Source organism: Alkalibaculum bacchi, assembly GCF_003317055.1.
In the GTDB taxonomy this organism is placed as follows: Bacteria; Bacillota; Clostridia; order Eubacteriales; family Alkalibacteraceae; genus Alkalibaculum; species Alkalibaculum bacchi.
This window is the reverse complement of record NZ_QNRX01000002.1, coordinates 115343-173013: the sequence shown is the minus strand read 5'-3', so window position 1 is coordinate 173013 and position 57671 is coordinate 115343. Positions and strand designations below refer to the sequence as shown.

The 57671-nt window shown below is 34.8% G+C and carries 53 protein-coding genes and 1 tRNA gene (2 of these 54 running past the window's edge); 30 read left to right on the top strand and 24 right to left on the bottom strand.

Translation table 11 applies throughout. The features are described from left to right. From gltB to putP, 5 genes are all read left to right on the top strand, one after another. Positions 1-880 carry the 3' end of a glutamate synthase large subunit gene (gltB, locus tag DES36_RS02215; protein WP_113919586.1) on the top strand. 3701 nt of this gene lie to the left of the window's left edge, so the window shows 880 of its 4581 coding nt (coding positions 3702-4581); the start codon falls outside the window, past its left edge; it ends in the stop codon at positions 878-880. A gap of 14 nt (positions 881-894) precedes the next feature. Next, complete coding sequence (locus tag DES36_RS02210) at positions 895-2379, top strand: glutamate synthase subunit beta (RefSeq protein ID WP_113919585.1); 1485 nt, start codon at positions 895-897, stop codon at positions 2377-2379. 241 nt (positions 2380-2620) lie between these two features. Further along, complete coding sequence (locus tag DES36_RS02205; RefSeq protein ID WP_113919584.1) at positions 2621-4708, top strand: glutamine synthetase III family protein; 2088 nt, start codon at positions 2621-2623, stop codon at positions 4706-4708. Between the two features lie 360 nt (positions 4709-5068). Next, on the top strand, positions 5069-5194 hold the full coding sequence (locus DES36_RS15260) for a hypothetical protein (protein ID WP_278278687.1): 126 nt from the start codon (positions 5069-5071) through the stop codon (positions 5192-5194). Positions 5195-5456: 262 nt separating this feature from the next. Further along, positions 5457-7010 carry a sodium/proline symporter PutP gene (gene putP, locus DES36_RS02200; protein WP_113919583.1) on the top strand — a complete coding sequence of 518 codons (1554 nt, stop codon included), beginning with the start codon at positions 5457-5459 and terminating at the stop codon, positions 7008-7010. 256 nt (positions 7011-7266) lie between these two features. Here the strand turns inward: putP and DES36_RS02195 are convergent, their stop codons facing one another. Beyond that, complete coding sequence (locus tag DES36_RS02195; protein ID WP_170128139.1) at positions 7267-8286, bottom strand: potassium channel family protein; 1020 nt, start codon at positions 8284-8286, stop codon at positions 7267-7269. A gap of 194 nt (positions 8287-8480) precedes the next feature. Between DES36_RS02195 and DES36_RS02190 the strand changes: the two genes are divergently transcribed. Together DES36_RS02190 and DES36_RS02185 are read left to right on the top strand one after the other, a co-directional pair. Continuing rightward, positions 8481-10508, top strand: coding sequence for a penicillin-binding transpeptidase domain-containing protein (locus DES36_RS02190; protein WP_113919581.1), 2028 nt, complete (start codon positions 8481-8483; stop codon positions 10506-10508). A 437-nt stretch (positions 10509-10945) separates the two neighbouring features. Beyond that, a complete protein-coding gene (locus DES36_RS02185; RefSeq protein ID WP_113919580.1) occupies positions 10946-11914 on the top strand; it encodes a tetratricopeptide repeat protein in 969 nt (322 codons plus the stop codon). 359 nt (positions 11915-12273) lie between these two features. Here the strand turns inward: DES36_RS02185 and DES36_RS02180 are convergent, their stop codons facing one another. Next, complete coding sequence (locus DES36_RS02180) at positions 12274-12660, bottom strand: hypothetical protein (protein ID WP_113919579.1); 387 nt, start codon at positions 12658-12660, stop codon at positions 12274-12276. 283 nt (positions 12661-12943) lie between these two features. Between DES36_RS02180 and DES36_RS02175 the strand changes: the two genes are divergently transcribed. After that, positions 12944-13702: a MerR family transcriptional regulator gene (locus DES36_RS02175; protein ID WP_113919578.1), complete on the top strand. Its 759-nt coding sequence runs from the start codon at positions 12944-12946 to the stop codon at positions 13700-13702. Positions 13703-13927: 225 nt separating this feature from the next. On the opposite strand, the gene DES36_RS02170 is transcribed toward DES36_RS02175, so the two are convergent. From DES36_RS02170 to DES36_RS02155, 4 genes are all read right to left on the bottom strand, one after another. Then, positions 13928-14185, bottom strand: coding sequence for a GIY-YIG nuclease family protein (locus DES36_RS02170; RefSeq protein WP_113919577.1), 258 nt, complete (start codon positions 14183-14185; stop codon positions 13928-13930). 13 nt (positions 14186-14198) lie between these two features. Further along, on the bottom strand, positions 14199-15422 hold the full coding sequence (locus DES36_RS02165; protein WP_113919576.1) for a cofactor-independent phosphoglycerate mutase: 1224 nt from the start codon (positions 15420-15422) through the stop codon (positions 14199-14201). Between the two features lie 185 nt (positions 15423-15607). Continuing rightward, positions 15608-16330 (bottom strand): zinc dependent phospholipase C family protein, encoded by a 723-nt coding sequence (locus tag DES36_RS02160; protein ID WP_113919575.1) that lies wholly within the window; start codon positions 16328-16330, stop codon positions 15608-15610. Positions 16331-16506: 176 nt separating this feature from the next. Continuing rightward, positions 16507-16965, bottom strand: coding sequence for a hypothetical protein (locus tag DES36_RS02155; RefSeq protein WP_113919574.1), 459 nt, complete (start codon positions 16963-16965; stop codon positions 16507-16509). A 252-nt stretch (positions 16966-17217) separates the two neighbouring features. On the opposite strand from DES36_RS02155, the gene DES36_RS02150 reads away from it, so the two are divergent. From DES36_RS02150 to DES36_RS02120, 6 genes are all read left to right on the top strand, one after another. Beyond that, positions 17218-18291 carry an NAD(P)H-dependent flavin oxidoreductase gene (locus DES36_RS02150; RefSeq protein WP_113919573.1) on the top strand — a complete coding sequence of 358 codons (1074 nt, stop codon included), beginning with the start codon at positions 17218-17220 and terminating at the stop codon, positions 18289-18291. A gap of 175 nt (positions 18292-18466) precedes the next feature. After that, the gene (locus tag DES36_RS02145) at positions 18467-19615 is read left to right on the top strand and encodes an ABC transporter substrate-binding protein (protein WP_242981673.1); all 1149 of its coding nucleotides are present in this window, start codon (positions 18467-18469) and stop codon (positions 19613-19615) included. Between the two features lie 522 nt (positions 19616-20137). Beyond that, the gene (locus DES36_RS02135; RefSeq protein WP_113919571.1) at positions 20138-21010 is read left to right on the top strand and encodes a branched-chain amino acid ABC transporter permease; all 873 of its coding nucleotides are present in this window, start codon (positions 20138-20140) and stop codon (positions 21008-21010) included. Positions 21011-21012: 2 nt separating this feature from the next. Continuing rightward, positions 21013-22020, top strand: a complete 1008-nt coding sequence (locus DES36_RS02130; RefSeq protein WP_113919570.1) for a branched-chain amino acid ABC transporter permease — start codon at positions 21013-21015, stop codon at positions 22018-22020. Next, complete coding sequence (locus DES36_RS02125; RefSeq protein WP_113919569.1) at positions 22020-22778, top strand: ABC transporter ATP-binding protein; 759 nt, start codon at positions 22020-22022, stop codon at positions 22776-22778. Before DES36_RS02130 ends, DES36_RS02125 begins: the two co-directional genes overlap by 1 nt. 14 nt (positions 22779-22792) lie before the next feature. Further along, complete coding sequence (locus DES36_RS02120; RefSeq protein WP_113919568.1) at positions 22793-23500, top strand: ABC transporter ATP-binding protein; 708 nt, start codon at positions 22793-22795, stop codon at positions 23498-23500. A gap of 74 nt (positions 23501-23574) precedes the next feature. Here DES36_RS02120 and DES36_RS02115 read toward each other — a convergent pair whose 3' ends face one another. Then, complete coding sequence (locus tag DES36_RS02115) at positions 23575-24090, bottom strand: DUF2284 domain-containing protein (RefSeq protein WP_113919567.1); 516 nt, start codon at positions 24088-24090, stop codon at positions 23575-23577. A gap of 393 nt (positions 24091-24483) precedes the next feature. Here DES36_RS02115 and DES36_RS02110 point away from each other — a divergent pair, with 393 nt between their 5' ends. Next, a complete protein-coding gene (locus DES36_RS02110; RefSeq protein ID WP_113919566.1) occupies positions 24484-25881 on the top strand; it encodes an MFS transporter in 1398 nt (465 codons plus the stop codon). Between the two features lie 163 nt (positions 25882-26044). Then, entirely contained in the window at positions 26045-26242 is a 198-nt protein-coding gene (locus DES36_RS02105) for a hypothetical protein (RefSeq protein WP_113919565.1), read from the top strand. Between the two features lie 440 nt (positions 26243-26682). On the opposite strand, the gene DES36_RS02100 is transcribed toward DES36_RS02105, so the two are convergent. Then, positions 26683-26759 (bottom strand) — tRNA-Lys (locus DES36_RS02100). A 267-nt stretch (positions 26760-27026) separates the two neighbouring features. Here DES36_RS02100 and DES36_RS02095 point away from each other — a divergent pair. Continuing rightward, complete coding sequence (locus DES36_RS02095; RefSeq protein WP_113919564.1) at positions 27027-28421, top strand: SLC13 family permease; 1395 nt, start codon at positions 27027-27029, stop codon at positions 28419-28421. Between the two features lie 290 nt (positions 28422-28711). After that, positions 28712-29323, top strand: coding sequence for a molybdenum cofactor guanylyltransferase (locus DES36_RS02090; protein WP_113919563.1), 612 nt, complete (start codon positions 28712-28714; stop codon positions 29321-29323). A gap of 16 nt (positions 29324-29339) precedes the next feature. Here DES36_RS02090 and DES36_RS02085 read toward each other — a convergent pair whose 3' ends face one another. From DES36_RS02085 to thrC, 5 genes are all read right to left on the bottom strand, one after another. Then, positions 29340-30041 carry a TetR/AcrR family transcriptional regulator gene (locus tag DES36_RS02085; RefSeq protein WP_113919562.1) on the bottom strand — a complete coding sequence of 234 codons (702 nt, stop codon included), beginning with the start codon at positions 30039-30041 and terminating at the stop codon, positions 29340-29342. 239 nt (positions 30042-30280) lie between these two features. After that, complete coding sequence (locus tag DES36_RS02080; RefSeq protein ID WP_170128138.1) at positions 30281-30508, bottom strand: YgaP family membrane protein; 228 nt, start codon at positions 30506-30508, stop codon at positions 30281-30283. Positions 30509-30735: 227 nt separating this feature from the next. Next, on the bottom strand, positions 30736-31173 hold the full coding sequence (locus DES36_RS02075; RefSeq protein ID WP_113919560.1) for an ACT domain-containing protein: 438 nt from the start codon (positions 31171-31173) through the stop codon (positions 30736-30738). A 300-nt stretch (positions 31174-31473) separates the two neighbouring features. Further along, positions 31474-32361 carry a homoserine kinase gene (gene thrB, locus DES36_RS02070; RefSeq protein ID WP_113919559.1) on the bottom strand — a complete coding sequence of 296 codons (888 nt, stop codon included), beginning with the start codon at positions 32359-32361 and terminating at the stop codon, positions 31474-31476. Further along, a complete protein-coding gene (gene thrC / locus DES36_RS02065; protein WP_341457118.1) occupies positions 32361-33827 on the bottom strand; it encodes a threonine synthase in 1467 nt (488 codons plus the stop codon). Before thrC ends, thrB begins: the two co-directional genes overlap by 1 nt. Before the next feature lie 117 nt (positions 33828-33944). On the opposite strand from thrC, the gene DES36_RS02060 reads away from it, so the two are divergent. Together DES36_RS02060 and DES36_RS02055 are read left to right on the top strand one after the other, a co-directional pair. Continuing rightward, positions 33945-35177 carry a homoserine dehydrogenase gene (locus DES36_RS02060; protein ID WP_113919557.1) on the top strand — a complete coding sequence of 411 codons (1233 nt, stop codon included), beginning with the start codon at positions 33945-33947 and terminating at the stop codon, positions 35175-35177. 18 nt (positions 35178-35195) lie between these two features. Continuing rightward, a complete protein-coding gene (locus DES36_RS02055; RefSeq protein ID WP_113919556.1) occupies positions 35196-36404 on the top strand; it encodes an aspartate kinase in 1209 nt (402 codons plus the stop codon). A 252-nt stretch (positions 36405-36656) separates the two neighbouring features. Here DES36_RS02055 and DES36_RS02050 read toward each other — a convergent pair whose 3' ends face one another. From DES36_RS02050 to DES36_RS02015, 9 genes are all read right to left on the bottom strand, one after another. After that, positions 36657-37229: a cyclodeaminase/cyclohydrolase family protein gene (locus DES36_RS02050; RefSeq protein WP_113919555.1), complete on the bottom strand. Its 573-nt coding sequence runs from the start codon at positions 37227-37229 to the stop codon at positions 36657-36659. A gap of 207 nt (positions 37230-37436) precedes the next feature. Then, positions 37437-37790: an Hsp20 family protein gene (locus DES36_RS02045; RefSeq protein ID WP_113919554.1), complete on the bottom strand. Its 354-nt coding sequence runs from the start codon at positions 37788-37790 to the stop codon at positions 37437-37439. Between the two features lie 540 nt (positions 37791-38330). Further along, the gene (locus DES36_RS14710; protein WP_170128137.1) at positions 38331-38492 is read right to left on the bottom strand and encodes a hypothetical protein; all 162 of its coding nucleotides are present in this window, start codon (positions 38490-38492) and stop codon (positions 38331-38333) included. A 457-nt stretch (positions 38493-38949) separates the two neighbouring features. Then, entirely contained in the window at positions 38950-39426 is a 477-nt protein-coding gene (gene msrA / locus DES36_RS02040) for a peptide-methionine (S)-S-oxide reductase MsrA (protein WP_113919553.1), read from the bottom strand. Between the two features lie 169 nt (positions 39427-39595). Next, on the bottom strand, positions 39596-40072 hold the full coding sequence (locus DES36_RS02035; protein ID WP_113919552.1) for an S-ribosylhomocysteine lyase: 477 nt from the start codon (positions 40070-40072) through the stop codon (positions 39596-39598). A 99-nt stretch (positions 40073-40171) separates the two neighbouring features. Further along, complete coding sequence (locus tag DES36_RS02030) at positions 40172-41137, bottom strand: polyprenyl synthetase family protein (protein ID WP_113919551.1); 966 nt, start codon at positions 41135-41137, stop codon at positions 40172-40174. Beyond that, on the bottom strand, positions 41134-41667 hold the full coding sequence (locus DES36_RS02025; protein ID WP_113919550.1) for a Gx transporter family protein: 534 nt from the start codon (positions 41665-41667) through the stop codon (positions 41134-41136). The genes DES36_RS02030 and DES36_RS02025 overlap by 4 nt, the downstream gene beginning before the upstream one ends. A 9-nt stretch (positions 41668-41676) precedes the next feature. Continuing rightward, on the bottom strand, positions 41677-42024 hold the full coding sequence (locus DES36_RS02020; protein WP_113919549.1) for a NusG domain II-containing protein: 348 nt from the start codon (positions 42022-42024) through the stop codon (positions 41677-41679). A 203-nt stretch (positions 42025-42227) separates the two neighbouring features. Further along, positions 42228-44189, bottom strand: coding sequence for an FAD-dependent oxidoreductase (locus DES36_RS02015; RefSeq protein WP_113919548.1), 1962 nt, complete (start codon positions 44187-44189; stop codon positions 42228-42230). A gap of 284 nt (positions 44190-44473) precedes the next feature. On the opposite strand from DES36_RS02015, the gene minD reads away from it, so the two are divergent. The 7 genes from minD (at position 44474) to DES36_RS01980 (ending at position 51597) form a co-directional block, all read left to right on the top strand. Then, positions 44474-45259, top strand: coding sequence for a septum site-determining protein MinD (gene minD / locus DES36_RS02010; RefSeq protein WP_113919547.1), 786 nt, complete (start codon positions 44474-44476; stop codon positions 45257-45259). 14 nt (positions 45260-45273) lie between these two features. Further along, complete coding sequence (locus DES36_RS02005; protein ID WP_113919546.1) at positions 45274-45516, top strand: cell division topological specificity factor MinE; 243 nt, start codon at positions 45274-45276, stop codon at positions 45514-45516. 143 nt (positions 45517-45659) lie between these two features. Next, positions 45660-46784 carry a rod shape-determining protein RodA gene (rodA, locus tag DES36_RS02000; RefSeq protein ID WP_113919545.1) on the top strand — a complete coding sequence of 375 codons (1125 nt, stop codon included), beginning with the start codon at positions 45660-45662 and terminating at the stop codon, positions 46782-46784. Between the two features lie 268 nt (positions 46785-47052). Next, positions 47053-47802, top strand: a complete 750-nt coding sequence (locus tag DES36_RS01995; RefSeq protein WP_170128136.1) for a M23 family metallopeptidase — start codon at positions 47053-47055, stop codon at positions 47800-47802. A 10-nt stretch (positions 47803-47812) separates the two neighbouring features. Next, positions 47813-48658, top strand: coding sequence for a site-2 protease family protein (locus tag DES36_RS01990; protein WP_113919543.1), 846 nt, complete (start codon positions 47813-47815; stop codon positions 48656-48658). A gap of 412 nt (positions 48659-49070) precedes the next feature. Then, complete coding sequence (locus tag DES36_RS01985; protein ID WP_113919542.1) at positions 49071-50927, top strand: TIGR03960 family B12-binding radical SAM protein; 1857 nt, start codon at positions 49071-49073, stop codon at positions 50925-50927. Then, on the top strand, positions 50908-51597 hold the full coding sequence (locus DES36_RS01980) for a TIGR03936 family radical SAM-associated protein (RefSeq protein ID WP_113919541.1): 690 nt from the start codon (positions 50908-50910) through the stop codon (positions 51595-51597). Before DES36_RS01985 ends, DES36_RS01980 begins: the two co-directional genes overlap by 20 nt. A gap of 70 nt (positions 51598-51667) precedes the next feature. On the opposite strand, the gene argH is transcribed toward DES36_RS01980, so the two are convergent. After that, a complete protein-coding gene (gene argH / locus DES36_RS01975) occupies positions 51668-53050 on the bottom strand; it encodes an argininosuccinate lyase (protein ID WP_113919540.1) in 1383 nt (460 codons plus the stop codon). A gap of 235 nt (positions 53051-53285) precedes the next feature. Continuing rightward, positions 53286-54488: an argininosuccinate synthase gene (locus tag DES36_RS01970; protein WP_113919539.1), complete on the bottom strand. Its 1203-nt coding sequence runs from the start codon at positions 54486-54488 to the stop codon at positions 53286-53288. Between the two features lie 138 nt (positions 54489-54626). Here DES36_RS01970 and argC point away from each other — a divergent pair, with 138 nt between their 5' ends. The 3 genes from argC to argB all read left to right on the top strand — a co-directional run. Next, positions 54627-55667, top strand: a complete 1041-nt coding sequence (gene argC, locus DES36_RS01965) for an N-acetyl-gamma-glutamyl-phosphate reductase (RefSeq protein WP_113919538.1) — start codon at positions 54627-54629, stop codon at positions 55665-55667. Positions 55668-55960: 293 nt separating this feature from the next. After that, positions 55961-57181, top strand: a complete 1221-nt coding sequence (gene argJ, locus DES36_RS01960; RefSeq protein WP_113919537.1) for a bifunctional ornithine acetyltransferase/N-acetylglutamate synthase — start codon at positions 55961-55963, stop codon at positions 57179-57181. A 69-nt stretch (positions 57182-57250) separates the two neighbouring features. Then, positions 57251-57671, top strand: the 5' portion of a protein-coding gene (gene argB / locus DES36_RS01955) for an acetylglutamate kinase (RefSeq protein ID WP_113919536.1). 440 nt of this gene lie beyond the right edge of the window; only the first 421 of its 861 coding nucleotides appear in the window; its start codon is at positions 57251-57253; its stop codon lies beyond the right edge, outside the window.

Sequence of the window (57671 nt, the reverse complement as noted above, 5' to 3'; positions counted from 1 at the left end):
TTCCATTGAATACTCTTTAGATATGAAGAAACTTTTTAGAATGTGCCAGCCTGCTTTAGAAAATAAGAAAGCAATTAAAAGCAAGTTAAAAATTCGTAATACAGATCGAGTGGTAGGAACACTGGTAGGCAGTGAAATCTCAAAGAAATTTGGTGCAGAAGGTTTACCTGAAAATACCATTGATTTAACTTTTGTAGGATCTGCGGGTCAGAGCTTTGGTGCTTTTATACCAAAGGGAATGACCCTCACTTTAGAAGGAGATGCCAATGATTATATTGGAAAAGGCTTATCTGGTGGTAAAATCATCGTTTATCCTCCCAAAGCTTGCGACTTTAAGCCTGAAGAAAATATTATAATCGGAAATGTTGCCTTTTACGGTGCAACTAGTGGAGAGGCGTATATTAGTGGTGTAGCAGGAGAAAGGTTTTGCGTAAGAAATAGCGGAATTCATGCGGTTGTAGAAGGAGTAGGAGATCACGGCTGTGAGTATATGACAGGTGGTAGGGTCGTGATTTTAGGCAAGATAGGACGAAATCTTGCAGCTGGTATGTCAGGTGGAGTGGTCTATGTACTTGATTTTGATGATAGATTTTGTAATCATGCTATGGTAGATATAGATGAATTGATAGGTGAAGAGCAAGAAGAAGTAAGGCAAATGATTATAAAACATGTGAAATATACGAAAAGCCCTCTTGGTTCCTCTATACTAGAAAATTGGGAGAGAGATATTAGAAGATTTACAAAGATCATTCCAAGAGATTATAAGCGAATGATTCAGACCATTGAGAAGGCACATGCTTCAGGATTGGTCGAAGAAAAAGCCATTATGGTTGCTTTTGAAGAAAATCATAAAAATTCGAATAGAAAATCTGGAAACTAGAGGAGGTATTTGCAATGGGAAAATTTACGGGTTTTTTAGAATATGATAGGGTAAATCCAACTAAGAGACCTCCACAAGAGAGAATCCATGATTGGAATGAACTAAAAATAAGACAGAGTACGGAAGAATTAAGCAAACAAGCAGCGAGATGTATGGATTGCGGCGTTCCCTTCTGTCATGGTGGAGTGCTTCTAGCTGGAATGGCCTCTGGTTGCCCAGCGAGAAATCTTATCCCTGAGTGGAATGATTTGGTCTATAAAGGGCAATGGGAAGAAGCTTATAAGAGATTAATACGAACCATGCCTTTTCCAGAGTTTACTGGAAGAGTATGTCCAGCTCCTTGCGAAGGTTCTTGCACAGAAGGGCATATATTAGAAGCAGTAGGTGTCAATAATATTGAACAAGAAATTATTGATCGGGCCTTTGAAAACGGCTGGGTAAAAGACAATAAGCCAAAAAATAGAACAGGAAAAAAGGTAGCAGTGGTAGGTTCTGGTCCATCAGGACTTTCTACTGCCTATTATCTAAATGGGGTAGGTCACGCTGTTACGGTCTATGAAAGAAATGACCGAATAGGAGGACTTCTGATGTACGGTATTCCTAATATGAAATTAGACAAAAGAATCGTGAAGCGAAGAATCAATTTGTTGATAGAGTCTGGTGTAGAGTTTGTAACCAATATAGAAATAGGTATAAATGTAAGGACAGAGAAGCTTTTAGAAGAATACGATGCTATTGTATTATGCTGTGGAGCTACTAATGGCAGGGGTTTAAATGTAGAAGGTTGTGGATTAAAAGGTGTTATAAGAGCAGTAGACTTTTTAAAGGCAAATACCAAAAGTCTTTTAGACTCTAATTTACAAGACGGTAAAAATATTAGTGCAGAGGGTAAGGATGTAATCGTCATTGGTGGGGGAGATACAGGTACAGACTGTGTTGCTACTTCTATACGACATAATTGCAAATCCGTTTTTCAATTTGAGATTATGCCAGAACCTCCAAAGTCAAGACAGGAGGGAAATCCGTGGCCTGAATGGCCTAAAAAGCTCAAAGTAGATTATGGCCAACAAGAAGCCATTGCACTATATGGTAATGACCCTAGAAACTATAATATCAATACAAAAAGAATTGTAGGAAATAGCAGGGGAGAGGTCAAAGAAATTCATACAGTAAATGTAATTTGGGAAAAAGATAAAAGTGGAAGATTTCTTCCAGCTGAAGTTCCAGGTAGCGAAAAGATATGGAAGACAGACCTTATTTTAATAGCTATGGGATTTTTAGGGCCCGAAGATACGATTCCCAACGAGTTACACTTAAATAGAGATCCAAGAAGCAATATAAGTGCTGAGTATGGAGTATTTGAAACCAATGTAGACAAAGTTTTTGCTGCAGGAGATTGTAGGCGTGGTCAAAGTCTCGTAGTATGGGCTATTCAAGAGGGGAAACTTGTTGCTCGAGAAGTAGATAAATATCTTATGGGTGGTACAGTACTGAAGTAAATAGAGTGTAGTCGCTAGTCGTTAGTCACTAGCATCTGGGTATTCCTTTTAGGTCAAAAAATCTCTTGTATATAAAGATAAGTTTATTAGCAGTCAAGTAAATAAATAGTTCATAGGGCAATGAAGTCTGTATATGAAATATTCTGACTAAACATATGTTTAGAGGATTATTTACAATATCCAGACTTTTTATTTTCTAGAAAATAGAAATAGTTAAAAATAAATTTGGAGGTAGAAGATAATGGATAATTTACAACAGGTTTTTGGTTGCAATGTATTTAGTAAAGCAATTATGAAAGAGAGACTTTCAAAAGATACGTATAAAAAATTATTAAGGACACTAGATTTAAACGAAGAACTTATTCCTGAGGTAGCAGAGATTGTAGCAAGCGTTATGAAAGATTGGGCTATAGAAAAAGGAGCAACACATTACACTCATTGGTTTCAGCCTATGACTGGAAAAACGGCTGAAAAACATGACTCATTTATTGAACCAACTGGTGATGGAAGAGTAATTATGGAGTTTTCAGGCAAACAACTAATTCAAGGGGAGCCAGATGCATCTTCTTTTCCTAATGGAGGATTAAGAGCAACTTTTGAAGCAAGGGGTTATACGACATGGGATGCTACCTCACCTGCTTTTGTAAAAGATCATACCCTCTATATTCCTACTGCATTTTGCTCCTATTCTGGAGAAGCTCTAGATAAAAAGACGCCTCTTTTGCGCTCTATGGAAGCAATCTCTAAGCAAGCCATTCGAATTTTAAGATTGTTTGGAGATACAAAAATCCAAAAGGTAGTCTCAACAGTAGGACCAGAGCAAGAATATTTTGTTGTTGATAAAAGCTTGTTTTATCAACGAAAAGATCTTATGTATACAGGAAGAACCTTATTTGGAGCAAAACCTCCTAAAGGTCAAGAATTAGATGACCACTATTTTGGTGCCATTAAAGATCGAGTTCATAATTTCATGAATGAGCTCGATGTAGAACTATGGAAATTAGGGGTTGCTTCTAAGACAAAACACAATGAAGTAGCACCTGCTCAACATGAAATGGCTCCAATTTACACGACGACCAATATCGCAACAGATCAAAATCAATTGGTTATGGATACCTTAGTTAAAGTCGCTGCTAGACATGATTTGGCTTGCTTATTACATGAGAAGCCTTTTGCAGGAATCAATGGCTCAGGAAAACACAATAACTGGTCTATTGGCACAGATAAAGCAAACTTACTTGAGCCAGGTGTTACTCCACATGAAAATGCTCAGTTTTTAACTTTTTTAGTCGCCACTATAGCTGCAGTTGGAAAATACGCTCCACTGCTAAGATTATCAGCAGCTTCATCTGGAAATGATCATCGATTAGGAGCAAATGAAGCACCGCCAGCGATTATCTCAATATTTTTAGGAGAGCAATTGACAGATATAATAAATCAAATAAAGGATGGTGCATTAACGTCTTGTAAATCAGCAACTCATATGGATCTTGGCGTTACCACATTGCCAAAATTTAAAAAAGATGTCACTGATCGCAATCGAACATCACCATTTGCTTTTACGGGCAACAAATTTGAATTTAGAATGGTAGGTTCAACTGCATCCATTGCAGGTCCCAATATTATTTTAAATACTATTGTAGCTGATGTATTAAAAGACATGGCTGATGAACTGGAAAAAGCAGAAGATTTTAGCGTAAGATTAAGCTCTATTATAGAAAGATTAGTTAAGGAACATTCAAATATCCTGTTTGATGGAGATGGATATGATTCAAGCTGGATTCAAGAAGCAGAGAGAAGAGGCCTACCCAATATTAAAACTGCTGTAGAAGCCATTAAAGCATTCAGTGAACCAGAATATATAGAACTATTTGAAAGGCATGGTGTGTTTACGGAAGGTGAAGTCATGGCGCGTCAGGAAATTATGTTTGAGGAATATGCAAAGACGATTAATATTGAGGCATTAACAACGATTCAAATCGCTAAAAAAGAAATTTTGCCTGCATCTTTACATTATGCAAGCCATGTAGCATCCTCTATTAAAAATATTCAATCTGTTGTTCAAGATGCAGATGTGTCTGCCCAAATTGAAATTGTTGCAAAGATCAACAGTTTATATTTAGATGCAAGCACAGCTTTAGCTACCTTAGAAAGTACTTTATCTAAAACCCAAGGTATTAAAGAAATGTATAAGCGAGCGAAGGCGTATAAATTCGAAGTATATGAAGCAATGGAAGCGCTACGAAAGCCATGTGATGCACTTGAAGAAGTAGTGGCGAAAAGTTTTTGGCCTATGCCAACCTATGGTGATTTGCTATTTAGAGTATGACAAATCAGTATTTGCTTTTCGTGCTAGGCTAGATTCATATAAAAGAAATACTCTAAAGCAAAGGAGTATTTCTTTTTTTCGTTTAAGAAGTAAAAAACACAATCATAAAGAAAAAATAGAAAAATATAATATATATTGTAAATAATAATTAGTTTATTATATAATTATTTATACGATAGGAATGCTCTACATATATTTAGAGTATTTTTTAACCTTTGCATTTATTAATTAAACTTGACAAATCAATTAATTGTTAATAAAATATCAATAATAAGAAGAGATGATAAAAAATTAAGTAGTACTGTATAGTAAAAAAGTGTAATTATTATAAATAAAAAATAAGGATGGGGGGAGTGAGTAATGACATTACAAATAGTAGTAGTGTGCTTATTTATTGTAGGATGGGCTGTACATGCAGTATTAGGATATAAAGAAGATTCACAGACGCGAAAAAGTGAAAGCTATACCAACAAGGGAGATCATTAATTTTATGATGGATAGTATGTTAATGAATGATCTTACCTGTAAAAAAGCCCACATCAGAAGATATGGGTTTTTTTATTGAGTGAGAAAGCTTTGCTATAATTTAGTTTAACAGGAAAGTCCTACTTTTGCCCCTAGCTCCTGCCAGTCATTACAATATAGAACTGGTTTTTGTATAATGAGTATCTTTTTTTATTACTGTTTTGTATATTTATAAATATTTTGGTATAATAATGAGCATACATACTTAATAGGAGGTTTTATAATGGGGGAAACATCGTTGATGACCATATCTATGATTGTATATATGGCTGTCGTAATCGGTATAGGCGTTTATTTTGCAAAACGTGCAAATGAAAACAGTGAAAATTATTTTATAGGAGGAAGGTCTTTAGGTCCTTGGGTTGCTGCTATGAGTGCAGAAGCTTCGGATATGAGTGGATGGCTTTTAATGGGTTTGCCGGGGGTAGCATACTGGTTTGGTTTAAGCGATGCTATGTGGACAGCTATTGGACTAGCACTAGGAACGTATGTAAATTGGTTAATCGTTGCCAAAAGGTTAAGAAACTATTCTCATATTGCTGGTGATGCCATCACCGTTCCAGATTACTTTAGCAATCGTTTTAAAGAAAAACAAAAGTTTATTATGCTTATCGCTTCTTTGTTTATCATTATATTCTTCACAGTGTATGCAGCGTCTTGTTTCGTAACAGTTGGAAAATTGTTTAATAGTTTATTTGGCTTGAAATATCAATATATGATGATTTCAGGTGCCTTGTTTGTCATTATCTATACTTTTTTAGGTGGATTTTTAGCAGAAAGTGTTTCAGATTTTATGCAGGGAATCGTCATGATTATAGCTCTTAGTATGATTGTGCTATTAGGTGTCAATGCAGCGGGTGGTTTAGATGCCGTGATAGAAAACGTAAAATCAATTCCAGGTTTCTTTGAATTTTTCGGCATATCTCAACCGACAGTTGTAGATGGTGTTCAACAGACTGGAGCTGTTGGAGAGCCACTATTTGGATCAGCACAACCCTATGGTTTGCTTACCGTTGTATCTACGATGTCTTGGGGTCTTGGATACTTTGGTGTTCCTCAAGTGCTGCTTCGATTTATGGCTATTAGAGAAGCTTCTGAAATTAAAAAAGCAAGAAGAATAGCAACCACTTGGTGTGTCATTTCTTTATTTGCTGCTGTATTTATAGGTTTGATTGGAAGGACATTGTACCCTAGTGAGCTATTAACCCAAAGCAACTCTGAGAGTATATTTATCCTTATGTCTTCTAACTTGCTTCCTCCACTTTTAGCAGGATTTGCTATGGCTGGAATATTAGCTGCAACCATAAGCTCCTCAGATTCTTATTTGTTGATTGCCGCATCAGCAGTATCAAAGAATATTTACCAAGGGATTATGAAGAAAGATGCAACTGATAAAGAGGTTATGAAGATCTCTAGAATCACATTAATCGCGATTACAATAGTAGGAGTGCTTATTGCCTTAGATGAAAATAGCGTTATTTTTAATGTAGTATCCTTTGCCTGGGCAGGTTTCGGTGCAACATTTGGACCTATTATGTTGTTCTCCCTATTTTGGAAGAGGACTACAAGAGGAGGCGCCATTGCGGGTATGCTTACTGGTGGCATAATGGTATTTATATGGAATCTTTTCATTAAGCCTTTAGGTGGTATATTTGGAATTTATGAACTAATGCCAGCCTTTGTCCTTTCTTGTATAGCTATTATAATAGTTTCTCTAATAACAAAGGAACCATCGAAAGAAATACAAAAAGAATTTGATCTTGCAAAACAGTCGTAAAACGTCGCTTTAGTTCTAAGTTTTACGTTTTATGTTCTATGTAAAACCGTAGAATGACTAATAGTTATTAGTTAATTAGATTAATATATTAAAAAAATCGTTATAGGTGAAAACTTTATTAGTTTATAAAAATGGGGGCTTCTCTTGATTGAGATAAGCTCCCATTTTTAAGTATTTTTATATGCAAGGGCTTTTACCCGTGAGGCTTGACCCTAGCACTGATGGCTGGCCGCTGAACGCTGGTAGCTATTTTCTTTTAGTAGACATAAAAATCTTTGTGGTAATTTTGCCAATGTAGATTTAGATGTTTGTTTTCTAACTCAAATTGTCCTGTGACGCTTTTTTTCATTTCTTCATTATTTGGAAATACTAATTCGTTTAGAAGCTCAAAAAAATATAGAAAGTATTCATCTTCCATGCCAATATAGCAATCCTTTTTCTTGTATTTTGTATGATTTTTAATGTAACAACTTTGATAGGAGTGATCTGCAAACAGTATACGAATTCCCTTTAGATAATATTCTTTAATAAAATAAGCAGCACCTCGAGTTTGAGAGTCAATGCCGTGAATACACAAATTTAATTTAGGAAATCGAACTTTGTTAATTTGCTCTGATATAGCAATGTATAGGGCTTCATAAATTGCCATATATTCTTCGTCATCTGCATGTTCTTTAGAAATTTGAAAGTCGCAAAACCAAATCCTTTCAAACCAGGTTGTGTAAACTTTAATTAAGCTATATCGATATTCTACTCCTCTAATATTGTTTAAAGTAAAGGACAAGATTGCATACATTTCATAAAACATAGTACCCTTGTTAATAATTGGAAAAGAGATTGTAAACGCTTCTCCATTATGCCATAAGAACAATTGATTGTCGAAAGTAACATCATTTCTCCTCGTAAAAAAAATTGGCACAATAAAACCTGAATATAATGTCAATAGAATAAAGGACAAAATGCTTTGTATAATGTCTACCAGTTTTGCTGTATTTGTTATAGAAATATAATCACCATAGCCGATACTAAAAAAAGTAATTGTACTAAAATAAAAGCAATCTAGAAAGCTTATTGTTTCATCACCATTGAGAGATGCAATTCCATCTATATTGTAGTATACTAGGGCAAAAAAAAGAATAAAGAAAAAAGTAATAGGAATATAGTAAATAAAAATTACCTGTAAGATTTTTTTGATGCGAAATTCATAAAAAGAAATAAATTCATTTCTTAAGAGTTTAGTCTTTAGCACTTTATAGGTCTTTTCATACCATTTCAAATTATTTTCCTCCCAATCTGCTACACGTTTTATTATGAACAAATTGATTAGAATTATAATTAAAATTGGGAAGTAAAAATAGCCTTTGCTATTTTAAATTTTACACTTTACTGTCTCTTTAAAGTACTATAGAATTTTCGTGTTATAATAAATTTATAAAACATGTATAAACGTTAAATATTTAGGAGGTTAATATGATTAGAAAGCAATTATTATTGTCTATATGTTGTAGCTTATTGCTGCTATTTGCTGGTTGTTCTAGCCAAAAGGATCCTGTAGGTCTGGTAGAGAAGTATACTCGTTTGTGGGAATCAAAAGATTATGAAGATATGTATGAAATTATTTTCCTAGAAGATAAAGATAGTTTATCTTTAGAGGAGTTTAAAAAGGCATACGACGAGCTTTATACAGATTTAAATGTAGACTCTATAGCTATAGAAAACTTAGGGGATGAAAAGAAATTAAAAGAAGAAATCAAAAAGGAAGATAAAGTGAGTATCCCGATTAAGGTCACCCTTCAGACGGCGTATGGTAAAAAATCCTATAATGTAGATGTAAGTGTAGTAAAAGAAGAAGTCGAAGATAAATCTTCTTGGTATATTGATTGGGATTACGATTTGATATATGAAAATCTTGCGGCTGGAGACTCTATCATTACAAGGACTACTTCACCTGTTCGTGGGGTGATTGCAGACCGCAGTGGCAATAAATTAGCACAAAACAGCACTGTAATCCAAGTAGGCATCGTCCCTGGTAGGCTAGGGGATATGAAAGAAGAAGTCATTAGTGATATAGCAAAAGCCTTCTCTATTTCCGAAGATTATATTAAAGAGCGATTAAATCTCTCATGGGTAAAGGATGATTCTTTTGTAGATATTGTAAAAATACCTATAGAGCAATTGTCTCAAATAGAAGAGATACATGCGAAAAACAAAGGTGCTACTTATAAAGAAATAATTGACCGGGTTTACCCGTATAAGGAAGTAGCCGCTCATTTAACAGGTTATTTAGGTTATATTGGTGAGGATGATTTAAAGGAGTTAGAGGGTCAAGGATTTACTTCAAACAGCAAGCTAGGTAAGACTGGCTTAGAGAAAATTTTTGATGAGACATTAAGAGGAGTGCCTGGTAAAAAAGTTGTGCTTGTAAGCAATAAGGGAACAGAAAAAGAAGTTTTAAAAGAAGAGATCGCAAAAGACGGAGAAGATTTAGTAATTACGATCGACATAGAACTACAGAAAAAATTATATGAAAGTATGAATGGGGAAAGGGGAACCGCAGCTTCTGTAAACTATAAAAATGGTGAAATTTTAGCCATAGTTAGCTCACCATCTTATGACCCGAACAAATTCACTTTAGGAATCTCTTCAGGAGAATTAGAATCTCTTCAAGAAGATAAAAGTAATCCACTTCTAAATCGGTTTACTAAGGCCTATACACCTGGTTCTATCCTTAAGCCTATTACAGCTGCGATAGCTTTAAATGATAAGGTGATTGATGAGAGTTTTACTATAAATGTGAAGGGGAAAGATTGGCAAAAGGATTCATCCTGGGGAGATTATTATATCACTAGAGTAACAGATCCAGGAACTCCAGTAGATTTAGAGAAAGCTATGGTTTACTCGGACAATATATACTTTGGTCAAGTAGCTCTGCAAATTGGAGAAGAGAATTTTATCCAAAGGGCAAAAGATTTTGGCATTGGGGTAGATTTAAAGATACGTTATGGAATGAACAAATCACAACTTGCAAATGAAAATAAAATTTCAAGTGAAATCTTGCTAGCTGATACAGGCTATGGACAAGGGCAAGTATTAACGAATATTTTAAATATACCAAAAGCTTTCTCTGCCTTTGCTAACGATGGAGGCATAGTAGAGCCAAAGTTGATTATGGATAAAGAAGAACCTATAAGAACAAATATAATATCTAAAGAAGTCTCTAGCAAAGTCTTTGACCTAATGGTAAAAGTAGTAGAAGATCCTAATGGAACAGGGCACGAGGCTTATATTGAAGGCAAAACCATTGCAGGGAAAACGGGAACAGCAGAAGTAAGCGATGCAAATGAGTCTAATCAAAAGGACGAAATAGGCTGGTTTGCAGCCATAGACAAAAGTGAAGCCACCCCATACATTACGACTATGATGATAGAAGAAGTACAAGGCAGAGGCGGAAGCCATGTAGTAGTGCCACTCGTTAGAAGGTTTATAGAAGCGTATTGATGTTCTGCGTTAGTTGGAGGCTTGATGGCGTTTAAGAAATCTTGTTTAGATGAATGCAGAAAGCTGAAAGCGGAAAAAATCAAACTCGCCTAGAGGCGAGGTCGTGTAAGATCCTTCGGCTAAAGCCTCAAGGATGACATATGCAGTAGCTAGGGTCAGAATGTAACTTCGACATCTGTAGGGACAGCTTAGGCTACTGCCTGGTTATTCTAGAGCGTAGCGAAGAATCTTAGACCTCAGAGCTTTAGTCAGCTCACTTAATCAGCAAAATTTCCAACATTGGAACATACCAACTTTCTAACTTGAAAAGTTCCGCTTTCCACTTCTAGGTTTTTCCCGTCCAAACGCCAACCAATAAGAAATTTTTTCCAAAAAAAGAAGGAATTTCTCGATTCATGTAGAACTATATACTTAGGTTTAAAGTGTGGGGTGATGGGATGGATGAGCTAAGGTTAAAAGCGAAAGCTTATAATGATTTAAAGGAATATGAGAAAGCCTTAAATTTATATGAGGAGATACGCAAAGAGAGTTCGGATTATCTAGAAAAGTATTGTCTCTTTAACTATATGTGGTGCTTGTATCGGGTAAAGATTGCACATACAAAAGCGTTTTATGGAGAGGAGTACCCTAAAACACAGGAGTATATAAGGTATATCTTAAAACATACGAAAAATAGTGACATTCTCTATCAGATGACTGTATTTAAGGTACTTAAATTTTATAAATCAAAAGAGAATTTTGAAGCCGAAAAAATCAATCAATGGCTAGACAAATTAGACCCTAGTAAATTATCACAGGAGCCTTTTAAACTTATGATTAATGGCAGAGAAACAGAGCAACAATCTTATAAAGAATCATGGTATGCTCTAAAGAGTAAGGTCTATGAGCACTTAGAATTATATGAAGATGTTTTAAGGATTACACAAGAAGCTCTAGAGATTTTCCCTAAGTTACATAATAACAATAATATATGGCTTAGAAGAAGAATGGCAATTGCTCTATGGAAGTTAGGCGATGGAGAACAAGCTATTAAAATATTAGAGGAGCTTATTAGATATCGAAAAGAATGGTATATGTATATGGACCTATGTCATATTTGTACTTCTAGGGGAAATAACCAAAAAGCATTGTCCTATGCCACAGATGCCATGCTTTCTCGTGGAGAGGATAGTAAAAAAATCAATGTTTTTTCCCAAACAGCCAAAATTCTACAAAAAATGGGTAATGAAAAATCTAATATTATAAAACAGTATGTTATTAAGTTGAAATTAGAAAACCAATGGAGATTCTCTCAAGAAGAAAAGTCTATCTATGAAGCAAATAAGGAATTTATTGATACATATAGCATAGAAAAGTATAAAAAAGCAGTAACTCAAATTGCCAAGAATTTAAAGTCAAAAATGTAAAGTTAAAAGTTTAGATTGTAAAGTGATAAACCTCGCCTTAAGACGAGGTAATATTCCGCTTTCTATTTTCCACGCATTTTAATAAAGGTTTTAAGATTCACTTAAGAGTCATGTATTATTCTTAGTAAATAAAATGGTACAAAGGGGTCATGTAAAATGCAATTGTCTACAAAAAATAAAATTATTCTTTTGATTATGTCCGTAAGCATATTTATTATAACCTTTTTAACTTATATGACGGGTCATTCTGTTACATAGCAAAAATAGCCAAGCTATAGGATTTATAAGATGAACTAAAAACTCATTTTATACATTTGGCTACTAAAGGTAGCCAATGCACTAGGCCAGTATTAGGGTGGCTATTTTAGTTCCTCATCCCATTTGATGATATCTTCATAATGATTGCTTACATCTATAACAGTTAATTTTTTATTAAATCTATCTACCTTACGTTTCATCTGGCTTAGGGCTTTTAATACTGCACCATTTTTTGTAGTGGAAGTACCTCTAATGAGTTCGTTTAAGGCTGGATCATTTATAATTACAGTAAATTCATCTCCATCTATTTTTTGGAATTCTTCAATCAAAGCGATATAAGCTTTGATACCAACTGCAGCTGGTTTAATATAATCTTGATAAATTGACTTTTTACATATTAATTCTTCATCTCTATAAATACTGTATCGAATTTCAATGTCTTCCCCTTCATAATAAGCAGGAATCCCTACTAAATACGCTGTAATCATTGCATACTCCTCTAATCATGATTTGTTTTTCTTTATTATACTATACAAATACCAAAATATCTAAACGATTCATATAAATTATTATAAATATTTTTGTATTCTCTTGACATTGACGTTACGTCAAGGTATATATTACATTTTGAAGGGAGGAAAGTTCTACTTTAGCCCTAGCTCTTGCTCTACTAATCCTAGCTTAAGAATCGCACTTTGACCCAAAAGGAATACTGTAGAGCTAAAGATTAATGACTAGAGACTAAAGCGCTTTCCACAAGGAGGTTTTCAGATGGAATATACGATTCAAAAATTAAGCAAAATGGCAGGAATCACTACTCGTACATTAAGGTATTATGATGAAATAGGAATTCTCAAGCCGGCGAGGATTAATTCATCAGGATATCGAATATACAGTCAAAGGGAAGTAGATAGGTTACAACAAATACTCTTTTACCGTGAGTTGGGCATTGAACTATCTCGCATCAAACAGATTATGACTTCACCTTCCTTTAACGAACAAATTGCTTTAAAAGAACATCATGAAAAACTTCTTGAAAAAAGAGCTCAATTAGATGTATTAATTGAAAATGTAGAAAGCACCATAGCTTTAAAAGAAGGGAGAATTATAATGAATGATCAAGAAAAATTTAAAGGTTTTAAGAAAAAGCTTGTTGAGGATAATGAAGAAAAATATGGAGATGAAATTCGACAGAAATATGGTAAAGACACGGTAGAAAAATCCAATAAAAGGGTAATGAATATGTCCCAAGAAGATTACGAAGAGGTTACCAAATTAGAGGGTGAAGTAAAAGAGACTTTGGCAGAGGCCTTTAAAGGAGGAGATCCTGCCAGTGAATTAGCTCAAAAGGCAGTAGATCTTCATAAACAATGGCTTACCTACTATTGGGACTCCTACAGCCCAGAGGCTCACGCAGGTCTAGCGCAAATGTATGTAGATGACGAGAGGTTTACAGCATACTACGATGAAAACCAACCGGGTACAGCGGCTTTTTTGAGGGATGCGGTACTAGTCTATACGAAAAAATAGGTTGCACGTACGAAGGGGAAGTTGCTTCACGTAATTAGCAATTTAGGACTAAAAAGCAGAAAGCTGAAAGCCGAAAGCGGAAGAAAAACTTCAATGAACATTGAACAACGAACATTGAACATGGAACAATACAAATATGGGATATTTATTGAAATCTCTAATATATTATTCATTATTCAATGTTCATCATTCATTGCGACGTAAGTCGCATGTTTGCTGACCACCTTAAAGCTGACCACCTGACCACCTTAAACAGATTTTTTCCTTCTCCACCTTTTGGAGCTGCTTAATTGCATACTCTCTTTTCATCGCTTCCTGCTTTGTTGAAGTTTCTTCTACGTATACTAGTTTTACTGGGCGTCTTGAACGGGTGTATTTGGCGCCTTTACCTTTGTTGTGCTCTTTTGCGCGGCGTTTTGGATCCGTGGTCCATCCAGTGTATAGAGAGTTGTCTTTACAGCGGACCATATAAACATAATACATAGCTTACTCTCTATTACTTTCTAGCGTTTGGCTTAATGAAGTAATCCATCAAGCTTGGACCGTCATTAAAGAAGTTTCCAGAGGTTTTTGCGCTTTTCTCCGTATATCTGTTTTGAGAAAGATTTGTGTTTTGAGTACTATCGTAAATCATATATGGTACAGGATCTGATGTATGTGTTCTCTTGGCAATTGGTGTCATGTGATCTGGCAGAATCATGATCCGGTAATCTTCTTTTGCCTCGTTTAGTGCATTTTTTATCGCTCCGACTATTTTCTCGTCGATTAACTCTAAGGATTTTATCTTCCCCTCTAAATCTCCTTGATGACCGCATTCATCTGGGGCTTCTAAGTGAATGTAAACAAAATCGTCTCCATTTAGTAATGTTTCAATGGCCGCTTTACCTTTACCATCAAAATTGGTGTGGAGAGTACCAGTAGCTCCCTCTACTTTAACAGGCTGTAAACCTGCTAATATGCCAATACCATTAATTAAATCTACTGCAGAGATGACAGATCCTTTTAATTGGTATTTATCATAAAAAGGGTCTAGCTGTGGTTTTTTTCCTTCTCCCCAAATCCAGATGGAGTTAGCAGGGTTAAGTCCTCTCTCTTTACGTGCAATATTAATGGGATGGTCTTTTAGTAAGTCATAAGAATTACTCATCATATTATATAAAATATCCTTATGGGGTCCCTTAGGTAAGTAATTTGTAATCTTTTGGGTTAATATGTCGTGTGGTGGTGTCAAATCGAAGTCGTAAGGACCTTTTTTCCATAAAATAAGGTGTCTGTAACTTACGCCAGGATAATATTGAATGAATTCTGTCTGAAGTTTTTCTCGAATATCTAGTATTAATTGAGTAGATTCCTCTGTTGTAATATCCCCAGAAGAATGATCGAGAATGGTCTTTTCTTCGTAAGGCTCATCTTCAGTAAGGGTTACGATATTACATCGAAAGGTTATATCTGTGTCTATAAGGGGTACACCCATACTTGCGGCCTCTAATGGGGAACGACCTGTATGATACTTGTCTGGAGCATAACCCATTACAGCTAAATTTGCTACATCACTGCCAGGTTGCATGCCTTCAGGAATGGTCTGGACTAAACCAACTTCTCCCTTTTGTGCTAATTCATCTAAATAAGGCGTTTTAGCTACTTCTAAAGGCGTCATATTTCCAAGGATTCCCATTTCATAATCCCCAGCACCATCGGTTAGTATAATGATATGTTTCATCTTAATCATCCTATCTATTCTATGTCTGTTATGGGATAATTTTATCATAAATTGGCGGAAAGCTGAATGCGGAAAGTGGAAATTTTTAAGGTGGTAAGGTGGTAAGGTGGTAAGTAAAATCAGCGGTCACGGAGTGACCTGCTGATTTTACTTAGAATTTATTGATGTGTGTGGTGATTAAAGTGTTAATCACTGGTGGCTGGTAGCTTGCCTTTAATGGTCTGTTCATAAAAAGTTAGCATAAATCCGGCTGTTGTTCGCTCTGCTAGGGGAATGACGCATCGTGTGATTTTATCAAAACGTTCATCGTCTTTTTTTATATGACGGTAATGTTTGTACACTTTTAAAGAGACCCTAGCATTAAATCTAAAATAGTTATCTAGAGATTTTAATTTATAAACTCCATTGAGATCTCTGTAATCTTGAACATTTTGATAGGTTTTTATGACGTAGTTCTCATATTGGCGATGATTGTCCAATAATCGAATATTAGCGTGCTGAGGTACTGCCATATCTTGAATGAGATGAGCAGTAGCACCTAGATAAAACATGGCATCGTCTATTTCACCTTTTTTAATTAAGTTAATGCTTTTATTACAATAGGTTAAAGCCAAATCTTTTGCACTGCTCCTTCCATACATGCCTTTACCTGTATAAGGGTTGTAGAAGTGATTGCTACTTTTAAAGTCCTGATCTGCCCAAACAGCACCTTCGTTAATATCCTGTATGTACTGTTTAAAATAAGCATATTCTGTAAAATGTTTGTCCTTCCTCAGTATATTTAAGGCTTGTAGATTAAGGAACTTATGAACCTCACATTCCGTGCTGATAACTCTTTTTTTAAAAGGATTGAGCACAGCAAAAAGAAGTTGCAAAGCTGTTCCATAAGTCTTAGCAAGTACAGTCATATTAAGAACCTCCTAAAGTAGTAAAATTTCCTAATTAGTTTACCCAATCCATTAAAAAAATCCCTTCGAAAAGGGATTTTTTAGTTCTAAGATTTACGCTGTAAGTTCTAAGGAAAAGAACAGGTCACCGTTGGTGACAAAATACTTAGAACATAGAACTTACAACTTAGAACTTCCTAATACCAGTATCCTGGACCTCTTCCATATCTATCATATCTGTCGCGTCTACGCCCGCGGTTTCTATCATGGGGGAATCTTCTTCTATCTAAAAGCTCTCGTATCAGCAGTATTGATACTAAATCTCTAAATGGACCAGAATTTCTATTCCACTGATTAATATCTACTTCTTGGCTTTGGGAGTTTTCTTCGTTTTCAATTACATTATTTTGAATATCGCTTACCATTTCATCGAATTCTTCTCTATTTGGAACGTACATGTCACCGTGCTGTGCGTGCATGCGATCGCATCTATAAGACACACTTGGATATACAGTACGATAGATCGTTGGATACATTTCTTCTAATTGGGCCTCTGACATATCAAGATACTCGCCCATTGAATTATCCTCATAAGGACTATAAGGAGCATTCATATAATATGCATAGGGATTAAAACCTGAATTTGTATATCTCAAAATCATACATCCTTTCTTAAGTTTTACAATATATCATATGATAAGCGACTTTTGATGGTACCTATTAAGACGAAAATAGATAAAAATATAGAGAAAATGAATATCTAAGTACATAATATTGGCAACATTTTGTTATTATAAGTAAAGAACAAAGATAATGTGAAAAGCAAAAAATGTTGACAATCATAAAGCAATATCATATTATTTGATTATCAAACTATTTGAAAATCAAACGAATTTGGAGATGATAAAATGCTCTTACCGAGTTTAAAAATAGGAGATTTAATAGCGAAAGTGCCAGTTATACAGGGTGGCATGGGAGTAGGTGTCTCATTATCTTCATTAGCAGCAGCAGTTGCCAATGAAGGTGGAATTGGTATTATTTCTGGGGTGCAAAATGGCTTTAGAGAAGCGGATTTTAGAACAAATAACTTAATGGCTAATTTACGTGCTATGAGAAAAGAAATTCAACGGGCTAGAGAATTATCTCCTAAAGGCATCATTGGTATAAATATTATGACAGCAGCTACTCAATACAAGGAACTTGTAGAAGAGGCTGTTAAAGAAAAAATAGATATTATCATTGCAGGAGCAGGTTTACCAAAAGATTTGCCTAAGTACGTAAAAGGCACGAACACGAAAGCTGTCCCAGTTGTTTCTTCAGGAAAAGCTGCAAAAATCATCACGAAGCTGTGGATCAGAAATTACGACTATCTTCCTGATGCTATTGTAGTAGAAGGACCTGAAGCAGGTGGTCACTTGGGATTTTCAAGTGAAGAGGTAAAAGATCCAAATAGACCTAAAGTCATGGATCTTCTAAAAGATGTCTTAAAAGAAATCATGCCTTTTGAAACCCAATACAGCAAGAGGATTCCAGTAATTGTAGCTGGAGGGGTGTTTTCTGGAAAGGACATTGGAGATTATATTAATAATGGAGCATCGGGTGTACAAATGTCTACCCGTTTTGTAGCGACAGAAGAATGCGATGCGTCCATTGAGTTTAAAGAGGCATATGTCAATGCCAGAGATGAAGATGTAATGATTGTAAAAAGCCCAGTAGGTATGCCAGGTAGAGCAATTCGCACTCCTTTCTCAGAGAAAATGGAGAATGAAAGAATGCCTATTAAGACTTGCTACAATTGTTTGACTCCATGTGAGCCCAAGGCAGCACCTTATTGCATATCAGACGCCTTAATTAATGCTGTTAAAGGCCATATTGAAAAGGGTCTAGTATTTTGTGGAAGTAATGTCTCGAAAATAGATGAAATCATTACTGTAAAAGAACTATTTAGTAGGATAAAAAAAGAAGCTGAAGAAGTTGAGTAATTCAGCTTCTTTTTTTATAAGTAGAAAGCTGAAAGCGGAATGCGGAAAGGAAAAACTTGATCTCACCTAAAGGTGAGTTTCCACTTTCTACTTTCCACGCATCTAAAATTGTGCTTGAATTTTCTGAATATTTATAATATTATATTAATATTAATCACGATAGGGGGAAAAATTGTTGAAAAAGAATAAACTATTTTTAAGTACATTGGCGCTTATACTGATGATCTCAATAATGCTTGTAGGGTGCTCTGGCGGAGGCGGCGCTAGTGGAGATACGATTAAAATTGGTGCACTTGGACCTTTGACAGGTGAAGTTGCTTCATACGGTACAGCCACAATAAATGGCGTGAATTTAGCTATTGAAGAAATCAACGCCAACGGAGGTATTGATGGAAAACAAATCGAAATCGTACAATATGATACAAAAGGCGATAAGACAGAAACAATTAATATTTACAACCGATTGAGAGATCAAGATGAAGTTGTAGCAATTATCGGTGGCGTAATTAGTGGTGAGACTTTGGCAATTAAAGATCTAGCTACTTCAGACAATATGCCTTTGATTACTGCAACATCAACTGCATTAGAAGCTACAGAAAAGGGCTCAACTGTTTTTAGAGTATGTTACACAGATCCATATCAAGGAGCAGCTGCTGCTAAATTTAGTATTGAAACATTAGGTGCTAAATCTGTTGGAATCTTATACAATACAGATGATGCATATTCAGTTGGTGTAACTGATGTATATGCAAAAGCTTTTGAAGATGCAGGTCTTAAGGTAACAAATAAATTAGGTTATCCAAAAGGAGAAGGCGACTTTAGTGCTCTTCTTACACAAGTGCAAGAATCTAATCCGGATATCATTTTCTTACCTGATTACTATGACAAAGTAGGTAAAATTACTACTCAAATAAGACGTATGGGTCTTGAACAAGATGTTGTAGGTGTAGATGGTTGGGATAGCGTAGAAAAAGATTACGCAGAGCAAGTAGAAGGGTATTACTTTGTAAATCACTTTGCAAAAACAGATCCAGATAAAGTGGTTCAAAACTTTATTACAGGTTACCAAGAAAAATACAATGCTGAGCCAAATTCATTTGCGGCATTAGGATATGATACAGCTTATATCTTAACAGAAGCGATTAAAGCGGCAGGTAGCACAGATAGTCAGGCAATTTTAGACAAACTTGCAGAAACAGAGCACAAAGGCGTAACTGGTAGTATCCGCTTTGATGAAAAGGGAGATGTTTCTCAAAAGGATATCACAATCATCCAACTTAAAGATGGAAAGCATGAATTACTAGAAAAAATCGTAGTAAAATAATATATACATCTATAAAAGGTGTCTCTAATTCGAGGCACCTTTACTTGTGCGTATATTGGTTCGACGGGAAAAACCTTTTGGCTGAAAGTAGAATGTGGAAAGTTGAAAGGAAAACCTAGCCTGGCCTAGAGGCCAGGCTAGGTTTTCCTGACCACCTGACCACCTGACCACCTGACCACCTGACCACCTGACCACCTGACCACCTGACCACCTGACCACCTTACCACCTGATTAAAGTTCTTGAACTTTCAGAATATTTGTAATAATATGTTCATATTGTTTTGTTTTTGCCTTGATTTAAGTACAAACATGAATTTGTATAAAATGTTTCTAAATTTGTGGGAAATTATGACTAAGGTAAAATGTATATTAATAATGTAAAAATTCAGAATATTGTATTATAATAGTATGGAAAACAAAATTCTACATATTACTCCATAAGAATTGAGGAAACATTTTTAAACTTACTATCTTATGAGGAGTAGGTTTCGCTAAATAACATTAATGAAAGGAGGAGTAAACATGGTATTTATTCAACAATTAATTAACGGTCTTCAAGTAGGAAGTATTTACGCAGTAATTGCTTTGGGTTATACAATGGTCTATGGGATTATTAAATTAATAAACTTTGCTCATGGGGAAATTATGATGATGGGTGCATATTTTGCTTTTATGCTAGCTTTAGCAGGGGTGCCTGTTTGGGCAGTTTTTCTCATCTCAATGACCCTTACAGCTCTATTAGGTATGGCAGTTGAGAGAATTGCGTACAAGCCTTTAAGAAATTCTCCAAGAATATCGGCTTTAATTACAGCTATAGCTATGAGTTACTTATTGCAAAATATAGCTCTTCTCATATTTGGAGCGGATCCAAAAGTAATGCCATCGATTATTCCAAATAAACCAATTAATATTGGAGGTTTACAAGTCAGCAATATCACTTTAATTACATTTCTTGTCTCTGTATTATTTATGATTCTTTTGACCCTATTTATCAACAAAACAAAGGCGGGAAAGGCAATGAGAGCTGTTTCTGAGGATACAGATGCTGCTATGCTAATGGGTATTAATGTAGACAGAACCATATCTATAACATTTGCTATTGGCTCTGCACTAGGAGCACTAGGTGGAATTTTATATGCTGTAGCATATACTCAAGTTCTTCCAACTTTAGGTGTTTTACCTGGTTTAAAAGCTTTTGTGGCAGCTGTTTTAGGAGGAATTGGAATTGTTCCTGGGGCTATGCTTGGCGGATTTATACTAGGATTTGTAGAAACACTGGCAAAAGCTTACATATCTAGTAGCTGGTCTGATGCAATTGCATTTAGTATTTTAATTGTGGTATTGTCTGTAAAACCGACAGGGATCTTAGGTAAAAATACAAGGGAGAAGGTGTAATTGTGGCAGGCAAAAATAAGAAGTCTAATATGATTAATCTAATAGCGGTCATCCTTGTATTTGTTCTATTAAACATACTTACGACAACTGGAATAGTCAGCAGATATTTTGCAGGTATACTCGTTACATGTTTTATTAATATTGTAATGGCAAGTAGCTTAAATCTTACAGTGGGCTATTTAGGTCAATTGGCCTTAGGGCATGCTGGATTTATGGCAGTAGGTGCATATGCTTCTGCATTGTTTTCTATAGCTATTAATGAAATGGGAATGCCTGCAACAATACAGCTAGTCCTTTCCTTGATTGTAGCAGGAATTATAACAGCAATTATCGGTTACCTTATAGGTTTGCCAGCACTTCGGTTAAAAGGTGATTATTTAGCCATTATTACCCTTGGTTTTGGTGAAATAATCCGAGTTGCTATTAACAATTTGAAGTTTACAGGTGGAGCACAGGGGCTTACAGGAATTCCTAAGATTGTCAATTCAAATAATTCTTATTGGGTTACTATCGTGGTTCTCGTAGTGTTGTATACCTTAACCCGTTCAAGGCATGGTAGGGCTATGAAATCAATCATGGAGGATGAAATCGCTGCTGAAGCAGTAGGGATTGATACTATAAAATTTAAGGCTTTAGGATTTACGATTTCTGCATTTTTTGCAGGTGTAGGAGGTGGATTGTATGCACAATACACTGCTTTTCTAGACCCTTCTACTTTTGGTTTTATGAAATCTGTAGAGATACTTACTATCGTTATTTTAGGAGGTATGGGCAGCCTTACAGGTACAGTAGTAGCATCCTTTATACTGACGCTTCTTCCAGAACTTCTTAGGGATTTTGCAGAGTACAGAATGTTACTTTATTCCGCCGTATTGATTATTATGATGATTTTTAGACCTCAAGGAATCTTAGGAACAAAAGAATTCTCTTTAACAGGTGCATTAAGAATTCCGGCAGCAATACGAGAAAAGAAAAAAGCACAAAATGATGCAGAGGGGGGAGATCTCTAATGGCATTATTAGATGTAAAAGACTTAACCATTAAATTCGGGGGTCTTACTGCTGTAGATGGGTTTGAAATCTCTATTGAAAGTGGAGAACTTAGAGGCTTAATTGGGCCAAATGGTGCGGGTAAAACTACTGTATTTAATATGTTGACAGGTGTATATCTTCCGACTTCTGGAAGTATTGTTTTAGATGGTAAAAATGTAGTTGGAAAACAGCCTTATGATATCGTAGAAGCTGGAGCAGCTAGAACCTTTCAAAATATTCGATTATTTAAGGAGCTTACAGTAGAAGACAATGTTAAGATAGCCTATCATAAAGAAATGAAATATAATATTGTAGATGGCATCTTTCGACTGCCCTCTTATTGGAACGAAGAAAAGAAAGCTCACAATTATGCAATGGAGCTCTTAGATATATTTGACATGAGGCAATCAGCACAAAGCTTAGCTAAGAATCTTCCCTATGGAAAGCAGCGTAAGCTTGAGATTGCAAGAGCTTTAGCTACTAATCCAAAGATTTTATTGCTTGATGAGCCTGCTGCTGGAATGAATCCACAAGAAACAAAAGAGCTTATGGAGACCATATACTTAATTCGAGATAAGTTTAAGATTGCCATTCTCTTAATTGAACACGATATGAATTTAGTAATGGGCATTTGTGAAAAGATTACTGTAATAGATTATGGGAAAATAATTGCAGTTGGTAATCCAGATCAAATAAAATCCAATCCAAATGTAATCAAAGCTTATTTAGGCGAGTAGGAGGAGGGCAACAGATGTTAGAAGTAAAAAATCTTAATGTACACTATGGCAGTATACACGCTATTAAAAATATAAGTTTTGACGTAAAACAGGGAGAAATTGTAACCTTAATTGGAGCCAATGGAGCAGGGAAGACCACCATACTTCAAACTTTGTCTCGAATGATTAAACCTACTGATGGAATGATTCTTTTTAAAGAACAGGATATTGAAAAAGTCAGCCCACAAAAGATGGTGTCTATGGGTATGGGTCATGTACCAGAAGGCAGGCGAATTTTTGCCCAAATGACTGTACTAGAAAATCTTGAAATGGGAGCTTATTCAAGAAAGTCAAATAAAGCAGAATTTAACAAAGACTTAGAGTTGGTATTTAAAAGATTTCCTAGGTTAAAAGAGCGAATAAAACAATTAGCTGGTACTCTTAGTGGTGGAGAACAACAGATGTTGGCCATCGGTCGAACGATCATGTCTCATCCAGAACTGATTTTATTAGATGAACCTTCTATGGGACTTGCTCCAATTTTAGTAGATGAAATCTTTAATATTATTGAAGAAATCAATAAAACAGGAACTACAATCCTACTTGTAGAGCAAAACGCCAATAGAGCCTTACAAATTGCTGACAGAGGATATGTTCTAGAAACAGGAAAAATCGTCATTCAAGGAAAAGCAAAAGACTTAATTGAAAATGATGATATCAAAAAAGCGTATTTAGGCGGTTAACCGCCTAAATACGCTTTTTTTAGGTGGTAAGGTAGTAAGCAAATATGCGACTCACTGAAGGTTTTGCTTACCACCTAAAACAAAATCAAACTAAAATATCCAATCTTCCCACGACCAGCATTATAGGTCATCTTCTCATTTATCGACATGCGGACTACGTCGATTCCGCTGCCTTCCATTGAGTATTGTATTTTATCTGGGTGTCTGCAGGGCTTTTCTTCGGTTATCGCGCATGTTTTACATATGGTACAAGGACCAGCGCCCATAATCATAACTTCTTCATCTTTAAAAGCTTTGCGTAAAGCTTCATTTGCGTCAGCAACACATTTTAAGGATTCCATCATTTCTTTTCCTCTTTTAAGCTCTACGATTTTATTAATTAAAAAGGCGTGATTGTATTTTGATATTATTTCCTTACTTTCTTTTATGGTACTACCTTTGCAAGTATGATATTTACTAAAATTACCACAAATATTTCGGGCGCATTGGGCGAAGACATCTTTAGAAAATAGTATCTCACCAAGTTCTATTTCTTTAAACTCATCATAACCAATTTCTTTGAATGATTCTATTAATCGATCCTTAAGCATTGTCTAATCCCCTTGTAATTAAATGAATATAATTAAATTATAGGATAGAAGGATTATTAACTCAATATAAATAATATAATATACTATAATTTCAAAATACTACCGAGCAATACTTTGTAGTAATTTGTAATATTTTGTTGACAACCTATATTATAAATATTATAATAAACTTAAATTCATATTATTAGTTATATATAAAATTTTATAAAGTAAGGAGTGATTCAAAGTTACGTTTCATTTTAATAATGTAATGAAAACGTTTCAATTCTAGTATGTATTTCATCTAAGCTATCGTTTCAATTCTAGTATGTATTTCATCTAAGCTATTTATCTTAAAATAGCACGCATTTATTTTGGCAATTCTTTTAAAAAATATTTTAATGGAGGTATCTTATGGACAACTCAAAGAAAACAAAGAAACCCTTAAGTAAAGCATTAAAAACCTTTTACGGGGTTGGCGACTGTGCATTTTCATTAATGACAAGTGTTGAGAACTACTTCTTCCCATTTTTCTTAACGAATCTTGCACAATTTGACTTAGGTTTAGCCGCACTTATTCAAACGATTACAAGTGGAGTTGATGCTGCGATTTCGTGGATCTATGGAGCAATTATTGATGGATCCAAACCTATGAAATGGGGACGTTATCGTTCTTGGTTAATTGCATTACCATGGATTGTACCTTTACTTTACGCTTTACAATTTGTGAAGTTTGGAAACAATGCAATTAATGCAGTTACAATTATTATTGGTTTTTTAGCTAGTCATATGATCTGGAATATTCCTTATGTTGCAAATGTATCTTTAATTACATTAGCTGCACAAACACCAGAAGACAGATCTCAATTAACAGCGACAAGAGGCGCATGGGCAAATATGTCTAGGGTATTATTCCCTTATGTAGGTATTCCAATGGCATCTTTCTTCGCAGGAATAATTGGAGAAACAAATCAATATGCGGCAACAGCTTTTGTTTTAGGTGTTATTATGGCTGTTATGTACTATGCTCATTTTAAAATGTTTGATGGATACGAAGACGTTGATGTTGTTACTGATGTAAAGAGCAAAAAAGCGGATAAAATGAGCGGTGGAGACATGCTTAAATCACTATTCCAAAATCCTCCATTACTTGTACTATTAATTGCCGATGTATCAAAGTTCTTATTTAACTTCCTTTTAGGTGGTATTGCTGTATATTACTTTACATATGTTGCACAAAATGCAGCTTTATTGCCAACTTATATTTTTATTGCTAATATCTTAGGTGTAATAGGCTCTTATGTAAGTAAGAATTTTGCTAAGACATTATCTACTCGAACAGCTGCAATAGTGTTCTTTGTAATCACAGCAGCAGTTTTAATAGTTGCAAAGCTACTTTGGGCATCTGTATCTGTTTATGTAGTTATTATCTTATTAAGCATTGGCCAATTCTCATATGGTGTAAACTACTCTTTAATTCCTGCGCTATATGCAGACTGTGTTATTTACAGCGAATGGAAAACAGGCAAAAAAGCTTCTGGTTGGATTATGGGGCTTCAAAACTTACCATTAAAGGTCTCTATCTTATTAAGAGGATTAATCATCTCTGCAGTACTTGCATCTGCAAACTTTACACCAGATATTGATCCAGCACAAGCGAGTGATGCTTTGAAAAATGCCATTACAAATGGATTTATGTTAATACCAGCAATATTCTCTCTTGTTAGTGCGGTCTTACTGGTTGTAGGATTTAAAATTACTAGAGAGAAAGTTGTTGAATATCAAGAAGAGATTAATAGCCGAACAGCATAATTAATGATTTGATAGTAAGTTTTATATGTGTAAGTCAATAGGAGGATGGTGTTCTTTAGAAACCATCCTCCTTTCAACTAAAAAGACAAAAATTATTGTAATTTTATTTTTAAATAAAAGCTACTTATAAATTTATAAGACATTATTAGTAAAGGGTGTTATTATGGAGAAATTTATTAAATTCTTAATAAGCAAAGAGATTAGAGTGCATCTTATTACTGCAGCCATTGGATTTATCATAGTTCTAATCGGATCCTTTCTCATAGAATCTAAGAACGTGTCCTTTACTGTAAATATTATTGGAACCATACTTATGCTTACCTCCACTCAGGAGATTATGAGTAAGGTACCGAAAGGTTAAGCGATCAGCGTTTAGTCGCCAGCCATCAGTTCTCTAGGGCTAGGCTTTGCAAGTCAAAGATCCTTCATTGCGTTCAGGATGACGTGGTAGGCTTAGCCAAAACAAAAATACGTAATCATCAACGATGGCAAATGTTTTTCCTGACCACCTTAAAGCTGACCACCTGACCACCTGTTTTAGACATAAAAAAAGTTCTTAAACTAATATTTAAGAACTAATGCGAGTTATTTTTATTATGGTGCTCCCTCTGGGACGTATCCGCTGGCGCGTCTACCCTCCTCGCTCGCTTAGGCTCGCTCAGAGATTTCTTCACTATTCAATATGCATTTAGCATATTGAATTGCTTCGCACCGTTTCGAAACCCTCTCAGGGTTCGAGTCCCAGGATATAAAAAAAGTCCTTAAACGAAGATTTAAGAACTAATGCGAGTTATTTTATTTTGGTGCTCCCTCTGGGACTCGAACCCAGGACACCCTGATTAAGAGTCAGGTGCTCTAGCCGACTGAGCTAAGGAAGCGTGATTTGGGACAAGAATTATTATACTATGAAATAAAAAATAATGCAAGTAAAATACTAAAAAATTGGGAACCTAGAAGATCTAGTATTTGTAGTATATTTGAAATCTTGTTGTAAAAAAGACATTTTTTAAATAATATATTGATTTTATTAGTTAGATATAATATTATACTTATATAAAATTAAGAGAGGGAGGTTGATTTACAATATTAGTATACATAAATTGACATTAAATATTAAGAAGACAAAAACAAAAGGGGTGTTGCAGATGAAGAAAACTCAGTTATTAGGGATTATTTTAGCAATAGTAATTTTAATCGCAATGAATTTTATACCAGCTCAGGGCATATTATCAGAGGCGGGAGTACGATCAATAGGCCTTCTTTTAGCAGTGTTAATCTTACTAATTACGGAACCATTGCCAATAGGAGTGACTTGTTTTCTCACAATTGCTTTGATGGTAGTGTTTAAAGTAGCAGCGGATATACCGTCTGCTGTAAGTGGATTTACGAATTCAATCGTATACTTTGTATTAGTCTCTTTTGGACTATCAACAGCGATTACGAAAGTACCACTATCCACTCGATTGTTGAAAAAATTGATGTTATTGTTCGGAAAAAATGTAAATATGATTATATTTGCCATTATGCTATGCTCTGCACTTCTATCATGTATGATATCAAATGTGGCGACGACAGCTGTTTTTATTCCATTAGTATTAGGGTTTTTAAAAATCTATAAAGATCAAAGTGCTAAAATGAAAACAGGCAAAGCGATAATGATTGGCCTGCCAGTTGCTAGCATGATTGGAGGTATGATTACTCCAGCTGGTTCATCATTAAATCTAATGTGCATTAATCTATTAGAGCAGGCCACAGGAATAAGAATTACTTTTATTCAATGGATGACTTTCGGAATTCCCCTAGTAATTATCATACTGCCTATTGCTTGGTGGATTATCGTAAAGGTTTACAAACCTGCAGAATTATCTCAAGATGAAATAAAAGCTTATGTTAATGGTCTTGAGGTTCCAAAGAAAATGGGTTTTCAAGAACTATATGTACTAGTTTTAATGATCGTCTTACTTGTATTGTGGATTTTAAGCTCTTGGTATCCAGTTTTCAATGTAACTTTAGTAGCGATAATTGGATTTGTATTCTTGTTCTTGCCTAAAATAGAGGTACTTACTTGGACGGAATACATAAATGATGTAAGTTGGGCTGCCTTTTTCTTAGTAGGTACCATTATATCTGTAGGCAATAATTTAGTAGCAAACGGTGTCAGTGATTGGATTGTCCAAACATTAATGCCAAGTTCTATTAATCTTCCACTCTTTGGAATAATATTTATGATAGGTATCTTGATTTTCTTAATGCTAATCGTCGTTCCAGTGGCTCCTGCTCTTATAACAATGCTTGTAGTTCCTCTAGTAGGATTAGCAGCAAATATCGGAGTTAGCCCAATTATCACCATTATGACTTTGGGGTTGTGTGTATCAAATTGTTACTTGCTCCCTCTTGATACAGTTCCACTATTAACCTATATGACAGGGTATTATAAAATGGGAGAGATGGCGAAATCTACAGCTATTATCCAAATAGTATTAGCAGTATTTGTAGCTATATGGATACCACTAGCAGCTATGTTATTAGGGATTCTATAGTAAGTTTTAAGTTCTATGTTGTAAGTTCTATGTAAAACAATAGTTGAGCAATCGTTAAGCAGTGGTTAAACGATTGCTCAATCTTCTCTCGCCTATAGGCGAGCTTTTTTATCGTTCTTAAGTTTTTGATTTCTGTTCAATCAATAATTTTTTCAACATTCTAATTAAATAGTTTCCACTTCCACTTTCTACCCTTTTATCGTTTAAAAACTATTCATTCACGCAATTTCTTGTTATAATAGGTTAAACATTAGGAAAAGATATTAAGACATTTACGAAGGGAAAGGCTTATGAACAAATTTGGGACGGCTATTTTACTAGCAGGTGGGAAGAGCAGTAGGATGGGGTTTGATAAGCAACAATTAAAGGTCAATAATATTTTATTAGTAGAATATATTATTAATAGATTATACACAGTATTTGATGATATTGTAGTAGTTACAAATAATTCTGAGCACTATACTAATTTGCCTTGCCGAACTGTTCAAGACGAAATACCAGGTTATGGACCATTAAGTGGGATACATATAGGATTAAAAATGGCTAAAAACCAATACGGTTATGTTATGGCTTGTGATATGCCCTATATTAATTTTGATTATATTGCATATTTGAAAAATAGAATGGAACAGGTAGATTGTGATGCCTGTGTTACAGTGTTTAATCAGGAATGGATTGAGCCTTTTCATGGGTTTTATTCAAAAAAATTAATAAGTCCTATAGAGGAGTACTTAAAAAGTGGGAAAAGGTCGGTTTTTGGACTCCTCAAGAACTTTAACAGTATTTATATCGAGGAAGAGATTGCCCGAGAGTATAGCCCTAATTGGGATCTGTTCCTAAATATTAATACAAAAGAAGATTTACTCGAATTAGAAACACAGTGGAGCAACCTAAATATGTAGCATTGAAAAACTATTATTAGATTACGAATGCCTTACTTGTCAATGATTCGATTCGATATATTTCAAAATGCTTTCCAAATTCGATATTTAAGTTTTGGTACATATCATAAGACGTTTTAACGATATCATTAATGTCTTCATCAGACAATTTCATAAGTTTGTACAAGTTGCGAATTTTGTATTCTATAAGCTCTTCTATGGATAAATCTAAGTAGTTTTCCACATGTTTTTCTACAAGAGCCATAGTGATTGCAGCTACACATACTCTGATGAGTTTTACTTCTTTTGGGGAGATGTCTAAATTATAAATATTAACATGTAAACGATAGAAAAAGTCGATGATATCCGTTCTCTCATCTACTAGGACATTTTCCTGACATATTTCGTAGAAAAATCGCCTATAATTTTCATCCATAAGATAGCCACTCATAAAGACCCAATTTTCTATTGCTGTACCATATTTTAGTTCATAGTATCTGTAGATTTTATTCATTTTTATTCGAACCAAATCCTTGACCTCTAATAAACTATTAGCATAAATAATAGACGCAATATTTTTCTTTGTTTTAAAATGATAGTGTATAAGACCAAGATTTACATCTGCTAATTCACAAATTTCTTTACAAGAAGTTGCTTTATAACCCTTTTCATAAAAGAGTTTTTTACTAGCGTCTAAAATTTTCTTTTTTGTTTCTGCACTTTTCTTATAGCTTGCCATACGTAGTCCTCCTTTCTTTCATTATATCATATAAATAAACTCAATAAAATTACAAATTAATAAAAATTACACAAATGCAATATTGGCTTTAAATAAATAGTTACAAAATCAAGGAATAAGACTAATAACTACAAAATCTAAAGTGTAGTAGATATACAATTACAAAAAAGGGCAAAATTTGCCCTTTTGTAATTGTATATCTATTTTTATAATTAACGATGTTTATTTACTCTGTAATATTATTTTCGAATCAGTTCATGAACGGTTCCTATAATATTATCGCTTTTCTTAGTGGACATTCCCATAAAGTGATACATAGGACAGAAACCAGTTATTCCTTCTGCAGTCTTCATAGCACCTAAAGCAATCATAAATTTTGATTTTTTGCATATTCCCATACCAAACATAGTTAATCCACAAGAAAGTCGAGCATAAGCGTCAATCAAGCCAATATTTTTTCGAACCAAAATAACCCCTCCATTTCTCAAAACTTTATATTATTGTTTGAAGTATTGAAGAAAATATGCATTGGCTCATGGGTATTGCTATGGGGTCAGCCTTTTCTCATGGGTATTCCTCTCGGGTCAGCGACCAGCGGCTAGTCACCAGCACTTTGCTACCTAAAGGTAGCTTAAGAAGACCTGAAAGGAATACTCCAAACTGATAGCTGACGGCTGGTAGCTGGTGGCTGGTTTTATTCAATGGCTACAAGTTTTGCTGAAGCTACCCCTTTTAATTTAGTAAGAGTTTCAATGAGGTGTTGAAGGGTTATGGATAAGTCTAGTATATCTAGAGTAATGGATACGATGGCTTTGTCATTTATAGGAATATCTTGATTGATCGTCAGGATGTTTCCGTTTTTATCTGCAATAATATTTAATATATTAGAGAGTACTCCTTTATGATGCTCTAATACAAGAGATAAGGTTGCTTTGCGACCTCCTAATTGATTTGAAGGGACGAAGACATAGTCTTTATACTTATAATAAGTACTTCTACTTATGCCTACTTTTTTTACAGCTTCACTTACGCCTTTTACTTGATTGCTGTCTATAAGCTTTTTCGCCTCAATTACTTTATCAAAATAATCAGGAAGTATTTCTTTGCTTATGATTAGATATTTTGTTATCATTCTATATCACCTTAAATTAGGCAATCCTTATGCCTGTTTTATTGAATGGGAAAGTCTTACTTTTAATCTTAACTACTAACCCTGTCATCCTAGAGCCCAGCATGAATGGTTGGATGGTTGGTTCGTTGGTCGGTTGGACGGGAAAAGCACTACTCGTCTTTGGATGAGATAAAGACCTAAGTCCCTACTCTAGTCATCCTGAGCGTCAGCGAAGGATCTTTGACCCGCAGAGCCTATCCCTGAGACACTGGTGGCTGGTCGCTGTTTGCTGATGGCTAAAGTGCCCCAGGCACTTTCTTATTACACTTTCACCCATTTGGCACCATTATAGTCAATATCTACTTGTTGGATTATCCATTTTGATTTTAATCCACCTAAAATAGCTGGTATACTTCTTTCAAATTGTTCAGTATTTTCTACAATGCAAAGAAGGCTTGGTCCCGCACCACTTAAAAAACAGCTAAGACCACCGTTACTTAATACTTTTTCTTTGATAAAGTCAAAGCTTGGAACCAATTCCTTGCGATAAGGTTCATGCAATTGATCCCTTGACACAAAACGTAAGGTCTCCTTATCCCCATCCATTAGAGAAAGCACCATTAAGGATGCATTGGCAATATTATTGGCAGCATCTTTAAATGGGACTTGCTCAGGTAATACAACCCTAGATTTGCTCGTAGACAGTGTAAAGTCAGGAATGAGTACATAAAAGCTGTAACGATCAGAAACTTGAACTTTTTTGTGAAAAATACGGTTTCTAGACTTGGTGGAAATATTTAATCCTCCAAAAAAAGCAGGAGCTACATTATCCGGATGTCCTTCGATACGTACAGCCATTTCTAGAAGCTTTTCTGTGCTGTAGGGCTGACCAAGGAGTAGATTTGCTCCTATGAGGCCAGCTACAATGCAAGTAGCGCTACTACCTAATCCTCTGCTAAGGGGAATTTGGGTTTCAAATTTTATGTATAGACCTCTTGGAACATGTTCTCCTTTATAATAATCGTTAAATAAGGACATGGCAGAGGTATATACTAAATTATTTTTATTGTTTGCAACCTCACAGTTTTCAAAAATCAAATCTTCTGCATAATCAATGAAAAATTTGTTATATACATTTAATGCAAGGCCAAAAGAATCAAAACCCGGACCAATATTTGCGCTAGTAGCAGGTACACTTATCTTATACATTAAAGTAAAATTTCTCCTACAGCTTCTTTCATCTCATCGGATGAAATAACTTTTTTGTGAAGAATTGCAGAATCTTTTAATTTCTTAATTGGTTCAGGAATTGTAAGACTTGTCTTTTGGGCTAACTTATCGATCAATTCATATACCTCTAAATCACTGTTTTTAAAGATTGACTCATATACTGCTTCTGGGAATTTAAAAGGACTGGCTGTTGACAGTATAATATTTGTCCTTTCATCAGATGTATTCTTTACATAATCTTCACACACTTTGTAGGCTACCGCTGTATGAGGATCTAAGACATAATTGTATTCTTCATAAACTTGTCCTATGACCTTTTTTGTAGATTCTTCGTCAGAGTAAGAACCATAGAAGAGCTCTGAAATACCAGATTTCATCTCTTCAGGGATAGTATAGCTGCCCTTGGTATTTAATTCTTCCATTAAATTGACGATAAGTTCTTGATCATTATTACTAGCATGGTACAACATTCGTTCAAAATTACTAGAGATCAATATATCCATTGAAGGAGAGATTGTCTTAATGAATTCTCTGTTTTTATTGTACGTTCCTGTTTTAAAGAAATCGTAGAGGACATTATTAGAATTAGAAGCACATAGGAGTTTATGAATAGGCAATCCCATTTTCTTTGCATAATATCCAGCTAAAATATCGCCAAAATTGCCTGTAGGAACGGTAAAGTTGACAGAATCATTTAATGCGATAGCGCCTTTTTGAACTAATTCCATATACGAGCTAAAATAATAAACTACTTGAGGAAGAAGTCTACCAATATTAATGGAATTTGCAGACGATAATATAATCTTCTCTGATTTTAGTTTTTCTTTAAATTCTTTATTACTAAATATTGATTTTACACCATTTTGCGCATCGTCAAAATTACCTTCAATTCCTAATACGTAAACATTGTTTCCTACTTGAGAAGTCATTTGTCTCTTCTGGATACTGCTTACTCCTTCAGAGGGGTAAAAGACAATGATTTTTGTATTTTCTACATTTGCAAATCCTTCTAAAGCTGCCTTGCCAGTATCACCTGAAGTAGCTGTTAAAATCACAATTTTATCTTCTACATTTTGCAGTTTTGCTGAAACTTGAATAAGGTAAGGCAATATGCTTAGTGCTACATCTTTAAAGGCTAAAGTAGGACCATGGAATAATTCTAGAATATGGCGATTGCCAAAGCTTACCACAGGAGCTACCTTAGGCACTGAAAACTTATCATAAGCTTTACCTATAATGTCTTTTAAATGATTCTCACTAAATTCAGGAAGATATTTAGAGAGAATAGAGTAACAAATTTCTTTATAAGATTTATGGACTAAATTCTCTAGGTCTATTTGAGGAAAAGCAGTAGGTACGAATAGTCCACCTTCGTCAGATATACCTTTTAGTATGGCTTGAGAAGCTGTTATTGTTTTGTCTGAACGTGTACTTTTATAAGAAATGTTCATATTGACCTCCAAAAATATTATTGTTTTATTCTATTGTCTATGATAAAATGTTTCTAAAATAAAAACAAGTGTTTTCGTCAGAAAAACATAAAATATTTAGGTGGTGTTGACGTGAAAGTAGGATTATTAGGTCTCGGTACTGTCGGGACTGGTGTTTACGAGATTATAAACCATCAGAGAGGTAACTATTTTGCTTCATCGAAGCAAGAAATCGTTATTTCAAAAGTTATGGTCCGAGATATAGACAAAAAGAGAAAAGTCGATGTGCCAGCAGAGTACTTGACTACGGACTTTAAAGATATAATCGATGATGAAGAAATTAAAGTAGTTATCTGTGTTATGGGCGGTCTGGAAGCAGAATACAATTATATGATACAATCAATGAAAAGAGGCAAGCATGTCATTACGGCAAATAAAGCAGCTGTGTCAGAATATATGGATGTCCTTTACAAGACAGCTAGAGAAAACAATGTAAGTTTCTTATACGAGGCAAGCGTCGGCGGCGGAATTCCAATCATTACTTCTCTAATTCAAATTCTTAGAATTAATCAAATCAGTGAAATTAAAGGAATTTTAAATGGAACCACCAACTTTATCCTCAGTAAAATGAGTGATGAAGGCTGGGACTTTGAAGAGACGCTAATAAAAGCGCAAGAATTAGGATTTGCAGAAGCAGATCCAACAGCAGATATTGAAGGTTTTGATGTCTCACGAAAACTGTCCATTTTATCTTCTATGTCTTTTGGATTTCATATTAAGGATGAAGATATTAAAAAGAGAGGAATAAAAGAAATTACTTCTGCAGACATCGATACCATCAACGATATGGGGTATGTAATTAAGTATTTAGCCCACTCTAAATTAGAGGGTAACACTTATTATGCTACGGTTGAACCTGTGTTACTGTCAACAAAAGATATAATGAGTAATGTAAATGAAGAGTTTAATATCATATCTATAAATGGAGATATTATCGGCGAGTTACAGTTTTATGGAAAAGGGGCAGGGAAAGATGCTACTGCTAATGCTGTGGTAGGAGATTTAATGTATATTATCAATGCAGATTTTAGAAAACAAGAAATTGTATTAGATCAGCAATTAGAAAACGGCGGAATAAAAGAGTTCTCAGGTAAATACTATCTAAGAGCAGATAGCGATAATCACGAAGAGTTTAGCCATATTATAGATACAATCAGTGATTTCTCAAATAATAAAAAAATTATATTTAATAGAAGTAAAGTTTTCGTTGTTACAGATGAAGTCCGAGCAGATCAATTTGAAGAATTAGTCCTTGAACTTAAATCAAAAAACATCAATTTATTTTACGCTAGAATATATTCGTAATGGGGGACAAAGATACAAATGAAGAATCTTATCGTTCAAAAATACGGTGGAACAAGTGTAGGGGACATTGAAAGAATAAAAAACGTGGCAAGGCGGGTAATCAAGACAAAAGAATCTGGAAAAGATGTAGTGGTAGTAGTATCAGCAATGGGAGATTCTACAGATCATTTGTTAGAAATGGCTTATACCATTAGCGAAAAACCTGCAGCAAGAGAGATGGATATGCTTCTTGCAACTGGTGAGCAAGTTTCTATTGCTTTATTAGCCATTGCTATACAAGAAATGGGTCACGATGTCATATCCTTAACGGGTGCACAGTGCGGAATCATTACTTCTGATCGATTTAATAAGGCCAAAATAGATTCTATCAATACTACGCGGATAATGAGAGAACTACAAAGTAAGAAAATCGTTATCGTAGCAGGATTTCAGGGGGTCAATGCCAATAAGGATATTACTACGTTAGGTAGGGGCGGCTCTGACACTACAGCAGTGGCTTTAGCAGCTGCTTTAGGAGCAGAAAAGTGTGAGATTTATACGGATGTTAATGGAGTGTATACTGCAGATCCAAGGATTGTGTCAGAAGCCAGTTTAATACCAGCCATTTCCTACGATGAAGTAATTGAATTAGCAGCACTAGGTGCAAAAGTTTTACATCCACGTTCCGTGGAACTAGCAGGAAATTATAAAGTGCCTTTAGTAGTCCGATCTAGTTTTAATGACCATAAAGGTACAATTATTGAGGAGGATATAAGCATGGAAAAAGTTTTAATTAGAGGAATATCATTAGATGAAGACATTGCAAAAATATCTGTTTTAGGAGTCCCAGACAAACCAGGTATTGCATTTAAATTATTTAGTTTATTATCAAAGGAAGACATTCATGTAGATATGATTGTACAAAATGTCAATAGAAATGGAGTAAACGACATTACATTTACAGTAGCCATGGATGAACTTCAAAGAGCTAACGAAACAGCCCAAAAATTTGCGTTTGATGTAGAAGCAGAAAGAGTCGTATATGATACAGGCGTATCTAAATTATCTGTTGTAGGTACAGGTGTAGTAGCCAACGCAGAAGTAGCCTCAAAATTCTTTGAAGCTCTTTACGAAATAGGCATCAACATTCAAGCTATCAGCACTTCAGAAATAAAGATTTCTTGCATTATTGACAAAGAAAAAGGCAAAGAGGCTATGAAGTATATTCATAAGAAGTTTGATATGTGATGAAACCAGCGACCAGCTATCAGCAACTAGCCATCAGCATTTAGCCACCTCTGGTGGCTTTAATTTGCTCCATGACTATAAAGGTGGCAGTAGACTAATTAGCTGGTTTTAAACATTTTGTAAGAACAAATACCTCTAATTTGCAGTTATATCAATGTGGTACATACTAAAACTAAGGCTACTAACGGTAGCTTTAGCTGGTAGCTGACCGCTGATTGCTGTTTTATAGTCCTGGCGGCTAGTTGCTGATGGCTAGCTTAGTTGTTCCACTTCTCTTGTAATTTTCTCTACATACTCTGAATCTTCTATAAAAATTAAATTAAATTTAATATGATAGATTAAAGAGTCTAGGGTGGATTTGGCTACTAGGTAGGCGGCGGCGCCATCGCTTAGGTAGTTTTTATTTCCTTTATCGATGATTTTCTCTATTATTTTCATTAGCTTTACTATTCTATAGGTCATCTTTAAAGGAATTTCTACAGCTTCTTTATATGCATTTTGTAGCTCTTCATTCTTAGCTCTTTTGTCTTCATCAGTATCTATCTCTCGTTTCATGACATCTACAACTCTTTTATAAGACAATGTATCTCTGTCCATGTCAAATAAGAACTCATTTCGGTAGACAGTACACTGTACGGTACACTCTTTTAATTCTTCAATAAATACTGGATTCTTCGTTTTTTCTATAGTATGGCGAAGGGCCATTTCAGCCATAGCTGCTGCGGAAGCTCCACAAAGTCCAGCCACACTTCCACCAGCAGGAGTGCCGGATTTAGAAGCGATTTCTTCTAGAAAAACTTTTATAGATTGATCTGCAATAGACATAAAATCTCTCCTCAATTGTTGTGAGTATTAGTATGTGCGGATTGAGAGAAATATAAACTGGAAATTAGGTGGTCAGGAAAAACTTAAAAGCGGAAAGCTGAATGCTGAAAGCGGAAAAAATCATACTCGCCTTTAGGCGAGATAAAGACTTAGAACTTATTACATAGAACTTAGAACTAAATGAAATAAAGTCATCTGGTGATGACCTTATTTGATTTTAGGTAAATGTATAGACACAATATCATTTTCATAATATGCGCTTATTTGGCTTTTATCGATTCCGTTTAAAGAAAAACTCCTTTGACAATAAGAATAACTATGTTCTTTTAGAGTATAATCGTCATTGTCTTCATCTAAAATATCTTCTCTGTTTGCTTCAACATAGAGGGTATTGTCTTCTATATATATTGACAATTCATCTTTATTAAACCCTATTAGTTTCATAAGCACAACGTATTCGTGATCCTTTTCATTGATAGTTGCATCTATTCTCCTGTCTTCAGGTTCTTCTGTAAATAAGCGTGCAATGTTTTCAAAATCATTTTTTTCACGGTAATCCATGACATCACCCTCCTTGCTTTACTTGCTTTGGTGGATAAAGGAACAGAAGTAAAACAATTTTTATAGTGCATTATATTCCAGCAAGGATAAAACGTTACAGAAAGACCCATGAGTTACAAATTATCGCAAAATTACAACTACCTTTGTTCACTATATAAAATTTTATTTAAGATATAATACAAAAAAGAGGATAAAATAATGGATGAAAAAACTAGAAAATGGACTGAAAAAATGGGAGAAGAGATCCAATAACTTTAAAATAACCTCTTGTTTGCAAGAAGGTGATTATAAATAATGATAAAAACAGAGGCAAAATACTACCTACTTAATAAATTTAGGCTTACAAAAGAGATTCCAGTAAAAACTGAAATCTCTTTTATAAGTATCTTAAGAATTATCCTTATTTTTTTCCTTAAACCATAAGTAAAGACTAAATCCAATTATTAATATCATTGAAATTTGAGTCAAGGCTCTTTCAAATACAAACATATTTAAACACTCGCTTTCGACTTATATACTAATTCCAAAAGCTCTTTACCACTACTTTAGCAATGAATGTTTCACATTTACAGTAAATGGTCCTGGAGTTATATTAGTGATTAATGTAGCACCAAAAGAACCAGCAGGATCTTGAAATCTAAATATACCTTTTGATTTGGTATTAGAAACAATAGATGAAGAGCATCTTTTCATTGTTATCACTTACCTTTCGTAATTTTCTTACTCTTGAACAAAGTCTATAACTCATATTGATATCACAATAATATTTGCATATATTGGAAAAATGTACATTTTATTACTTATACATTACTATAGTCGTTGCTAGAAAACAATGAAAAGAATATGCCATTATTCGACAATACAAAAGCATAAACCTATGTGCGCTGAAGTTCCTTCGCGTTTTTATATTTAAAATTCTTGAAATTATTTCGAAACATTAGACGTGTTTTCTTATCGATAAAGATTTTTTAACAAGAAAAAGCGGATAGAAAATTATATTTACAAAAAAATGCAAAACTGAAAAGGAATATGTAGAAATTATTTGCAGAAAAAAGGATTTAGAGAATGTTGTTTAGGTGGAAATGAAATTAAAGGAGAGATAGAAAATCAAGTTCCTATATCTCCTAACACACTTTATGCAAAGAGGGGAATTGTGTGATTACTGGTTTAAATTAATATGACAGTAACCATTTGGATTTTTTTTGAGATAATCTTGATGATATTCTTCCGCTTCGAAAAATTTTTCTAATGGTTTGATTTCAGTGACTATTGGTTTTGATAATGTACTCTGTAATTGGCTTCTAGAGTCTAATATAGTCTCTAAATCCTCTTCATCGAGATAATAAATGCCCGTTCGGTATTGAGTGCCAATATCGTTTCCTTGTCTGTTTGAGAGAGTAGGGTCTATAATTGCCCAAAATTTATCTAAAATATTTTCTAAGTGAATCTTATCTTCATTGTACTGTATCATCACTGCTTCTGTATGATTTGTATTGCCAATACAAACTTCTTCATAAGTAGGATGTAAAGTAGTTCCATTTGCATAACCAGACTTTGTCATTTCAACGCCATCTAGTCTTTGGAAATAAGCCTGTACACCCCAAAAACATCCACCTGCTAAAACGATACTTTTCATAATACACCACCCTTTTTGGTTGTTAGATGCAAGATGTCAGAAATAAAAGCTATAGCCAGCAAACAAAGTATTCGTTGCTAGATGCTGATAGCTAAATAAATGTAGCACCCTAGATACTATAACAACTGTTTAACAATCGCTCAACAATCGTTTAACTATTGATATGAAATCATGAGGGATAATTAAAATTTTCTTCGGTGCTATTATTTAATAAATCTAGATACAATTTTGCCTCGTAAATTGCCATATTTAGATTCATATCTTGATAGTTTCCACATTCAATTGAACTTGCACCAGGTACTTGTCCTTCAAAACGAGATATGAATTCGTATAGTTCTTTTATGAGAGGTACTATTTCTTCAGCAGTATAATCTCCAGCTAAGATCAAGTAAAAACCAGTTCTGCAGCCCATAGGGCCAAAATATATAATTTGTTCTTTGTACTCATTATGGTTTCTTAAAAAGGTTGCCCCTAGATGTTCTATTGTATGCATTTCTGCAGTGTTCATTACAGGTTCCTTATTTGGTTGTTTCATCCGAATATCAAATGTTGTGATGACAGAGTTATTTAATTGGTCTCTTCGAGATACATATAATCCCTTTAAGAGTTTTTCATGATCTATAGTAAAACTTGCGATTTTATTCATTTTTAAACCTCCTCGTAGTTATTATATCATAAAATATCGCAGATTGCCTCAGCTGCTTACTCACAAAAGAATAAAGATTCTAGAGGGTTCTAGAATCTTTTAGTAGTCTCGAATTAATAATTTATCTATAATGTATTTTAGCCTATCTTTGCTTTCGCAATCGGGCAATTTCCTTAGGGAGTCGTATGCTTTTTGTGTGTATTTTCTTGCAAGAGTTCTAGACTGTTCTAAACCATTGTTTTCAACGACGGCTGAGTGTATAAGGCCAATTTCTTCATTAGTAAAGGTACTGTTTTTTAACAAGTTTTCTAGTTTGCCGTCTTTATCATTTTGCAATGCGTAAATGACAGGTAAAGTTAAATAACCTTGTTTTAAGTCGTTCATAGTACTTTTTTTAATAATATTTTTTGTTGAGTAATCTAAACAATCGTCAATAATCTGAAAGGCCATACCAATTCGGTATCCGGTTTTTGCTAATGCACTTTTTATCTTCTCATTTGCATTTGTTTCTTCTGCACCTACTAATAGGCTAACAGAAAATAATGAAGCTGTTTTTCCTGTAATAATACGTAAATATTGCATTATGCTGGAGTTAAATTTATAGCGTACACTATACTGGATAAGTTCACCCCGACAGATTTTCATAATTACTTTTGATAAGCCTATTGCGCTTTCTTTGTGAAAGTCCTCACTCACTAAAGTGAAAATTTTTGCGAATAAGTAATCACCAATAAAAACAGCAGAGTCTTTGCCGTATTTGCTTTGTACGCTTTCAACTCCTCTTCTAAGCTTTGCTTCGTCGATAATATCATCATGAATCAAAGTTGCGATATGTAGCATTTCTACAATAGCAGCTAAATTGAGGATATTTCTTTTTGGCTCTTCGCCAAAGGTAGAACCCAATAGAACAAAAGCCGGTCGAAGCAATTTGCCACCTGATTGGACTGTGTCGTGCACTGCATTTATGATAAAATCATGTGAATCCCTTACAGAATCTTCAATGATTTTTGTGACTTCATCTAATTGTTCTTGAAGGTCTGGGTATAAACTCCAGAAATTACTCATTTTAATCTCACCTTTTTATTTTTAAAGTTAAAATTACCTTTTAGCAAGTATTTTAGCAAGTAATTAGAAGCGATACCAATAAATATACCTGTAGGTATAGCTACTAATAGTAAATAAGGCCAAAGCAAAAATACATTCTTATTTTGAAGAATTAAAACAGCTACAGTTAATTGTCCTGCATTATGAAAAACAGCGCCAATGATGCTAACTGCTATTAGACTAAAATTATTATTTGACAATTTAAAGGTTACATACATAGCGATTAAACTAAATATACCACCGGTTAGAGAGTAAATTAAGACAGTCATATTGCCAAACATAAAGGAACTAAGAAATGTTCGAGCTATCACGATTAATAAGCTTTCCTTAAAACTTAATGTAGAGAGAGCTAGTAATGTGGCAATATTGGCTAAACCAAGTTTTGCTCCTTGTATAGGAATAGCGGGTAATAGAGATTCTACATAACTTAAGATCATGGCTTGCGCTACTAACATGGAGATGTATACTAATTTTCGAGTAGAAATTTTCATGATATCACCTTAATTATTTGGTATGATTTCAGCGATTACCTGATTAGGCAAACAAACAATCATCTCGCTGACTTGGTCAATAGGTGTGTTGTGCACACAAATTTGGTCTGGACAGTCTGCTTCATAAATGGAAACTACGCCATCTTCTATCTTGATTTTATTCAAACCCAGATCCGTTTCTACATTAAAGGTTTCATTTGTCTCTGCTGTTAGTGGGATCTCCTTATACACTTTTCCTTCAGAAGTAACCCTTAAAAGTGTTTCTGCTTCACTATCTTTATTTAAGTTTATAAATACAATTCCAATTAGAGCTATTATAAGAACGCCTAGTATTATCCAAATATCTCGTTTCTTCATATTTTCACCTATATTTCGTGTCCGTTATTTATTAAAAAAATCCTTCTTCTTTTCGAAGAAGGATTTCCTTTTTTCCTATATTAGGAAAGTCCTACTTTGTATATATAAAAGTGAATACTTTTATCATTATTATACCATTTAATACTCATTTAGCAAAGTCCAGTCTAATTCCTAGAACCCAAAGGTAGTTCATTGCACGATTATTATTTTTCTTCGAATTCGTCAAAGTATAAATATGATTTTTTTACAAATCCGAGTTTTGACCACCAACGCTTGATAGCGGGAATTACATAGTAATCTAAGCCTAGGGCACGACCGGCACCTTCCATTAGGGCAATTGCACAAACAATATACCAAATCATAGAAGCATCAGCCATTCCTGTAAAGGCAATACCTATACCCATACCAACGCTAACAAGAGAAGCTAAGAAAGTAAATAGGCCAAATATTAAGCACAATCCGATAACAATTTCACCTACAACCATCATCGTTTGGAATGGAACTTCAATAGGTTTGATAATGCTATTAACCATATTGACCATCCACTTAGGAGCATTCATTATAGCATCTCCAAAACCAGCAGGTTCGTGGTCTACTGCCCATTGGAAGAATGGGTGTAGTTGATTTGTAGCTTCTGTAGTAGCATTACCTACATCACCTACTATGCTACCAGCGCCACCAGCAGCACCTGTAGCAGCAGTTACTGCTTCTGCAGCGGCACCAGCTGCAGCTGTTGCTCCTGTGCCACCATCTCCACCAGCAGGAGCATAGCCTGCAATAGCATTGATTGTATCCACAACTTTAGGGGATTCTAACCAGCCTTCTCCGATTTTTACCATACCTTCGACAAGCCACATATAACCTAACCACAATCGTAGTGGTAATTTCCAAATGTTTTTAGAAGATGAGGAGAACAAGCCTCCAAATACGCTTCTTCTGTTTTTAACGTGGAAGAATTCATGTCTGAGATAGTTCCACACTTGTCTTATACCAGCAACACCGATTTGATAGTAGATATTGACGAGATGTTTAATCAATACAGCAAGCCAGCCAGATGAGTTAAATCCAGTTTCTGCAACAGCATATTGAGAACCAATGGACACCATAAATCCATGATAATTTTGTTTATGTTTGTGTAAACTTTCACCTTTAATAAGTGCTGCAACGTTCATTGCTGCAGTATGTCCAGTTTGTTCAGCAGCTTCTACAATTTGTGGTAATGGACCTGTTTCATCCTCGTAAGATGCACTGTCTCCTATAACAAATACATTGCGAGTAGCTTTTCCGTCCTTCAGTGGTTGTAAGGATTCATTTACTACGATTCTTCCACCTCTACCAAGGTCAAAGCCTAATTCACTAAGATTAGATTTGTTTTTAATACCTGTAGTCCAGATCAATGTCTTAGTAGGGATTTCTGTACCATCTTTTAGGGTAACAGAATCAGGACCTACTTTAACTACTGGTGAGTTTTTAAGAAGTTGAATGCCTAATTTCTTATAGCGTTTTTCAACTTTAGCCACTTGAGCGTCGTTTTTTAACATATTTAATATACGATTCATGGCTTCGATATTATAGATCGTTACTTCTTTTTCATTAATATTATATTTTCTTGACAGGTGTTTTTTTGCTTCGCCGATTTCGCCTACCATCTCAACACCTGTAAATCCGCCGCCACATACTGCAAAAGTAAGGAGCTGTTTTCTCTTGGCAGGATCTTTTTCTGTGGAAGCTTGAGCAAACATATCCTCAATGTGATTTCTTAATAACACAGCATCTTCAAAAGACCACAATGTAAATGAGTTTTCCTCTGCTCCCTCTACTCCGAAGAAGTTAGGTTCATTACCTGCACCCATAATGAGATAATCATAACTATAAGTCTCATTATCTGATTTTAATTGATTCTTAGAAAAGTCAAATTCTTTTATGATGTCTCTTACCACATTTACTTTACGACCAGCAAAAATCTTTTGCAAGTTTATTTGAACTGATTCAGGTTCAGTACGATGACCAGCTACTTCATGTAATTCTGTCATAAGAGTATGAAAGTTATTTTTGTCAATTAAGGTTATCTCTACATGATCGTCATGTTTAAATAATTTATGCAGGGTTTTACCAGCTTTGACACCAGAATAACTTCCGCCTACGATTACTATCTTTTTTGCCATTTTAATCCTCCTTAAATTTTTGTGATAAACATAAATATCCTACATAAATAAATGCACTACAAAAAAACAATATAAAACAATAAAATTAGGGTAAATATTTTGTATATCTAATATATTAATATATTTTATCCATTAATTCAACAATTTATTTATTAACTAGGAATGCATGCTTGTACTCAAAAAAGTTTTAAACTGCGAAAAATAATTGGATATTTTACATTAGAAGACAAAATATGCATGACAATTTTGCTAAAATGAGTGATAAAAAGACAGGAGGGGTTCCTATGGGACAAGTTTACGTTATTACCTCAGGAAAAGGTGGCGTAGGGAAAACCACAACGACAGCAAATCTAGGTTCCGCACTGGCTATGATGAATAAAAGAGTAGTCGTAATCGATGCAGATATTGGACTTCGGAATCTCGATGTTGTAATGGGTTTAGAAAATCGAATTGTATATAATGTAGTAGACGTAGTAGAGGGAAGATGTAGGTTTAGTCAAGCCCTAATTAAAGATAAGCGTTTTGAAGAGCTCTATTTGCTTCCAGCAGCTCAAACGAATAATAAAACCGATATTGCACCAGGCGATATGATAGAGTTATGTGATGAACTGCGAGCAGAATTTGACTATATTCTCATTGATTGCCCTGCTGGTATTGAGAGAGGTTTTGAAAATGCCATAGCAGGAGCAGATAAGTCTATAGTAGTTACAGTTCCTGAGGTATCAGCTGTTCGGGATGCAGATCGAATTATTGGTTTATTGGATAGTGCAGGTATACAAGAGGTAAATCTAATAATAAATAGAGTAAGATCAGATCTAGTAAAAAAAGGTGAGATGCTAAGTGTAGACGATATGCTTGACATTTTAGCAGTGAATCTTTTAGGCATTGTTCCTGATAATAAAGATATTGTTATTACAACAAATAGGGGAGAACCAGTAGTAGGTAATCAAAAATCCCTTACTGGACAAGCGTATCGTAATATTGCCGAGAGAATCCTAGGTGAAGAAGTACCCTATGTAGAATTAGATGTGAAGAAGAATTTTATTCAGCGGCTTTTTAGTACGAATTAAGGAGATGAATAAAGATGCTATTTTTTAGAGGAAAACAAGATAGTAAGGATATTGCTAAAAGAAGGCTTCAAAGCTTACTGTCCAATGAAAAAAATAATATGAATACGGAAAAATTAGATATGATTAAGTCAGAAATCATCCATTCAGTAGAGGATCATTTTCCAGTAAATCGAAGTTCTAGTGAAATTTACATAACAGAAGAAAACAAAGAATCTGCAATCGTAATCATCCTCCCCATAGTAAAAGAGAAAGTATAGTAGCTTTCTCTTTTTTATGTTACAATAATAAAAGTTATAAGTTGTATGTTCTACGTTCTATGTAAAAGCTTTAAAGTCACCGAAGGTGACTAAAGAACTTAGAACTTAAAACTTAGAACTTAGAACTAAACTGGGAGGTTAAATTGAAACCATTAAGTTACATAAAAAAGATTGATTATACATTGATATTTGTTATACTGGCTCTTTTTACCATAGGTATGATTGCCATTTGGGTGGCGACAGATACGGAGAATTTTATTGCAGGAGAGTCTTCAGATTATATTTTTAAACAATTAGTTGCCTTTACTATAGGCGTAGTGGGAATGATTATTGTTATGAGTATTGATTATCACTTGCTTGGTCAATATTGGATTCATATATATATATTATGTTTAATTTTGCTAGTAATAGTGTGGGTGCCTGGTATTGGTGTAGTCAATAAGGGGACAAGAGGTTGGATTAATTTAGGTTTTATGGATTTGCAGACCTCAGAAATTGGAAAATTACTTTTTATCATATCTTTTGGAAAATTATTAGATAAACGAAGGGATAAATTAGATCGAATTGTGGATTTATTGCCTTTGGCGCTTTTCATAGCACCTGTTATTGCGTTAATTGCTATGCAGCCAGATATGGGGCAAGCATTAGTATATGTGGTTATTGCAGCAGGAATGCTCTTTGTAGCTGGGCTTAATACTAAGTACATTTACGGGGTTATCGCTAGTGTCATTGTAGGGTTTCCTCTTATATGGAATTTTTATATGCATGATTATCAGAAAAAGCGATTGATTACCTTTTTTAATCCAGCAAACGATCCTTTAGGTGATGGTTACCACGCCATACAGTCTATGACCGCAATAGGCTCAGGGGGAGTTTTCGGAAAGGGCTTTGGTGCAGAAAATACCATGACAAAACTAAACTACTTGCCTGCCCAATGGACAGATTTTATATTCTCCGTTATTTCGGAGACAACTGGCTTTATCGGTGCAGCTGTTGTAGTATTCCTCTTTGGTTTGTTTTTATACAGATTACTAAAAGGTGCAAGCGAAGCCAAAGATCACTATGGAACCTTGATTATTTCAGGAGTATTTTTTATGTTCTTGTTTCAAATAGTAGAAAACATAGGTATGACTATGGGAATTATGCCTATTACAGGAATAACATTGCCATTTTTAAGCTACGGAGGTAGCTCTATTATGACTAATATGATTATAATAGGTATGGTATTAAATGTGTATATTAGAAGACGGTATATAGATTTCACCTAAAAAAGCAGACTTTGGTCTGCTTTTTTAGGTGAGAGTTCTACGATGTAAGTTGTAAGTTCTATGTAAAAGCGCTTAGGTCACCTTTGGTGACCTGAGTTTTTTCTTAATAGGAATACCGTGACTACTTAGAACGTAGAACATAAAACGGACCCTAAAGGGGTGACCCTAGGCTATGCTTAACTAAAAAGTGCCTCCGGCACTTTTTATGCATAATTCCATCCCCTACGAATATATTTGTATAAACTACGATAGGGGGAGAATTGATTTTATGAACAATCGAAAATCCAATAATCAACGGATAAAATTAGAAGCAAGGCCAAGGAGCAATAGTGGTGCTAACGGTAGTTATTACTATAGACATAATCAATATGAGGAGGAGACGGGCTCTAGCAAATTTGTTGTAAAAACAGCAATTTGTGTGGTCCTCTTAGTAGGAATCTTTTTCTTGAGCAATCTTGAAGATTCGTTTTCTAAGGAACTTACTGAGGAAATTGGAAAGGCAATTTCTTATCAGGTGCAATGGAATGAGCTCTTAAAAGGGGACATGGTTGCACTATTTGAGGAAAAAGTTTCTGGTCTTATAGGGAGAGAGGAAGTCCCCGTATTTAATAGCGGCTTTGATGAGCCATTTTTAGAACCTGTAAAGGGTCACGTGAGCAGTGCATTTGAAGAGAAGATTCATCCAGTATTTAATACAAAAATTGAACCTAGAGGCATTGAATACTCACTATTTGAAACCCAGGGAGTCTTAGCCTCTATGGATGGAACTGTCCTAAATATTATGGATAGTACATATCAGGGGAGCAGAGTAGTTCTACAACATCAAAATCAATATAAGAGTGTCTATGATGGAATAGAAAATCTAAGCATTAAAGAAGGTCAGTCTGTCACAAGAGGTCAGGAATTAGGGACTATTGAAGCCAATGAAGAGATTTCTAAACTCTTGTTCTTTGAAGTTTGGAAAGACAATACTGCTGTAGATCCTAATACGTTCTTTAATACAGGGGAAGAACAATAAAGAGGTTTTTATGAAGCCAAAAGTAAACCTATTATTTTTACCTGTCTTGCTTTTTGCAGGATTTTTTGGTGGTCTAGAAGATTTGTGTGTGTTCTTTATAGCCGTGTGTATTCATGATCTGGCTCATTATTTAGTAGCAAAGTACTATGATGTTCCAATTGAATACCTAGAGTTTATGCCTTTTGGATGTAAGATGAAGATGGATGATAGCAATTTAGAAGATCATCAGAAGTTTTTTATTTACCTATCAGGTCCACTGACAAATATTCTTTTATCTGTAATACTATATACATTAAAAGCATATAAAATATATTACTTTTCCTTATATAATGAAATCCTATTTGCAAATTTATGCATAGGATTTCTTAATATTTTACCATTCCATCCTTTAGATGGAAGCGTGATTTTTCGCATCCTCCTTTCTAAAGTACTCGGCAATATAAGGTCTACGAAAATCATGTTCATTATAACCCAGCTATTTGCTATCTTTTTATTAGTTATTACAATCTATTCTTTAGCATATAATATTTACAATATTAGCTATGGCATTGTTGGTGCTTTTCTTTTAGTTGAGAGCACAAAAGAAAAAAAGAACATTCTAATAAGGGCAATGGAATGGGAAATGATTAAAAGAAAAAGAGTCCATAAGAAAAATCAAATCGTAAAAAGTGAAAGAATATGTACAAATGTCAACTCTAGTTTAAAAAAGATAATGAGCAATTTTAATGGAAATCGGTACTACTTTATTGATATTTTAGACGGAAGTAAATACCTAAAAACCATTACAGAAGAAGACGTTATTGAGGGGATTATTCGGTATGGGTATGATGGGAGAGTTCGGGATTTACTTAATTAGTTGAAAGCGGAAAGCTGAACTTGGGTAGGTGGTCGGGTTGTCAGCAAAAGAAACTAAGCTACCAGCAACCAGCGTTCAGCGACCAGTGCCATTTATTCCTCTGGGGTCAAAGATCCTTCGCTGCGCTCAAGGATGACTCCTGCAGAAGTTCGGGTTTAAAAGACTCTCCAGAAGGCGAGTTTGCTTTTCTAAACAACTAATTATTTTTTCCAACATATCAACATTTCAACTTATAAAGTTCAGCTTTCAGCTTTCGGCTTTCAGCCAAAAGGTTTTTCCTGTCCAACCGTCCAACCAATAAGATGATTTTTCTTAGAGCTAAAGTAGCTAAAGGCACTTTCCTATTTGACTTTGAGACACAATAATATATAATTAAATTCTAGAAAAACAAGCTAATGATAAGGAGAAATACATGAAGAAAGAGTTTTTAGATAAATTAGATGACTTGTTGCCATTAGTAGAAAGTCCTGGGCGTTATGTTGGGAATGAGTTGAATGTAGTAGAAAAAGATATCACTGCAGATACAATCCGCTTTGCCTTTGCCTTTCCTGATATATATGAAGTAGGAATGAGCCATTTGGGTATGAAAATTTTATATCATCTCCTCAATGAGCAAGAAGCAGTTTACTGTGAGCGAACTTTTGCTCCTTGGATTGATATGGAAAAGGTCATGAGAGAAAATGATATACCTTTGTATACACTTGAAAGCAAAGATAAGCTATCAAACTTTGATTTTGTAGGGTTTACTTTACAGTATGAGATGTCATTTTCTAATATATTAAATATGCTAGACCTTGGTCAGATTCCAATTTACAGCAAAGACAGAGGAGAAGAGGATCCCTTTATTATAGTAGGTGGACCTTGTGCTTTCAATACGGAGCCTTTAGCAGATTTTGTAGATATTGTAGTAGTAGGTGAAGCAGAGGAAGTCCTTTTAGAGCTTATAGATGTATATAAAAGAAATAAAGGTACAAGTAGAAAAGATCTTCTAAAAAAGTTTATGGCTTTGAAAGGCGTGTACATTCCTTCATTCTATGACGTAGAATATCGTAACGAAGGAGAAATTTTACAAGTGAAATCTCTTGTAGAAGGTGCTCCAGAAAAAATTCAAAAAAGGTATATTGAAGATTTAGACAAGGTATCTTTTCCAGATAAAATCATCTTACCTTATATACAGACTGTTCATGATCGTATTATGTTAGAAGTGTTTAGGGGTTGTACACGGGGGTGTAGATTCTGTCAAGCGGGTATGATTTATCGACCAATGAGAGAAAAGAGCCCAGAACGTTTAAAAGAAGATGCGAGAAAACTATTAGAAGCTACAGGTTACGATGAAATTTCTTTATCTTCTTTAAGTACTACAGATTATTCAAAACTACCGGAGTTAATCAATCATTTGAAAGAGTATGAGGAAAAAAAGGTTTCTGTCAGTTTACCTTCTCTTCGAATTGATACTTTTTCTATTGGTTTGGCTGATGAGCTTCAAAAGGTGAGAAAATCTGGACTAACCTTTGCTCCAGAAGCAGGAACCCAAAGGTTAAGAGATGTCATCAATAAAGGCGTTACGGAGGAAGACTTGCTAACTACTGTTTCAGAAGCTTTTGAGGCTGGTTGGGGTCATGTTAAATTATACTTTATGATTGGATTACCTACAGAAACCATGGAAGATATTGAAGGTATCGCCGATTTAGCAGAAAAAGTTTTAGATAGGTATTATAAAACAGAAAGCCCTAAAAAGAACAGAAATGTGAAAATTGTAGTCAGTACATCTTCTTTCGTTCCAAAAGTTTTTACACCTTTCCAATGGGAAGGACAAAACAGCATTGAGGAAATTATTGAAAAGCAGAATTATTTAAAATCCAGACTGAAGAATAGAAAGATTAGTTACAACTGGCATGAACCAGGCCTGAGCGTTTTAGAAGGTGTCTTTGCAAGGGGAGATCGAAGAATTGGTAAAGTCTTATATACAGCCTGGAAAAAAGGATGTAAGTTTGATGATACTAGAGAAATCTTTAAGTATGATGTCTGGATGGAAGCTTTTGAAGAATGTGGCATTAATCCAGAAGATTATGCTCAAGCCAAGAGAAGAGAAGATGAAATATTGCCTTGGGATATAATAGATGCTGGTGTAAGCAAGGCGTTTTTACGAAAAGAGAAGAAAAAAGCTTTTGAAGAGACTACTACAGAATATTGTAGAAACGATTGTTCAAACTGCGGTATTACTAGTTTTTCAGGGAGGTGGGTATGTAATGACCTTGGCTCGAATTAAATATGCAAAAGGCAACGAGATTAAATACATCTCTCATTTAGATTTTCAAAGGAGCTTTCATAGATTGCTCAATCGGGCAGGAATAGATGTAGCATTTTCTCAAGGATTTAATCCCCATTTAAAAGTATCCTATGCTATGGCCATGCCTGTAGGTATGACAAGCGAAGGCGAGTATTTAGACGTGGAACTTGTAGCCCCTATGGACGGTGAAAAACTAAAAGCATTGTTAAATGAACAATCCCCAAAAGGCTTAGAGATATTAGCTGTAAAGATCTTAGAGGAGCCAGTAAAATCTTTAGCCTCTGTCATCACAGAGGGGATTTTAAAAGTAGAAGTTCCTGTAGAAGATCATGTTACAGAAAATAAGATTCGAGAAGTAATCAGAGAAATTCTAAAGAAAGATACTTTAGAATTGACGAGAAAAAATAAAAAAGGAAAATTGGTCACAAAAAATATACGATCCTATATTAAAAAATTAGAATTAGATAGGATTAGCAGCAATAAAGCACATTTAGATATGGTTCTCAGTATGGGAAGTATAGACAATCTAAATCCTCAACTCCTTTTAGACTATATCATTAGAGAATATAAAATTTTTAAGGAATTTCCAAAGGCGAAGATTCACCGAGTGGATATGCTTGTGGATGGGAATGAGATAGATCTTAAATAAGGTGGTAAGGTGGTAAGGTGGTAAGGTGGTAAGGTGGTAAGAAAAAATCTCAGCTCAGCTGAGATTTTTTTCATTTCTTCTTGTTTAGAAGATAATTTTTGTTAATAAAAATTACTTTTTCTACGCTTTCTCGTGATGGGCCACCATCTACTTTTCGGTTGTTTACACAGGCTTCTAAAGTAATACTGTCGTAGATGGTTTCGTTAAAGATGGAGGAGACCTCTTTGTATTCTTCAAGTGAAAGCTCTTCTAAGGTCTTATTTTTGTCGATTGCATAAAGGACTAATTTTCCGATGATAGCGTGAGCTTCTCTAAAGGGAACCTGATTTTTGACTAACCAGTCAGCTGCGTCTGTAGCATTGGTAAATCCTTTTCCCGCAGAATGGTACATATTTTCTTTATTGATCTTCATAGTATCGATCATCTTCGTAAAGATAGGTATAGCCATAGATAAGGTATTCACGCTGTCAAATAAGGACTCTTTGTCCTCTTGCATATCCTTGTTATAAGCTAGAGGAAGGCCTTTCATAGTAGTCAAAAGTCCTAATAAATTTCCATAAACTCGTCCGGTTTTTCCACGTACTAATTCCGCTATATCAGGATTTTTCTTTTGAGGCATAATACTGCTACCTGTGCTGTACTCATCATCTAATTGTACAAATCTAAACTCATCTGAGCACCAAAAGATGATCTCCTCACTAAATCGACTTAAATGCATCATGATGAGAGACATTGCACTCATAAATTCAATAGAAAAGTCTCGATCTGATACAGAATCAATACTGTTCATCGTAATTCCATCAAAATCTAAAAGGCTGGCTACATAAGTACGATCTAAGGGATAAGTAGTTGTAGCTAGGGCACCTGCACCTAAAGGTAGCACATTAGTCCTCTTGTAACAGTCCATTAGTCTTTCTCGGTCCCTTTTGAACATCTCAAAATACGCTAATACGTGATGAGCTAGAGTAATAGGTTGGGCCTTTTGTAGATGAGTGTAACCAGGCATAATGGTATCAATATTGCCTTCTGCAATCTTGATGATGGCCTCTTGCAATTCATGAAGCAACTGATCTATATATATAATCTTATCTTTTACATACATTCTTACGTCTAATGCAACTTGATCATTTCGGCTTCTTCCTGTATGGAGCTTCTTACCCGTATCGCCAATTTTTTCGATAAGAAGTTTTTCTACGTTCATGTGAATATCTTCAGCAGATACATCAAATTCAACTCTGTCATCTTCTATATCTTGTAAAATTTCTTTTAATCCACTTACAATGAGAGCAGCTTCCTCATTGCTGATGATATTTTGCTTCCCTAACATAGTAGCATGAGCTATGCTACCGTAGATATCATACTTGTATAGGATATGGTCAAAATGTATAGAAGAATTGAAGTCATCTGTCAATTGGCTTGTTTCTTTAGTAAATCTACCTCCCCAAAGTTTCATGGAGTTCACATCCTTTTTTTATTCTAGGTGATAGGTGGTAAGGTGGTAAGGTGGTAAGGTGGTAAGGTAACCAGGTGGTAAGCAAAACCGAACCTCGCCTATGGGCGAGGTATCCTGCTCTAGTCATTCTTGAGCGCAGCGAAGAATCTTAAACTAAGCCACCAATGGTGGCTTAGATGTTTTTGCTGACCACCTTACAGCTGACCACCTGACCACCTAAAATGCGCCGAAGGCGCTATTTTTTCTCTTTCATCAACGCTCTTACACGAAGTGGTAAACCAAATAATCGGATAAAGCCTTCTGCATCTTTATGATCGTAAAGATCGCCTGTAGTAAAGCTTGCAATTTCTTCATTGTATAGAGAGTAAGGTGAAGTTGCACCAGCAGAAATCATATTGCCTTTGTAAAGTTTTAATTTGACAACACCTGTTACAGTCTCTTGAGTGCTATCTACAAAGGCTTCTAGTGCTTCACGAAGTGGTGTAAACCATTCGCCACTGTAGACTAATTCTGCGTATTTGATGGCTAGTGTTTGCTTATAAGAGTACGTTTGTTTGTCTAAACATAAATGTTCTAATTCTTGATGTGCTCTATAAAGAATCGTTCCACCAGGAGTTTCATAAACACCTCTTGATTTCATACCTACAACTCGGTTCTCTACTAAGTCGATGATGCCGATAGCGTGTTTTCCACCGATTTTGTTTAATTCAGAAATCATATCTGTGCCATTTAAAGCTTTTCCGTCTAATTTTACTGGGATGCCTTTTTCAAATTCTATTTCTACATATTCAGCTTCATTAGGAGCATCTTCAAGAGTATTTGTCAATTGAAGGATTTTTGAATAATCTGGTTCGATAGATGGATCTTCAAGTTCAAGTCCTTCGTGGCTAATATGCCAAAGATTTCGGTCCCTACTGTAGCTGGTTTCTTTATTCATATTTAACTTAATATCATGTTGTAAGCAATAGTTAATAGAATCTTCACGAGATTTTATATCCCAAATTCTCCAAGGTGCGATGATTTGCAAGTGAGGAGCTAATGCATTAATAGTGAGTTCAAATCGCACTTGATCGTTTCCTTTTCCTGTAGCACCGTGGCAAATGGCAACTGCATTTTCTAATAAAGCGTAGTGAACTAATCTTTGAGCAATAAGTGGTCTTGCTATGGATGTTCCGAGCAAGTATTTATCTTCGTATACTGCGCCAGCTTTCATAGTAGGGTATACATAATTTTGAACAAATTCTTCTGTTACATCGTCAATGTACAATTTGCTTGCTCCAGAAGAAAGAGCTCTTTCTTCGAGACCGTCAATTTCTTGTCCTTGTCCTACGTCTATACAAACACAGATTACATCATAATCATAATTTTCTTTTAACCAAGGTATAATAGTTGTTGTATCTAATCCCCCAGAATAAGCTAGGATTACTTTTTCTTTCATTGTTTTTCCCTCCAAAAATAAATTCAAATAAGTATTGAATAATTATACATTATTGTTGTATAATATGCAATAATAATAATGCAAATTTATGCAAATCATGTTAAAATAGATTCATTAAAACTAAAGAAGGTGTTTATAATGATTAAAGTGGCAGTTGTTGGTGCTTCAGGTTATGCAGGTCAAGAGTTAATAAGACTATTATATCAGCATCCCAATGTAGATGTAAGTACAATTACTTCTAGAAGCAATATTAATGAAAGATACGATAATTCATATGGGAATTACTTAAAAATAAGCGATTTGATTTTTTCTGAAAATGATATGGAGAAACTCAGCGAAGAAGTAGATGTGATTTTTTTAGCTTTGCCTCATGGTGTAGCGTCTAATGTAGTAACACAAGAAATCTTAAATAAAGTAAAAGTCATCGATTTAGGTGCTGATTTTAGGATTAGGGATGTAGATGTGTATGAAAGTTGGTATACGAAACACGGAAGTGTACCATTATTAGAAAAAGCAGTATACGGATTATGTGAATTAAATAGAGAGGAAATTGTAAATACAAATATAATAGCCAATCCAGGTTGTTATACTACTTGCAGCATATTGTCCCTAGCGCCTTTAATGGATAAAAGTTATGTAGATAAGAAGTCTATCGTCATCGATGCAAAATCTGGTGTAACTGGGGCAGGTAGAGGTTTAGATCTTTCTACTCACTATACGGAAGCAAATGAGTCCATAAAAGCGTATAAAGTAGCTTCACATAGACATACGCCAGAAATTGAAGAACAATTATCTAAAATAGCAGGCGAAGGTATTAGGCTCCTCTTTACCCCGCATCTCGTCCCTATGAATAGAGGGATTTTAGCCACTTCCTATGTGAGATTAAAAGAAGAAAAGAGCATTGATGAAATCTACTCAATATACGAAGAATTCTATAAAGATGAATATTTTGTAAGATTATTGCCAAAGGGCAAAAATCCAGAGACAAGATGGGTTAAAGGATCAAATTATTGTGATATTGGTTTAAATATAGACTCTAGGACAAATACTATAATTATAATCGGAGCCATAGACAATCTAGTAAAAGGCGCTGCCGGTCAAGCCGTACAGAATATGAATCTTTTATTTGGTTGGGAGGAGAAAACTGGGTTGGATTATGTGCCGTTGTTTCCGATCTAATCAGGTGGTCAGCATTAAGGTGGTCAGGTGGTCAGCAAAACCATGAAAGCCACCATTGGTGGCTGGATTGTATTGATGTAATTAGGTAGTTAGGAACAAATATATGTTAGCTGGTTTAAAAGTTGTAAAGAAAAAACATTATTCGCCCATAGGCGACGAGTGATTTTGCTTATCACCTGACCACCTGACCACCTTATCACCTTGACAGCTTTACTCCGGAATTACAATGCTACATTCAGGGCATATATTGTTACGAGATGATATCTAAATAAAAACGAAAGAAGCGTGAAAACATGAATATAGTTGAAGGTGGTATTATTGCACCTAAAGGATTTAAGGCAGGAGGGAAGTTTATAGGTCTTAAAAAGGCGAGAAAAGATTTAGCTATTTTGGTGAGTGATGCTCCCTGTAGTTTAGCAGCAGTGTTTACTACCAACAAAGTAAAAGCAGCTCCTGTTTTATGGAATCATGATATTTACAAAAATTATTCAACGATAAGAGGATTAGTAGTAAATAGCGGAAATGCCAATTCTTGTACAGGTAAAAAGGGTGCAGAAGATGCACAAACTATGGCCCAAACTATGGCTAAATTAATGAATGTCAATGAGAAGGAAATCTTAGTAGCATCTACAGGAGTTATTGGCATTCCTATGCCTATTGAAAAGATTGTCAAAGGAATTAGAGAATTACTCCCTGAAGTGGATAATGATATTTTATCTGGAGTTCATGCTGCAGAGGCCATTATGACTACAGATACGATGATGAAGACCATCTCTGTCAAAGTTGAAATAGGAGGAAAAGAGGTGCACATTGGTGGTATGGCCAAAGGATCTGGGATGATTCATCCTAATATGGCAACTATGCTATCTTTTATTACTACCGATGTAAATATTGATAAAGGCTTGTTTAGGGATTCCTTAAAAGAAATTACTCAAGATACCTATAATATGATCACTGTAGATGGCGATACAAGTACCAATGATATGGTTATGGCTATGGCTAACGGCATGGCAGAAAATCCTAAGATTAATGAAAAAAATCAGGATTACGAAGTCTTTTATGAGGCCTTCCTATATGTAAATAAATATTTAGCTCAATCTATTGTAAAAGATGGAGAAGGAGCAAGTAAATTCATTGAAGCAAACGTAACTGGAGCAAAGAGCAAGGATGATGCAAAAGCAGTAGTCAAATCCATTCTAACTTCTAATTTGGTAAAGACAGCTATGTTCGGAGAAGATGCAAATTGGGGTCGTGTTATTTGTGCAGCAGGCTATTCGGGAGCAGATTTTGATCCCGATAAATCTACTTTATACTTTATGAGCGGTGGAGAAAAAATCTTGCTTACAGAAAAGGGATTACCTGTAGATTTTGACGAAAATAAAGCTTTTCATATTCTAAAAAACAATGAAATACAAATTCTTCTAGAGTTAAATGAAGGGGAATATTCTGCTACAGGTTGGGGCTGTGATTTAAGCTATGAATACGTAAAAATAAATGGCGAGTATAGATCATAAATTCAGGCAGTAAAGATGTTATTGCAATAAAAAATGAAATATATAAACACAATAGATTAGGAGTTTAAAATGGATAAGTCGATTATTAGAGCTAAAACCTTGGTGGAGGCTCTTCCATATATTCAAATGTTTAATAATAAAATCATCGTCATAAAATACGGTGGAAGCGCCATGATCGATGCGGAGCTAAAAATGTCCGTTATTAAGGATATTAGCTTAATGAAATTAGTAGGTATCAAACCTGTGGTCGTTCACGGTGGAGGCAAAAAAATCAGTGAAATGTTAGTGAAAATTGGCAAAGAACCAAAATTTATTCAAGGTCTTCGAGTTACAGATGATGAAACTATGGAAATTGCTGAAATGGTACTCTCTGGTAATGTGAATAAAGAGATCGTCCAGTTATTTGAAAAGCAAGGCATAAAGTCAGTAGGTATTAGTGGAAAGGACGGAAGAAGTATTATCGCCAAGAAAAAACTTTTAGACGGTCTAG

What these genes read in the sequence shown, in the direction of transcription:
- DES36_RS02210 (WP_113919585.1), top strand. Translation starts at nt 895, where the DNA reads ATGGGAAAATTTACGGGTTTTTTAGAATATGATAGGGTAAATCCAACT.
- DES36_RS02205 (WP_113919584.1), top strand. Translation starts at nt 2,621, where the DNA reads ATGGATAATTTACAACAGGTTTTTGGTTGCAATGTATTTAGTAAAGCA.
- DES36_RS15260 (WP_278278687.1), top strand. Translation starts at nt 5,069, where the DNA reads ATGACATTACAAATAGTAGTAGTGTGCTTATTTATTGTAGGATGGGCT.
- putP (WP_113919583.1), top strand. Translation starts at nt 5,457, where the DNA reads ATGGGGGAAACATCGTTGATGACCATATCTATGATTGTATATATGGCT.
- DES36_RS02190 (WP_113919581.1), top strand. Translation starts at nt 8,481, where the DNA reads ATGATTAGAAAGCAATTATTATTGTCTATATGTTGTAGCTTATTGCTG.
- DES36_RS02185 (WP_113919580.1), top strand. Translation starts at nt 10,946, where the DNA reads ATGGATGAGCTAAGGTTAAAAGCGAAAGCTTATAATGATTTAAAGGAA.
- DES36_RS02180 (WP_113919579.1), bottom strand. Translation starts at nt 12,660, where the DNA reads ATGATTACAGCGTATTTAGTAGGGATTCCTGCTTATTATGAAGGGGAA.
- DES36_RS02175 (WP_113919578.1), top strand. Translation starts at nt 12,944, where the DNA reads ATGGAATATACGATTCAAAAATTAAGCAAAATGGCAGGAATCACTACT.
- DES36_RS02170 (WP_113919577.1), bottom strand. Translation starts at nt 14,185, where the DNA reads ATGTATTATGTTTATATGGTCCGCTGTAAAGACAACTCTCTATACACT.
- DES36_RS02165 (WP_113919576.1), bottom strand. Translation starts at nt 15,422, where the DNA reads ATGAAACATATCATTATACTAACCGATGGTGCTGGGGATTATGAAATG.
- DES36_RS02160 (WP_113919575.1), bottom strand. Translation starts at nt 16,330, where the DNA reads ATGACTGTACTTGCTAAGACTTATGGAACAGCTTTGCAACTTCTTTTT.
- DES36_RS02150 (WP_113919573.1), top strand. Translation starts at nt 17,218, where the DNA reads ATGCTCTTACCGAGTTTAAAAATAGGAGATTTAATAGCGAAAGTGCCA.
- DES36_RS02135 (WP_113919571.1), top strand. Translation starts at nt 20,138, where the DNA reads ATGGTATTTATTCAACAATTAATTAACGGTCTTCAAGTAGGAAGTATT.
- DES36_RS02125 (WP_113919569.1), top strand. Translation starts at nt 22,020, where the DNA reads ATGGCATTATTAGATGTAAAAGACTTAACCATTAAATTCGGGGGTCTT.
- DES36_RS02120 (WP_113919568.1), top strand. Translation starts at nt 22,793, where the DNA reads ATGTTAGAAGTAAAAAATCTTAATGTACACTATGGCAGTATACACGCT.
- DES36_RS02115 (WP_113919567.1), bottom strand. Translation starts at nt 24,090, where the DNA reads ATGCTTAAGGATCGATTAATAGAATCATTCAAAGAAATTGGTTATGAT.
- DES36_RS02110 (WP_113919566.1), top strand. Translation starts at nt 24,484, where the DNA reads ATGGACAACTCAAAGAAAACAAAGAAACCCTTAAGTAAAGCATTAAAA.
- DES36_RS02105 (WP_113919565.1), top strand. Translation starts at nt 26,045, where the DNA reads ATGGAGAAATTTATTAAATTCTTAATAAGCAAAGAGATTAGAGTGCAT.
- DES36_RS02095 (WP_113919564.1), top strand. Translation starts at nt 27,027, where the DNA reads ATGAAGAAAACTCAGTTATTAGGGATTATTTTAGCAATAGTAATTTTA.
- DES36_RS02090 (WP_113919563.1), top strand. Translation starts at nt 28,712, where the DNA reads ATGAACAAATTTGGGACGGCTATTTTACTAGCAGGTGGGAAGAGCAGT.
- DES36_RS02085 (WP_113919562.1), bottom strand. Translation starts at nt 30,041, where the DNA reads ATGGCAAGCTATAAGAAAAGTGCAGAAACAAAAAAGAAAATTTTAGAC.
- DES36_RS02075 (WP_113919560.1), bottom strand. Translation starts at nt 31,173, where the DNA reads ATGATAACAAAATATCTAATCATAAGCAAAGAAATACTTCCTGATTAT.
- thrB (WP_113919559.1), bottom strand. Translation starts at nt 32,361, where the DNA reads ATGTATAAGATAAGTGTACCTGCTACTAGCGCAAATATTGGTCCGGGT.
- DES36_RS02055 (WP_113919556.1), top strand. Translation starts at nt 35,196, where the DNA reads ATGAAGAATCTTATCGTTCAAAAATACGGTGGAACAAGTGTAGGGGAC.
- DES36_RS02050 (WP_113919555.1), bottom strand. Translation starts at nt 37,229, where the DNA reads ATGTCTATTGCAGATCAATCTATAAAAGTTTTTCTAGAAGAAATCGCT.
- DES36_RS02045 (WP_113919554.1), bottom strand. Translation starts at nt 37,790, where the DNA reads ATGGATTACCGTGAAAAAAATGATTTTGAAAACATTGCACGCTTATTT.
- msrA (WP_113919553.1), bottom strand. Translation starts at nt 39,426, where the DNA reads ATGAAAAGTATCGTTTTAGCAGGTGGATGTTTTTGGGGTGTACAGGCT.
- DES36_RS02035 (WP_113919552.1), bottom strand. Translation starts at nt 40,072, where the DNA reads ATGAATAAAATCGCAAGTTTTACTATAGATCATGAAAAACTCTTAAAG.
- DES36_RS02030 (WP_113919551.1), bottom strand. Translation starts at nt 41,137, where the DNA reads ATGAGTAATTTCTGGAGTTTATACCCAGACCTTCAAGAACAATTAGAT.
- DES36_RS02025 (WP_113919550.1), bottom strand. Translation starts at nt 41,667, where the DNA reads ATGAAAATTTCTACTCGAAAATTAGTATACATCTCCATGTTAGTAGCG.
- DES36_RS02020 (WP_113919549.1), bottom strand. Translation starts at nt 42,024, where the DNA reads ATGAAGAAACGAGATATTTGGATAATACTAGGCGTTCTTATAATAGCT.
- DES36_RS02015 (WP_113919548.1), bottom strand. Translation starts at nt 44,189, where the DNA reads ATGGCAAAAAAGATAGTAATCGTAGGCGGAAGTTATTCTGGTGTCAAA.
- minD (WP_113919547.1), top strand. Translation starts at nt 44,474, where the DNA reads ATGGGACAAGTTTACGTTATTACCTCAGGAAAAGGTGGCGTAGGGAAA.
- DES36_RS02005 (WP_113919546.1), top strand. Translation starts at nt 45,274, where the DNA reads ATGCTATTTTTTAGAGGAAAACAAGATAGTAAGGATATTGCTAAAAGA.
- DES36_RS01995 (WP_170128136.1), top strand. Translation starts at nt 47,053, where the DNA reads ATGAACAATCGAAAATCCAATAATCAACGGATAAAATTAGAAGCAAGG.
- DES36_RS01990 (WP_113919543.1), top strand. Translation starts at nt 47,813, where the DNA reads ATGAAGCCAAAAGTAAACCTATTATTTTTACCTGTCTTGCTTTTTGCA.
- DES36_RS01985 (WP_113919542.1), top strand. Translation starts at nt 49,071, where the DNA reads ATGAAGAAAGAGTTTTTAGATAAATTAGATGACTTGTTGCCATTAGTA.
- DES36_RS01980 (WP_113919541.1), top strand. Translation starts at nt 50,908, where the DNA reads ATGACCTTGGCTCGAATTAAATATGCAAAAGGCAACGAGATTAAATAC.
- argH (WP_113919540.1), bottom strand. Translation starts at nt 53,050, where the DNA reads ATGAAACTTTGGGGAGGTAGATTTACTAAAGAAACAAGCCAATTGACA.
- DES36_RS01970 (WP_113919539.1), bottom strand. Translation starts at nt 54,488, where the DNA reads ATGAAAGAAAAAGTAATCCTAGCTTATTCTGGGGGATTAGATACAACA.
- argC (WP_113919538.1), top strand. Translation starts at nt 54,627, where the DNA reads ATGATTAAAGTGGCAGTTGTTGGTGCTTCAGGTTATGCAGGTCAAGAG.
- argJ (WP_113919537.1), top strand. Translation starts at nt 55,961, where the DNA reads ATGAATATAGTTGAAGGTGGTATTATTGCACCTAAAGGATTTAAGGCA.